This is a genomic window from Bacteroides sp. A1C1, from assembly GCF_004328515.1.
In the GTDB taxonomy this organism is placed as follows: domain Bacteria; phylum Bacteroidota; class Bacteroidia; order Bacteroidales; family Bacteroidaceae; genus Bacteroides; species Bacteroides uniformis.
This window is the reverse complement of the sequence record NZ_CP036491.1, coordinates 3,633,301-3,690,971: the sequence shown is the minus strand read 5'-3', so window position 1 is coordinate 3,690,971 and position 57,671 is coordinate 3,633,301. Positions and strand designations below refer to the sequence as shown.

Sequence of the window (57,671 nt, the reverse complement as noted above, 5' to 3'; positions counted from 1 at the left end):
CATCCCTCACTTTTTGGTCATCCACGGAAAGTCCCCAGCAATTCCAACTGTTCCATCCCATCGAAGGGGTCAAGGCTATCTCACCGCCCACCTTGACCGTCACTTCCTTTTCGGCAGTTCCCTTGCTGTTGGTTGCCTTCAGTAAAACATTATAATCACCTTCCTTCATTGCCTTACCCGTAAAACGGCCTGTCTTCTCGTCCAGTCTGACTCCTTCCGGAAGCCCCTTTGCCTCAAAGATCATCGGACGGTCACCTGTAGCCATTATGGACCACAAGAAAGGACTGCCCGGACGTACACCAAAAACCAGCGGGTTATTGATAACCGGAACCTCAGGAGCCGGCGGAGTCAAAATATACTTTTCTTTAGCGATGGGTTTTGCCCAAGCACGAACAGGCTTCACATCACCGCGAGTTTCTATCTTAACATTCAGCCAGTCCGCATGGTCATACATGATACCATCACCACACTCCTCTACAAGAAGCAAGACTTTATCGACCCCCTTCAGACTCACATTGAATTCTTTAACGGGATCCCCTTTCTTCATGACCCCACTTTTCCAAAGTTCCTTTTGATCACCGACTATTTTAAATTGAAGCTTGCCGGCAAACCTATTGTTATCGTCGGCACCAGCAAGTCCGGAAATAGACACAGCCTCACTCTTCAAGTCATACAGTATACGACTGATAGAATGTGCCCCCAAACCGCGCTCATAAACGATACCATTGACTGTCAATGGTGTAAGCACGACCGAACGGTTTATCTCAACAGTTCCCCAATCCTGCACATAGCATGAGTCTTGGCCAAGTTCATCCAGCCACACCTCTTTGACCGGAGCAGTATTACAAGACTGCAGGGCATATCCTCCTATGGCTAAAACAGCCCACACAGCCATACATCCTTTCAAATTCATATTGTTTATCAGATTTAGTAAATAGTATTACAAAACAAATTATATCAAAATATAAATGAGGACAGCAATATATATTACCTAATTACCGTCCTCACTACAAAATACAGATCAATCCCCTTTTTTGCAAATACGAATATTATCGAAAGCAAAATTGCGGGCTATTTCAGGATCTATTTTCAGAAGCATATTAAAATTAGTGTATGAACCCGGATAATAGTCTGGATAATCCACAGATTGGAATACATTCCACGGTAATGTAATGGTCTCCCACCGATTAAAGTTCTGGACATTGAAATCTGTTGCAATCCAATCACAAGGAGCTGCCGCCCAATAATGATAAATACTGAAACTTATTTTATCCTTGATGAACTGATTGGATGTACGGAACTCACATTTCACCACATAATCCTTGCATGACTCAAGTCCCAGCATATCCTCCGTATATTCAATGCCACCCCTTTCTGCAATATACCACCACCAAGGATCTACATATACAGAATTTTCATCAATTCTCAAAAAATTTCCGCTCAAACGCTGCGGATCCTTCTCATCGGTCACAACATTGGCTACATCGCTTGGCAACAGTTCATCAAAATCCATGATCATGAATTCACGGTCATAATAACGTCCCGGACAGACCGCCTCTACATTGTGCTTCAATCCCTTGACCTTGACACGGATATTCTTGTCCACATCAACCGGCACCTTGGCTGTCAGATAATTATTAGCAGACCGTATAACAGGGGAAACCTTTCCATTGAAATCAACAACCGCATTCAGTGAATCGATTTCATACAAATTGAAAAAATCTCCATAAATCATAATAGTATCGCCCGGTTTGGTATACTCATTGAACATACGCGTCAGTTTCAAATCGGGAGCCAAAGTCTTGAAAGGAAGTTCAAAACAGCCCGTTGAATTATAAATATAGATTTTATTGGTCTTATTAGTCGCCAATTTCACAGGAATTTTCATGAACAGAATGCTATTCTCGGTATATACCTCCTGCATATCAACCTTGACATCATCAATCAAAATAGAATCAATATTATGGGTGTCCAAACCTGTTCCATGGACAGCTATAAAATCACCCAAAGCAGCTTCAACAATCACTTTATCTAAATCTGCAATGGTAGTTATACTGGCCAATTTTATAGGAATAGCCGTTTCATCGTCATCAGAACAAGAAGTCCAAGACATTCCTATAAGAAGGGCACAAACAAAGTACATCTCCTTTAAACTTATTATCTTTTTCATTGTATTCTCCATTAATAATTAAACAATTACCATCCAGGATTATTTTTCTCAATATAAGGATTACCGTTAATTTCATCGGGTGGAAGAGGCATAAGCCAGTGTTTTTCTTCACGTCTCTTCAAATTACCATTCTCATCCATTCCAATGGCGTTCATTACAGGCAGATAAATACCCCAGCGGATCAAATCTGTACGGCGATTGCCCTCCACCGCAAACTCTTTAGCACGCTCTTCGAGGATAAACGAACGGAAAGTTTCCTTATCAAACGGCTTTTTCTTATGACGTTCACTCACCAATGTACTATTATTGCGCCTATTCAACATTTCCATCTTGGAGAATGCATCTTGAGTAGGGCCGTTCAATTCATTATCAGCTTCTGCATAAAGGAGCAACACTTCAGCATAACGCAAAAACGGCCAATTATAGTCTTTACGTGTACCATCAATTGTGCCCGTTACAGCCGTAAATTTAGTGAAACGAGAGCCAAAATATGCGCCATAAGCAGGCTGGTCTGTTTTCTGATAAGGCTCGATGCCTTCATATGGTGCTTCTTCACGATTCACATAGACACTATCTCTTAACGGATAGTAATACCAAGTATAAACTCCAGTTTCTGAATTGTAAGAACCAGGATAACGGTGTAGGATTCCCCAGGTAATGCGTTCATCATCCCAATCATCAAACATTTGTAGCCAATGGTCACGGTAGGTATAATACCCTTTACCCATCGTGCCATCATCATCCCAATACCCATAATAAGATTCACTTAAATAATTTCCAGACAAATTGTCTCCATCAGGATAAGTCTGAAGACAGAACAAGAATTCTGGACCATTCTTATTGGAAAGAGCCCACAAGTCTTTCTGGCTGGCAGCCAATGTACACTCACCTTCTGTTATTACCTCACCCGCCTTTTCTTTCGCCAATCTATAATATTCTTGTGAATCAAACTCCTCATAACCAGGAAGACGAATCTTATCATGCCAAATTTCCTGAGGCATTAGAGCAGACTCTGTACCATCAGGATTAGTCACTTTGCCGGGACCACCTTTGACCATAACCCTGCCACTCTCCATTGAAGCAGAACCAATCGTCGCATACACTAAAGCCAACAGTGATTTAGCAGAGGCACGAAAAACATGCCCTTTCTGATAATTGGCATCCGTACGAGGCATAAGCAAAGTTTCGGCTTCTTTTAGATTTGCAATAATATCTTCATATACCTCCTTAACAGAGGCTCTAGGCTGGTAAGTATCATTTCCCTCATTAATAGACGTTTTAAATATTGGAATAGGACCAAAGCGACGTACCAGCTCAAATTCGGCCCACGCTTTAAGGAACCGAAGTTCACCAAGAGCATTATTCTTCTCCTTTTCAGCCACATTAGTCATCGTACTTATCAAATAGTAATGATAGTTAGCACGATGAATGGCAGTCGAATAATATTCAAAAAGGTTATTAATACTACCATTGTTATAAAAGTTACCAGTTCCGGTTTCCTTAAAAGCCCAACCAGGACCTGTCTGATAATCATTATCATAATTAACCGCAGAGTCATAACTACCCCACTCAAACAACCAAGCCAATGGCTGATAAGCACCATTCACCAGCAGTTCATATTCACCGTCAGCAGCAAGATCCTCACCTGAAATAAATGTATATACTTCTTCATCCAATGAACAAGAAGTCATCAACATGGAACCCAAGCCCAATGTCATTAAAATATTCTTGATTTTCATACTAACATCAATTATTTAAAATCCAATTTGAATACCAAAGTTGAATGTGCGAGCACTCGGATAGGAAGCCATATCCACACCTCTACGTTTAGGGTCACTACCAAAAGAGTTCACATCAGGATCCATCCAACTATAACCAGAGATAGTGAACAAATTTGAGACACTGACTGCCAGATTGATACTTTCCACAAATTTGATAGGATGGCGGAAACGATAACTTAAGCTGACATTCTTACAACGTAGATAAGAACCGTCCTCAATGTAACGGTCAGAGGCCTTCATTGCACGTGTGCTGGTTCTACTGGCTCGTGGCCATTTAGCATTTGCCCTATTCTCTGCGGTCCAACGATTATTGTAAATAAAATAAGGCATATTATCCACACTGGCCATATCAAACTTCTTAAGATTGACATTAAGAATATCATTACCTTGTGTTCCCTGCAAAAAGAAACTGAATGTCCAGTTTTTCCATTCCAATGTATTGGTTATACCATATTGGAAATCGGGATTGGTGTCACCAATTATCTGGCGATCACGGTTGTCAATCACAGGATCCTCATCAAAATTCTTATATTTGACCTCCCCTACCATGCTCTTTACCTTAGAATCCGTTTCATTCCTATAATAAGGATCCGCACGTACCTCAGCCTCATTATCATAAAATCCATCTTCAACATAACCATACAACGTACCAATAGGCTCACCATTACGTACCAAAAACATATTTTCAATCCCCCAAGCAACATCCGAGTATTGATCTGAATCCAAGCCACCTACTTTATTGCGGTTAAAAGATATGTTAGCATCAATGCTCCACAAAAAATTGCGTACTTTGACAGGAATAAAATGTCCGGAAATTTCCAGACCTTTATTCGTCACATTCCCATAATTGGCCTGTATACGACTGAACCCGGAACTCATGGGGATAAGCTTGTCAAGCAACAAATCCTTTGTTTTCTTATAATAAGCGTCGACCGTCAAGTTTACACGACTATTCAAGAAAGCAATATCTAAACCCACATCGAACTGGTTGGTCGTCTCCCACTTCAAAAGAGTTGCAGCCGGACCGCCCCAACGGTCCTCAGCCATACCGCTCTGTAAAGAACCGCCCATGCCATAATCAGAAGTTACAAAGCGAGAACGGGTAGCATATGCACTGACACCTTGCCCTCCTGTCTGACCGGCACTGACACGCAGCTTTAAATTATCAAAAAAATTCAACCTTTTCAGAAAAGCTTCATCAGAAAGACGCCACGCAATGGCACCAGAATAGAAATTATCCCAACGATGTGATTCCGACAGTTTGCTAGATCCGTCACGGCGCATTGAAAATGTAAACAAATAACGGTCCAATAAATTATAATTAGCCCTAAACAAATAGGACATCAACTGAGATTTCCCTCTACTGCTCTCAATCCGGCGATCTTTAATACCGGCTTGAATCACATTGTCTTCATTCATGTCATTAGGGAAATTGGATGCCGCCATCCATTTACTGTGCCACATATATTTTTCATAAGTCATACCAAACATGGCATTAACAGCATGGATTCCAATTTTTTTATCAAAAGTCAATAGAGACTCTGTCGTGATACTTTCATAGGCGTCATCGGATTTCGTCGCATATCCATTAGTAGGAGAGATTCCGGAACCGGTCCAACGATTATTATAGGTATTACGTTCATAGTAACTGTAACCATAACCAAATTTTTGACGATATCTCAGCCAGTCAGTAAACTTCAGTTCACCAAAACTGGAAATAAAAACATTAAGTGTCTCCTGAATGTTCTTTTCCGTGTGTACAGTCAGATAGGGATTGGCTAAACCGGTAGAAAAATCTTCTGAGAAGCCTGAGTCTTTATCCGGATCAAACACAGGACGGGTCGGGTTGAATGAAATGGCAGCAGGAATCACACCATAAGTTTCACTATTAGTACGGGCAAAACGATTATCCGCTGTTGCGAAACTGATATTAGTACCTAACTCTAAAAAATCATTGATTTTACGGTTATTGTTAGCTCTTGCCGTATAACGCCTATAGTAAGAATTCACAATTACACCTTGCTGATCTGTATACCCGCCAGAATACATGTAGCTGCCTTTCTTATCACCACCTGATACGGTAACATTGTAATCCTGGCTAATTGCAGTCTGAAAGATCTGGTCTTGCCAGTTGGTTCCATAGAACATCTTTCCTTTATAATCAAAACCATTGCGGTAATCCCAAGGGCTGGGCTTATATTCCTTACCTACTACCACCATCTCACCTGTGATGGGATCGGGTTCCTTTATTTCAGACCAATATCCCTGCAATGGATATTCCAAAGAACTGTCAGCCTCCGAATAACCGTCATACAACAGCCCGTTCGTGATTCGTTCATTACGATATAAGGCATAGTCACATGCGTCAAGCACATCTATTCTCTTAACGGGATTGGAAATACTGAGATTGGCAGAGAGTTGAACTTTAGTCTTTCCCTCAGAACCTGATTTGGTAGTAATCAAAACAACCCCATTGGCTGCACGGGAACCATAAATGGCAGTAGCCGAAGCGTCCTTCAAAACCTCAATGGAGAGAATGTCCTGCGGACTGATGGTACTCAAGGGGTTATTACTTTGCTTCATGCCAAAGTCTGTAGAACGCCCTTCTCCCATGGAATACGGCATGCCGTCAACCACATACAAAGGTTCCGTACTGGTAGTAAATGAATTCGCACCACGGATCTGGATATTGATACCCGCACCAGGAGCACCGTCTGATTGAGACACATTTACACCTGCCATTTTTCCTTGCAGACCCTGGTTTATGCTCACAGGGTTGGTTTTTAGCAAGTCCTCACTTTTCAAGGATGATACAGCACCTGTAAGGTCACGTTTTTTCACACTGCCATAACCAATGACTACTGTTTCTTCCAGCATCTGGCTGTCCTCCGACAATGTCACGTTGACCGTATTTCTGCCCTTCACTGCGACCTCCTGTGTCCTGTAACCTATATAAGAGAATATCAATGTCGCATTTTTTGAGACACTGATCACATAGCGTCCATCGGCATTCGTGATAGTACCGTTCCTCTTGTCATTCTTGACACGCACGGTAACACCGATAACCGGTTCGCCCAGTTCGTCCAGAACAACTCCTGTTACTTTAGAAGCCTGGAACACCTCTGTGGTTTCGGCCTTCAGCCCGTTCGGCACAACCATCAGGACAACCAACAGTATGCCAACAATACATTTCATTGATGTGTGTAATCTTTTCATAGATTTTCTATTGATTAAATAATTAAATGAAGTTTTTCAATGCATTCAATGTCCGATTCCCATCTGTCAAGGATACGGCTCCATATAAACTAAACTCTAACAGCCCTAAACTACTTTAAAGACGGACAAACACATTAATACGATGGTACGAACTCACGCTTGGGCGGCTTCACTCCCCTATGATCCCCACGTAATAATCCCATTGCAATATCCTCTATCTGATTACTGGATTAATAAATATCTCATCCATATATACATTTTCCAAAGCATCAAAAGCAATCTTCACATAGCGCGCCCTTTCATCCAGATTCTCGAAGAACACCCCGTCAATCCAAGCATCATGCTTGTTGTTAGGAAAATACGGAGCATCCTTTATTGAAGCCAGATTATAAGTCTGGCCATCTTGAGAAGTGTAAACATAAACCTTCAAAGGAGCACCTATCTTTTCCTGATTATAGTTCAAAGTACGTACCAGCACCTTTCGAAGCGAAGTATTCTTTTGCAAATCAATCACTACCTCATGATGACCTTTTTCAAACCTTACCCAACGGCTGTCTCCACTATCCTCTTCGGCTACCCGACCATCTGCCAGTGCCTTCATGTCAGCCTTGCCAATCATTTCGGGGGTAGCAGAATTGCCCAATGCCTCAAGCAAAGCCGCTTCAAACAATTTCCAAAAAATGTCCCCTTCTTTCCATGCCATATAATTGTTGTACAAATCATTAGACCAAACCGGATGCCCCAATTGGTAGGAGGACTTCGGATCTTCAATAATTCCACCGAACATGAACGAAATAATCCTATCAACACCGGCTGCAGAAGCCGCTGCCTGCTGTGACAGCAAACGGGGATAAGCAGCCGGAATCAAAGCAGACTGGCGGTCATTGGTTCCTTCCTCCCAAGTAAAGGTCTCGCAGTTAGCCCACATCTCAATATTCAGACGGTTGTGTATATCGCGCATCCTTTGCCAGTTCTTTTTCAAACGAGGAAGGGTAAACTTGTCACGCACACATCCCACCTCATCTTGATAGGCAATGATATCCACTTTCAACTTTGCCATCTGCTTCTCAAAATCAGGATGGTCGAATTCAGACAAGCCAATCCCGTACGGAGATATCAAGGTCTTCTTTCCGGGAGTCAAGGACTTAGCCTTCTCTGTCAGTGTATTTACTGACTGCACAGCATGCTCTGCAAAAATGGGGCAAATACAATCTTCAACCGGAAGATACCAGCCATAGAAAGCCTTATGATTTTTATAGAGAGACGCAAGTTCTTCCATAATCTGAAGCTGGCGCTCCCTTATTGCCGGATCAAGCAGGTTGTCATCCTGGTCTTTTGCCCAACCCGTACTCATGAATACCTTCATATCATGTCTGGCCGCCTCGTCAAGAATCGCGTCAACGGGGCTTTGCAATTTATCATTATATACCCACGGCATCAACTTTGACGGATAATACGCTTTCCCTTCATTGGCAACCTCCATAAACACCAAATATTCAATCCCCATATTGGCCAATTCACGCACTTTAGCAGTCCATAATTTAGGATCCGTATTATCAAAATGTTGTGGATTAGTATACTTATTCCGTACGTCCTTGTAGGCCAAATTAATCCACGTACCTGTAATAGGCTGTATCACAGAAACCGATTTGACCATTTTTTCTTTTCGAGATTCGTCAGAGCCATTATTTCCTGCCCATACAGAAATTATTGGTAATGCAGCCAACAATCCCAACAGCCCCCACATTTTCATTTGTTTTTTTTGTCTCATAGTATATTATTTAAAAATAAAAAATTTAATTACCACCAGATACAATTATCAACCCCAAGCCTGAAAGGAAAAGTACCAGCATAAACGCAAGCAGCAAATTTATTGGCTTAGATGCGCCCTTGAATTCTTTCCAGATAAAAATCCCCCATAAGGCAGCAACCATAGTGGCACCTTGTCCCAAAGCATAGGAGACAGCCGCACCAGCTTTTCCCGCAGCAATATAACTACAAGCAGTCCCCAATGCCCAGATAGCCCCTCCCAGAATTCCAACCAGATGCGTCTTCATATTTCCACTGAAATAGTCACTATACGCCATCGGTTTGCCGACAAAGGGGTTCTTCATGACTAATGTATTGAAGAAGAAGTTGCTGACAAAAATACCCACTGCAAATACAAACAATGCTGAATAAGGAGTCATCATACCCGCAGTCGGCACTTCCAGGTTTTCTAAATCCATAGCAGCCGCTACAAAACGATAGAAAAATGCCATCAATATGCCTGCACACACGGCTATGATAATCCCCTTTTTCCTCATTGCCTGGTCTGTTCCTCCTTTAGCAACTTTACCGGAAGCCATACCATTAAAAATAATAGCAAGCACAATCAGAAATACTCCAGAAAACAACACAGTTGCATCGCCTTTAGGGACGCTAAAGTAATTTATAAATACTCCTAATACCAGAGCTAACCCAACGCCTACGGGGAAAGCGACAGACATACCGGCCAATGACATGGAAGAAGACAGCAAGATATTGGATGCATTAAAAATGACACCTCCCAGAAACGCACTCCAGAAGTTTGAAGCATCAACCTGAAGCATATCATTAACAAAAGCTCTACCGGCATCCCCCGTACTCCCCAAAGTAAATCCCCATATCAAAGAGAAAAGAAGAATACCAACAACATAATCCCAATAAAAAAGTTCATATCGCCAGGTTTTCGCTGCCAGCTTTTGGGTATTTCCCCAAGAGCCCCAGCAAAGCATTGTAACCCAACAAAGAGCTACTGCCAATCCATAATTTTCAACTATATACATTACGACTGATTATTTATAGGTTAATTGATTGGGCTGGCCGGAATAAATTACCGCCTCACCTAAATAAACTTGTGCGTCTTTACGAGGATTCAACCATTTTAAAACAACCGTGTGCGCCGCATCAGGCAACTGGTATCTATGAAACAAATCAACCCTCCTATCGTCTATAGAAGTAGATTTTGCAACGGGAAGGTTGGCTGTTTCTACCAAAGAACCATCCACATACATCGCAACACTCGCAATATACGATTCATCAGAACATTTCACATATCCTTTCAAAACAAATCCGTTACCATCAAACATGAACTCTGAAGAATCCTGCAACAAAAAGTTAACAGCCTTCTTCTCTACCGGATAATGGCCTTCAAAAGCTTTCTCATACTTTACAGCAACCGGCTGTTGCGTTTTAATAACAACCTGCTCTCCCTGAATAGAGCCTCCTTCCTGCTCTATCACCTCCAAAGCCAGTTTCAAACTTAACTCATAAAGCTTATTCAGCGAAACTTCCGTATAGGCAAATGGGGTGTCCTCTACTTCATAAAGACTTTCTTTCCATAATTCCGGAATATTACTATATCCAAGCATTGTACCCAATATGCCGGCAGCAGTAGCCGCATTGCAATCAGAATCTTGTCCGCAACGTGCCGAAACATCAATTGTCCGATAAAAATCTTTCTTGCCATAAAGCAGCCCTATGGTCACATAGGCACTATTTATCTTTGCATCAATATCAAACGGAACAAAAACACCATCGGGGCAACCCACTTCCGAAGTCCACTTCTTCTGACATTCAAACCAAGTCTGTTTCCAGTCATCAGGGTATTTCCGATACCAACCAATCACATCTTTTATACAAGCATAAAAATCACTTTGCTCGGGAATTGTATTCAATGCCTCTTCTACCACATACTCCATATCGTCTGAAACAAAAGCCATGGAATACAGAGCTCCTACATACACACCACCATACCAGCCGTCGCCATACGTAAAGATATGGCCGATTTTATCTGAAATTTCAGAAGCGGTATTAGGCATGCCCGGTGACATTAGACCTGCAAAATCGGCTTCTATCTGATAGTCAATATCATCTGCATGAGGATTATTCAACCAGTGTCCGGACATGGGGGGCATAATGCCTTGCTTAATATTATACTTCGCAACTTGGTTGGCATGCCACAAAGGAAATCCAGCATCAGCAAACGAAACGGCAAAAGAATCGGCCGGTGCCTCTAAGCCCAAACGGTCGAACACATTCACAAATACAATATCCACATATATATCATCATACAATCCCGGAAATGTATCATAATAATATTTCACCCTATCTTTGGACCATTTTATGGGAGTATAGTCTTGAATCATAGTACCATTATGCAAGAATTCAACCGGTCCTCCATAAGTACAGCCAATAGTTTTTGCCGCCCAACCACCTTTCACTTTATCAGCCAATTGTTTTTTAGTCATAGAGACTTCATCCTGCACAACTGAAGTGGAAGAACCGCAGCCTGCACATAGTACAACGAAAATCCAAATAATAAAAGTTACATTCTTCATATTTATCAATTTTATAGTTGTCATTCAGCCTTTACTTTAGCGGATTCTTTGCCAATCACATTATAAACAGCCACTTCATAAGCATTATCTATTGTTCCTTCTGCATCAACAAAAGTCCTCGGAAGTTGTCCGTCACGTATTTGCAATTTCATAATCAACTGACCATCACGATAGATACTGTATCCGTCAACCGCTTTCACCTCATCAGGTATCCAACTGACTTCGATTCCCTTAGCCACCTTTCGTACAGCGGCACTCTTCACTCTCTCAGGAATATCCATTATAGGCAAACATCCCGTCCGGCAATATTGAAGATATGCCTGATGATACGCCGGATTGACTACAAACGGGCTATTGTAATGATTGTATGCAAAACAAATCAGGTTGCCGACATAACCATTTACAATCTCCAGCTGTTTTTGAACCCTTTCCAAAGGAGCACTAGTCCAAAAGCGCTGATCGAATGTCTCTACATTTCCCCAAAACTTCAGTCCAGGTTTAGTGTTGACAGCCTTCTTCAAACTAGAGAACCATTCCCACAAATTATCCAAATTCAGTCCACCTGCACCCACACAATCCTGAGGAGCGAATATATCTCCCGGACGGAAGTCGGTTTGCGCAAAGACGTTCGTCCACATCTTGCCATATTCTTCAGCATTTCCACCCACCTTGTAATTCATAAACGGAGACAACATAAGAGGCATTCCCGGAGCAATCTCGGAAAGATGGTTCAAATTCATATTCAATGCCTCTGCTAAAATTGATTGACGTTCAGAAGTCATACAATTCAAGTTGTCCACCTCCCAAACCCAATACCAGCCATGCATGGCATCCGGATACTTTTCTTTATACAAGGCAACAAGCTCATCTGCCACCTTATTACCCACTTCCATTTGTTCCAGCAACCAGTGAGCATCATAATCCACTTTCCACCAGCGTTCATTAAAGTTTAATCCTACAAATACTTTAATGCCATTTTTTTGTGCACTTTGCAAACACTTTTCAAGCGTTCTGCTGCCTTGCTTCTTCTTCGTCAGAGCAGACGGATAATTTGTAGTTGTTTTCCCTTTTTCATCCACCAGCAATGCAGGTGCATAAATCAGGTACTTCATGCCAGCTTCTTTCAGCATATCCATTTCCTGATTCCAACGTTCGTCGTCCCAATTTGTCACCAAAAACTCTTGCACAAAGGAACCACTGAAACGAGGAATATTACTGCCCTTGTTTTTCTGCTCAAATTGATAATGAAAATAGGTCCCTTTCAAATCTCTTATATAAGTATCAAAAACAGATTCATTTTCATGCAAATTAATGACACGTACCCCCCGGCTAAGCGTTTCATTATAGGCGGAAGGATAACCTGTCTTCCGGCCATAGGCCAAAGTTATGTTGCCGTCTAAATCAACCATATAGTCATTATTATGGTCATGACCTACAAACACCCCAATAACATCCCTCTTTTCTATAAATGAGGAGTACAACCCGGTATTCACATTTGGAGCACAAACACCCTCCTGCTTCTCGCCAAACTCCCGGCATGTCCACCTTGCCGTTTCATGCTCAGGCAGAGGAATATGGAAGAAAGCCAAGGAAGGCAATATGCGCTTGTTACGAGCAGTAACCAGACTGCTACTTTTTCTATACCACTCTATCTGGTCATGCTTAATCCAATCATAATAGCCAAAAGAACGATCTTTGGTATTATTGTGAGAATCGAAGAAATAGAGTACCCATTTTTCGGATGCAGCATCAGAAGAACGGACGGTCAACATGCAGTTGCCAGAGCCAGAAAGTCCTTTTTCAGCATCATAAGTCAGGTTATAAGGCCGTGTACACAGATAGTCCAATATCTGGGCATTGTTCATATCCGTTTCTTCATCATGATTGCCAAAGGTCACGACAAAAGGAGTTTGGGTTTCCCAAAATATTTTGGTCAATTTCTCCCATCCTTTCTTAGCATTCCAAGAAACTACTACATCACCTGTAAGAACAACCAAATCCGGATCTTCTATACGAATAACTTCACGAATCAAATGACAAGTGCTGTCATTCTTCAATTTATAAGAATCACTCTCTACCCAATGCAGGTCTGTCAACTGAACAATCCTGAACTTCCCGTCACGAAACTTCAAATCAGAAGCTTGAGAAAAAGCAGAGAGGCAAATAAAACAACAAACTAAATATAATAAAGATTTTTTCATTTTTTACGATCTGTTCTAAATGGAGCCAAAGGCAATCCGTTACTATCAAATAAATCAGGCATAGCATCATTGGAAAAACAATAACGTACTCCTACCGGTTCCTTCACCTTATCGGCAATGACACTTATATCTCCATTCTTTAATATAGAAGCCTTAGCCGGATGCAAATTGCCCTCTTTATCCACGACCTCAAAATGGCGAATGGCCTTATCCCTGCAAGCAAGTTTGCCAATAGCAGTCGTTGTTACAATTACTTTACGACCATCTACTCTAAAGGATTTTAGCATAGGCGAATACGGTTGTATATCCTCTTTATGATAACTATTTTTCAAAGCCATATCAGCCAATCGTTCTCCTACTTGTCTCTTCAGACTCGGATGAATATCTGTCAGGTCGTTTACCAAATCCCCCACCACAACCATGCCGGTATTTCTTAATGTAGCAGCCACATCGGCTTGTTGTTCACGCAAATACGCAGCATTTTTATCTGCATAGCCACTCCAGGGAGCTATCTGGACAAAATAGAAAGGCAGATAATGATGGAAAGCATTACGCCAGCCCCTAATCATAGCATCAAACATTACTCCATAATCCTGATGCCTTTCATTGTTAGCTTCTCCCTGATACCATATAACCCCGGCAATAGTGTAGTTTATAATGGGATGGATCATCGCATTGTAAAGAGAAGAATTAGCAGTCGGTGCCCATCCGGCAGTCAATGCTTTAGTCTTTTCTTCCAGTTTCTCATGGCGCAACGTAAATTCGTCAATCCAAGGCTCGATGGCAGTGCCACCCCAATAAGACCCTATCAACCCGACAGGAAGATTGCCCAACCCTTCATTCAACTTTTTCCCAAAGCAAAAAGCCACTACGCTAAAGTCTTCTGCAGTTTCGGGGGAACAGATTTCCCACTTTCCCTGAATTCTCTCAACCGGATATGCGGAGGATGACTTAGCCACCTTGAAAAAACGAATCTTTTTATTGTCAAACAGTGTACTTCTATCGGTGATGTCATCCACACGCCACTTAAAGCAATACTCCATATTTGACTGACCGGAACAAAGCCAAGTCTCTCCCATCAGAATGTCTTTCACCTCTGCACAAAGTTTACCTTCCCAACCATAAAACTGAATGGTGTACGGTCCTTCAGCCTTGGGGGTGTTTACATAAGTTTCCCAATATTTATATTTATCAGAAGATACATGAACCGTGTCATTGGGAGCCCAGCTGCACACAATCTTCAAATCCCAAACACTGGGGCACCATCCCCAAAGCTTCACTTCGGCATCGCGTTGCATCACCGCATGATCACTTATTATAGATGGAAGGACAAAATCAGCAGGATCTTGTGCCGCCAATTTGGTAAATCCCAACAGAGAAACTAAAAAATATACAATTCTTTTCATATCCTATTCATTTAAAATTTTGCCTGTTATACCAATCCATATATTGATTATATAACCTTACCGTCTCTCCTCTCAAGCCGGCATGAGCCTTAGATCCGGGCTTATTCATGATCCCAAGATACTGGTAAACCAAAATTTTGTCCACGAAAGGTGAAATAGCTTCCATTTGATGGATGATCCTATTGTCAAAGTCTGCCGGAAGCAAACTGCCATGAGTGGTCTGTTCAAAGTAAAACAACTCCATGTCAGCCCATATTCTGGAACGTCCTGCCTTTTGATGCGCTCTCGACAAATTCTCGTAATAACGGGCAGAGTCTTCCAACCTGGTTGAACCGACTCCCACTCCATCCTGATAGGCCACGATTTCCACATTAAGTTGTTCAAGCTGCCTCACAAAATAATCATCACATTTTTCTTTCTTTATATTGTATGGAGCAATTATATTCACACAGTTAGCATTCAATGACTTGGCCACTTGCGCGCACTCATTGACATAAGGTATCACAAAATCGCAAAAATAGGGATCCAACCATGACTCATTAGGAAAATACCACCCATAAAAACTCTGGTGATGCCCATATTTCTTATAGATTTCTTCCATCGATTGATTCCTTTTCTTACCCAGTTCTCTATCTGTCATCATCCGATGAGCATCAAGATCTGGCCCCCAATAATCATTGCTCACGAAGAACTTCACACCAAACTCATCTGCCGCTGAAAGCACTGTTTCAATAGGATCCTCACAACCCATTTCAAACTTGGGAGCCAATTTCGTATCAAAAAAGGCTTTGCCGTGAGCAGCTACATTCATCATCACCAAATATTCCATACCGGTCTCACTGATTTCACGAATCTTTTCCCTCCATTGGGCAGCAGTAAACTGTCTTAAATCTTTGTCCCAATATACTCCTTCTTTGCCTCCCGGATGCTGAAATTCAAACCAAGAGCCGGAAATAGGCTTTATATTCGGATTGGCAGCCGCTTGCTTTAAAATATCCGCTTGAGCTACTCCCGGCAGAGCCAAACCAACTGCTCCCAAACCTAACATTGACAAAAAATGACGTCTATCCACAATATTCCTCTTTTAACAGATTAAACTAAATTATTTATATCCAACTCTTTCCGATAAGGGATAGATGATTGAGCGCCCATTCTTGTAACAGAAATAGAAGAAGCTTTTGATGCAAACAATACAGCTTGCTCCAAACTCATCCCTTCGGAAACACCCACGCAAACAGCTCCATTGAAAGTGTCTCCTGCAGCCGTAGTATCAACCGGAACCACTTTGCAAGCATCTATATAACAAGTTTTTTCTCCTTCTCTTACAAAGCTTCCTTCGCCACCTAAGGTTATTATTATATTTTTCACACCTTTCCGATACAAAACATCGGCCGCCACAGCCACGTCTTTTTTGCTGTTTATCTTGACTCCGGTCAGCATTTCAGCCTCTATCCGATTGGGAGTTATCATATATAGATGTTGGAACAAAGATTCCGGCAAAGAACAAGCAGGAGCAGGATTCAATACAACTTTCACTCCCTTTTCATAAGCCTTCTGTGCAGCATATTCTACAGTTGGAAGGGGAATTTCCAGTTGCATCAATAATACATCTCCAGTCAGCATCTCCTTCTCCATACTGTCAATGTCTCCTTGTCCAAGTGACATATTAGCCCCTGAAGCCACAACAATACAATTTTCCGCATGCTGGTCCACGCTTATCAACGCAACTCCGGATGGGGTCTCCTTATCCAAAGCAATATAGTTTGTTGCTATGCCTTCATTTTGAAAAACACGCAAGGCCTGCTGTCCCAAAATATCATCACCCAATTTCGCTACAAATAACAAGTCACCACCCAACCGCTTCACTGCAACCGCTTGATTTGCTCCTTTACCCCCCTGATTCATAAGAAACTTACCACCAAGGATAGTCTCTCCCGGTACTGGCAAATGAGAGGTATGCACTACCATATCTGTATTCGAACTGCCTACTACTATGATTTTGCTCATACAGATTCTATTTATGAATTTGCTATTTCCTCTAAAACGGTCCAACACTGATACAATCCTCTGGGAACATGGAAACATCCTTTCCATTTTCCACCTTTCAGCGGAAGCAAAACTTCACCTCTTCTATTCAGGTATCCAAACCATTCAGGATATTCGGTATCTTTAAAATGAGTCCATGTATAATCATGCACTTTATTAAACCACTCCAGACATTGCCGGTCGCCCGTCAAATGATACCCTTTCAATAGAGAAATCAGAGTCTCGATATGTACCCACCAAAGCTTCTGATCCCATTCCAATTGCTGAGGAGGACAACCTTTACGATCCATAAAATAATAAATGCCCCCGAACTCTTTATCCCATCCATAATCGAGCATAGTTAAAGTGGTATTTTTCGCCTTTTCTATCAAGTCCAAACGCCCCAAACGTTTCCCTAAATCCATGATAAACCACATGGCTTCAATTGCATGCCCGGGAGTAACCTGCCTTCCCTCGAACGAATCGGAAAGCTGTCCGTCCATTTGTATATTTTCAACAATAAGCCCCCCCAATTCCGGACGATAAAATTCTTCCATAACCTCATGGATACAGACTTCCATGGTCTTTTCCAGATAATCCGCATCCAGCAAATGTTCTATCTCCAAAGCCAAATTGCATAAAATCATCGGCAATGCAAAGTTCTTCAAGTCACGCGTACCTGTATGCAACTTATTCCAGTGCCCTTTAGGATTATCAACCTTCGACAAGATTATATCAAACGTTTTCTTGGCAATCTCCGCATACTCTTCATTGCCTGTAGCCAAGCTTAACTGTCCAAATGCCATCGTAGCAAACGTATATGAAAAAATATTATAAGGATCGACCAATGGATTTCCTTGTCTGTCCAATGAGAAATACCAGTTATAGTTACCATCGTGACCATACTTTTTCAAGAATTCTCCTCCTTGAATGGCGCAATCTAACCACTCTTGACGCTTCTCGACCTTATTATAAAGCATCGAAAACATCCACACCTCGCGTCCCTGCAACCAAATAAATTTATCCGTATCAAATACATTACCTTGACGATCCAAGCATGTAAAATATCCACCATATTCATGATCTTGAGAACATTCAAGCCAAAAAGGAAGAATATGATTCATCAGTTCATCCTTATACTGTGTTGCTAATTTTTTAAAGTCCATAATTTTTTATATTTTAGTTCATAAGGTCAATTTATTTCATACGTGTCCAATACCGTTCTATCTCTTCCAAAGATTTGCCAGTCGTTTCCGGTACAAGTTTCCATACAATGAGCATATAAGGCACACACATTGCAGCAAACAAGAAAAATGTTCCAGCGGGGGTAAGATTCTGGAGCATCCAAGGAGTCAACTGTCCAATCAAGTATGTTCCAATCCAAAGAGAAAATCCAGCTATGGACATAGCCAAACCACGTACTTTGGTAGGATACATTTCTGAAAGAAGCACAAATATCACTGCACAAATAGACACGGCACAACAAAACACATAAGACAAAAAGAAAACAAGCAGGAACAGGCTCGAAATGCCCCATGATTTTCCAGCAATAAAATAGAAGCCTATCAATACCAATGAAAGGATCATACCTGAAACGCCATAATACACCAGCTTCTTACGGCCTACTCTATCAATAATGACAAGAGCCAGCACAGTAGTCAAGGTATTGACCAGCCCCACCAACACTTGATATAACAAGGAATCACCACCCGAAAGGCCAGCCCCTTCAAATATAGAAGGACCGTAATACAAGACCGCATTCACACCCATGAACTGTCCCAGCATGGCAATGGCAACACCGATTATTACAGCCTTCAGAATACCGGGCTGCAACAACAACACCCATTCAGACCTGACCTCTGATACAATCACCGATTTGGTCTCGTTCATCTGGATCATAGCCTCCTCGCCCGAGTTGTAGATTCGTTGCAATATACGGAGGCCGCGTTCTTCCCTGCCCTTCAAGATCAACCAACGGGGACTTTCGGGAATGAAGAAAATAACGGCAAAGAACAAAAGTGCCGGCAATGTCTCCATACCCAACATGCCCCTCCACACCTCAGAAATAAAGAGCTTCTCAAACAGCCCCGTGCCAGAAGCCACATGACTTTCCGAGTACCCAAGCAATTGGAAATTCACCAGATAGGCGCCCAAAAAACCTACCGTGACAGCCAATTGATACAAAGAGACCAAACGGCCTCTGTATTGAGCCACGGAGACTTCCGATATATATAAGGGAGAGATGATAGAGACAACACCAATACCCACACCACCAATAATACGGTACAGAACCAACTCATCAAAATCCGTACAAACAGCACAACCTATAGCTGAAGTGGAAAACAGCACAGCGGAAAGAATCATCGTCAGTTTACGGCCAAACCGATCACTCAACACACCGGCCAAAAGCACACCAGCAATAGATCCTATCAATGCGCAACCGACATACCAGCCTTGCTGCAACGCATCCAAGTGAAAAAGTGCGGTCACCTGGGCAATGGTTCCTGAAATCACAGCAGTATCATAACCGAAAAGGAAACCTCCCAAGGCTGCAACAAAGGAAAGGAACACCAGATATCCGATATTTACATTTGTCTTCATCATTGTCTATAGCTTAACTTTATATACATTACCAAAACGATCTGTCACACACACTTCTATTAAAGCCTCACGATTCTTAGGAAGAGCACGGAACATGTGTTCTGTCCTTATCGGAGAAATCCAATCATACTCTACACGTTTCTTGTCCGAGCAAATGGCCTTCGCTTCCGGGTCAAAACCTGTGAAATGCTCCATTTCACCCATATATTTCCCGTCCTCATACCATTCCACCTTCCACTCTTCATCCCAATTCCAGACATTCGCAAGAATATACTCAGGATAATCCCTTGAAGCCCCCACCGGATAAGCCCTGAACTGATGTTCGATAGGATACCCCGCACTCTTATAACGCCAAGTCAGCTTGTTTCCGTCAACTTCATATACACCATAACCGCTGGGAGTGCCATCGGTACAGATATCAGCTTTCCAAAAAGTACCACATACAGCCGCAGTATTATGCTCCATCAGACTGTCATTGAATACAACATTACCGTTGTTATGGGTATGGCCAGTAAGCAAATGCGCCTCGTATCCTTTCAAAAGATCATACAAACTTGAAGCATTGCTGGTTTCATCAGGAAGCAGAGCATTAAATTCCAACTCCTTGGTAGAACTGGAGGGGATATGCATGGAAACAAACACCAAATGGTCTTTCGGAACAAAAGCCAAATCCTTCTCAATCCATTGCAAAGTACGCTCATCAATATAACCTATATAGCGATAATTCCTATTGATATAGTAACAGTTATCAAGCACGATATAATGGGCTTTTCCACGATTAAAGGAATAATAGATAGGACCGAAACACTCTTCATAGGTCTTATACGAATGTTCGTAGGAACGGACCCCATATTCCATATCATGATTTCCAATCACACGGTACATGGGGACATCCAACACGTCCGATGTCTGTTTATATGAAGGAAAAAGCGACAAGGCATTGCCTACAATATCACCACAGTCCAACACAAACAAATCATATTCTGAATGTCTGTTTATAAACTCCCTCATATCCTTCAGGTACTCCGCATAAGCCGCAACATCCTCGCCTTTTCCCAGCTGGACATCAGCCTGAACCAAGAAAAGATGTCTATCATCATTCCTTTGATTCTTGACCAAAGAAAAATCATATATAAAGGTCCCTTCTATAATATGCTGATAGAATAAAGGAAGGCTACCGTCCCGTTGAGGCAAATAGCCTGCAGGAGTAGTGACATATACAAAACGGGCGTCACGATGGTAAGGAATGGTATACTTGCCGGAAGCATCGGTCAAGACACAATCGAAACCGTTCGTTACTACCACATTCGCGACCCCATACCCCTGACATTTCACTTGTCCGGTTATAGCAAGTGGATTCTGTGCCATCATATTCAAGTGAACAACAGAAATAAAAAATACAAATAACAGTCTTGTCATGATCTCCATATTACTTTAGATTAAAAAAATCTTTATATCTATTATACAAGTGTCCTGCCTGTAAATATGCTGATTGAGGACTCATAAAATGAGAAAACTCAAAAGTGATGGCCTTGTCATAACCGGCTCGCTTGGCAGCCTCCAACTTCATCCGTAACTTGTCAAACTTGATAGGTAAAAAGTCAATGGGCATGTCACGATCAAAGGTTTCAGCGTTTGTCCAACATTTCATGCCATACTTATCAGCCAGTTTTTTGTTCACCGTAAAGAAAGCATCCAGTTCATCGTAATCGATATGTCCGTCCTGAAAAGCACAGGCGTCAACCACATCATGAATGCCATCGAAAATTTCATTCCACTCCCTTTCATGCTCCTGAACAGAAACCGCATCCTCCTTTGTCAACTTATCTGTACCCATCACGGCCTTTTTCCCGTCAATCCACGGAGAAATAAAAGTCGGCAAACCGCCGGAGACATCCTTGCATTGTTTGCCCATCGCATGAAAGGCATCAATGACACCCTTCGTCTTACGGCTTATCTCACCACTGATATACCATCCGCCGAAACTCTTGTACTTCTCACCGTACCTGCTCCACACCTCATCAATCACATACTTGTTATCCTCAACCTCCCACGAAAGGTCACCGGTATCCCAGTACTTGCCCGAATCATATAAACCAAAATAGAACTTCATGTGATATTTCCCCGCCAGACGAAGGAACATGTCCAACAAATCGACAGAAGGCATATAACACCCTTTACCCAGCAAATGCGCCGAAGGATAAGTAATGAATTTGCGATAACCCGACCGGATCATTATGACCGTGTCAATTCCAATACTCTGCATATACCGGAAATCCTGATCCCATTCCCTTTCCCCCCAATTCTGATGGGGAATATCATGGGATATCTCATCCAAGAACGTGCCGGTAATTTTAAGCGCATCGCCCATGGGGACCAGCATGGAAGAGGCAGACTCTTGAGAAAAGAAGTAATCCCCATCACTCTCCCGCCCCAACAATGAAGGGGCCATGAATGCAGACGCACCGAACAAAGCAGTCCTCTTTAAAAAATCCCTGCGTGTTTTCATTATTAATAAAATTAAGATCAACCATTATATATTAAACCTATCGAACAGATTTTTTAAGATAAAAAATCAATTATGTTTTTCATTGTTTAGATATTAATCGTTATTATTCAATTACTACGCTGCAAATATAGATATATTTATTATCTTTGCAAGAGTTAATAAAGTATTTAATTAATATATAACCTACAATTAATATACGTTAACACGCAATTACCAAATAATTTACATAATAACAAATTAAATACATAATATTTCCGAATAACAAACCCATATATATTAATATAATAAACAAAATAGAGCAAATAACATAAAAATACATACCTATGAAACAGAATTTATTAAAAGAAATGGAAACCGGGAGCAAGAATGCACTCTTAAAAAAAAGGATCATCACACATTATATATATAATGGGAGCTCCACTATTACCGACTTGGCCAAGGAACTCGATCTGAGTGTGCCCACAACCACCAAATTCATCAATGAAATGTGTGAGGACAACTATATAAACGACTATGGGAAACTGGAGACCAGTAGCGGCCGCCATCCAAGCCTATATGGACTCAATCCGGAATCAGGATACTTCATCGGAGTGGACATTAAGAAATTTGCCATAAACATCGGACTGATCAATTTCAAGGGGGATATGGTGGAAATCAGGATGAACATACCATACAAGTTCGAAAATACACAGGAAGCTTTGGAAGAACTGTGTGCACTCATCCGAAACTTCATAAAGGGAACAGAAATCAACGACAAGAAGATAATGAACATCTGCATCAACATCTCCGGAAGGGTAAATCCGGAATCAGGATATAGTTTCAGCATGTTCAACTTTTCAGAGCGTCCTTTGGCGGATGTATTGAATGAAAAAATAGGGTACCCGGTCTGCATAGACAACGACACAAGGGCCATGACCTATGGAGAGCATATGCAAGGATGCGTCAAAGGGGAAAAAGACATCATTTTTGTCAACATAAGCTGGGGACTCGGAATCGGCATCATCATAGACGGGAAGGTATACACGGGAAAATCTGGATTTTCCGGAGAATTCGGGCACGTCAATGTTTTCGACAATGAAATACTGTGCCACTGCGGCAAAAAAGGATGCCTAGAAACGGAAGCCTCAGGATCGGCACTGCACCGCATCCTGTTGGAAAGAATCGGTAGCGGAGAAAGTTCCATACTATCAAAACGGACTGCAGAAAATCCGCCCACCTTGGATGAAATCATCACCGCAGTCAATAAAGAGGACTTGCTATGCATTGAGATAGTGGAAGAAATAGGCCAAAAACTGGGAAGGCAAATAGCTGGATTAATAAGCATATTCAATCCGGAACTAGTAATAATCGGGGGTACATTATCATCAACAGGAGACTATATAGTGCAGCCAATCAAAACGGCAATAAGGAAATACTCATTGAATCTGGTCAACAAAGACGCCACGGTGACTGTTTCCAAGCTAAAAGACAAGGCTGGAGTAGTTGGGGCCTGCATGCTGGCACGGAGCAGAATGTTCGAAATTTAAGACGGCCATTGCCAGCATAATGGGATTGACAAAGAGCATACCAAGAACACAACTATCATATGCAAAAATATTGAAAAAGCAAGTCAGTAGTTGGTTACTGATAAAAGCACAAAGTGACGAAGCGGACTAATTCATAGCCCTCTGAGAATATACTGGAATAAAACTTTTCACTTTCGAACAAATGTATTACATTTGTTCCCAGTTATAACCCCCATTACCTATAAGTATGCAAATATCAGACAGCATTGTCATCATCCCCACCTACAACGAACGGGAGAATATAGAAAATATCATCCGTGTCGTTTTTGCTCTGGAACATGGTTTTCACATCCTTGTCATTGAAGACGGTTCGCCCGACGGAACGGCAGATCTCGTCAGAACCTTACAGAAAGAGTTCCCCAAACGCCTCTTCATGGTGGAGCGCAAAGGAAAGCTGGGATTGGGAACAGCCTATATAGCCGGCTTTAAGTGGGCATTGCAACGAGACTATGAGTATGTATTCGAAATGGATGCCGACTTCAGCCACAATCCCCAAGACCTGCCCCGTCTCTACCGGGCCTGCTCCGAAGAGGGTGCCGATGTAGCCATCGGTTCACGTTATGTGAGTGGTGTGAACGTAGTGAACTGGCCCATGGGACGTGTACTGATGTCTTATTTTGCCTCCAAATATGTACGCTTCATCACGGGGCTGCCCATCCACGATACTACAGCCGGATTTGTATGTTACCGCCGCCGGGTATTGGAGACTATCAATCTGGACGGTATCCGCTTCAAAGGATACGCCTTCCAGATAGAAATGAAATTCACCGCCTACAAATGCGGCTTCAAGGTAAAGGAAGTGCCTGTCATCTTCATCAATCGCGAACTGGGCACTTCCAAAATGAACAGCAGTATTTTTGGTGAAGCCGTATTCGGAGTGATTCGGTTGAAATGGAACAGTTGGTTTCATAAATATCCTACTGTAGATAAGGAGATGAAGTGATGGGTGATAGAGTGATAGGGGTTTACTATAAATATTAGGAAGATATGAAAAGAACATTGATACATAACGCTACGATTGTCAACGAAGGACAATCCGTGAAAGGTTCCGTAGTGATAGAAGACGGGCGCATTGCAGAGGTACTGACCAACTGGAAACCTCTCTCTGCCCCTTGTGATGAAACCATAGATGCCACCGGATGCTATCTGTTGCCGGGCATCATCGATGACCATGTACATTTTCGCGATCCCGGGCTAACCCACAAAGCGGACATCCTCACCGAAAGCCGTGCGGCTGCCGCAGGTGGTGTGACCTCCATCATGGATATGCCCAATACAAATCCAGTGACCACTACACTGGATGCTTTGAACGCCAAGCTCGATTTACTGAACGAAAAGTGTATCGTAAACCATTCCTGCTACTTCGGTGCAACAAACAACAACTACAGCGAATTCGGCAAGCTGGACAAGCACCGTGTCTGCGGTATCAAGCTATTCATGGGTTCCAGTACCGGAAACATGCTGGTAGACAAGATGAACAGCCTGCTAAATATTTTCAATGGTACAGACATGCTGATTGCCGCCCACTGCGAAGACCAGGAAACCATCAAGAACAATATTGCCAAGTATAAGGAAATGTTTGCCGGAGAGAATGATATTCCCATAGGCAAGCATCCCTACATCCGCTCTTCGGCAGCATGCTATGCATCCTCTGAACTGGCAGTACGGCTGGCAAGAATTGCCGGAGCACGGTTGCATATCCTGCATGTGTCCACAGCTAAGGAACTGCAATTATTCAATGACTATTCACTTTCCGAGAAGCATATCACCGCCGAAGCATGCGTTGCCCATCTCCTCTTCACGCTCAGTGACTATCGCACGTTGGGTACACGTATCAAGTGTAATCCTGCCATTAAGAAGCAAGCCGACCGCGATGCCCTGCGTGCAGCCGTCAACTCCGGCCTGATAGACGTAATAGCCACCGACCATGCCCCCCATCTGCTCGCCGAGAAAGAAGGGGGTGCTTTGAAAGCCATGTCCGGCATGCCGATGATACAGTTTTCGCTTGTCAGCATGCTGCAACTGGTAGATGAGGGAATATTCACTCTCGAGACCATCGTTGAAAAAATGTGCCATGCTCCCGCACAAATCTACCACATCAACGAGCGCGGCTATATCCGTGAAGGTTACCGGGCAGACCTTGTGCTGGTACGCCCCGATACCCCGTGGGAAGTGACAGCCGACAAAGTTTTGAGCAAATGCGGCTGGAGCCCATTGGAAGGACATACCTTCAACTGGAAAGTGGAAAGGACTTTTGCCAACGGACATCCCGTTTATACTGACGGTATGGTGGACGACGCTTATCGTGGCGAGGAACTGAGATTTGGGGAGTGAAGGCTAGGAATTAAGGATTAGGGATTAAATGGGATGAAAAGGACAATACTGGCACCGGGGCATGAATTGCTTTCGTATCGGATTCATGAAGTAACCCCTTACATCAACTGGATTTATTTCTTCCATGCCTGGGGCTTCCAGCCTCGCTTTGCGGCTATTGCCAACATCCATGGCTGCGATTCCTGCCGTGCACTTTGGCTGACGACCTTTCCCGAGGAGGAACGTACCAAAGCTTCCGAAGCCATGCAGCTCTTCAAGGAAGCCAATAGAATGCTCGACCGACTGGACGAAACAATCTCCATCCATTGCATCTTCAGGCTTTGCCAGGCAAATGCAGATGGAGATAACCTCTTGATAGAAGGAACAACCTTCCCTCTGCTCCGACAGCAGACACCACAACCCGATGGCGGTCCATTTCTCTGTCTGAGTGATTTTGTACGTCCCCTCTCTTCGGACACACCCGACATCGTAGGGCTTTTCGCCTCTACCATCAGTGAAGAGGCCGAAGAGACTTACAAGAACGACCCTTACAAACATCTCCTTGTACAAACCTTGAACGACCGCCTCGCCGAAGCCGCCACAGAAAAGATGCACGAATATGTCCGCAAGGAGGCTTGGGGCTATGCCCCCGACGAATCCTTGTCCATTCCGGATTTGCTGGTCGAGAAGTACCAAGGCATCCGCCCCGCTGTGGGATACCCCTCCCTACCCGACCAATCCGTGAATTTCTTGCTGGACGAACTGCTCGGCATGAAACAGATAGGCATCACGCTGACTGAACATGGAGCCATGCACCCTCACTCCTCCGTCTGCGGCATGATGCTGGCACATCCCGCATCCCGATACTTTGCAGTGGGCAAGATTGGAGAAGACCAGCTGGAAGACTACGCCCGCCGCCGGGGAATGCCAATAGGGAATATGCGGAAGTTTCTGGCAGGAAATATAGAAAGCGTATCATAATGCTGATAATTCGGTACATTAAAAAAGGAGTTACACAGACGACACAGATTAAACAGATTTTCACTGATAATTTTGTTCATCATGAATTTCTCATCTGTGGTCATCTGTTTAATCTGTGTCACCTATGTGCCATAAAAAATAATCCTTTTGAACTGTGATTTATCGCCCCTTTCCGCGACTAACAGTGCAAAGCAACTCGAAAGAAGCAAAAAGATGGAAAATGCAGAACAAGAGTTTGTATCCGTGGTACGAGAGTATGAGCGCGTGATATATAAGGTGTGCTATCTGTACACCACGCCCAACGCTACCCTCAACGACTTATATCAGGAAGTGGTACTCAACTTATGGAAAGCATTTCCCAAGTTCCGGCGGGAGTGCAAGATTTCAACATGGATTTACCGCATCGCACTGAACACGTGCATCAGCTTTATCCGCAAAGAAAAGAACATCCCCGAAATCGTTACCCTCAACCAAGAAGCCGACCGGACTGAAGAAACCGACGAGACACAAGCCATGCTACGGCAACTCTACCGGATGATAAACCGGCTGGGACAATTGGAAAAATCCATCATCCTGCTCTATCTGGAAGAGAAAAGCTACGAAGAAATTGCCGAAATCACCGGGCTGACTTTGACAAACGTTGCCACCAAGCTCAGCCGCATCAAAGACAAATTGAAAAGAATGAATAAGGAGGAATAGATATATGGAACTGGATGAACTGAAGAAATCATGGAACGCACTGAATGAACAGTTGCAGAAAGAACCGATTGCTGATGAACAGCAGATTACAGAACTGATTGCCGGCTACAAGGCAAATACCCGCAAAAGTCTGGGACGCCTCGTAGTCATACAACGCTTCTCTATCGGAATAGGAACGATATGTCTGGCTACCCTTCTTCTTATATGGCTGCTACTGCCCACCTTCGGTTTCAACGAACAACTACAAGAAAAGATTGTTCCCTTTTTAGGGTTCATTGCCATCAGCATTCTCGCAGGCATGTGGTGGGACTGGAAAACATACCGTTGGAATAAGAATACACATATTGAAGAAATGAGTGTTGCCGAAGTCAGCCGCCGTATGACCACTTTCCGCCAATGGACCAAATATGAGGTGATGGGCATCTCCATCTGGATTATCCTTTTCAATATCCTCAATTATTGGGTGATGGAATATCATCTGATGTCCGTTGGCGTGCAAGCCATACTGATTACCCTCTTTGTAGTATTTGATGCGTTGATTATCTATATTCTCTACAAAAAAGTGATTTATAAACATCTGGACAATATTAAAAAGAACATTGAAGAATTGAAAGATATATGCACCGAGTAACTCTTGTTTTCATCCTTTTCCTTCTCATCCCCGACCTTTACATTTACTTGGTTTATGTAGTAAGAAAAACCAGAAAGACATTTCTACGCAGCCTCTATTGGCTTCCCACCTTATTGCTGGCGGCAGGCTATGTTTACTTCATGTTCCTTACGGGCGACAATGCGATGTCAAACCATACGCAGGCTATAGGCAGACTGGCAATTACCATCATGCTGTTTGTCTTTCCAAAAAACATATTCATGCTTTGCTCTCTGGTGGGAGTACTGGCGCACTTCATCATCCGTCGTTGTCCCCGCAGCCCGTTCACCGCTATAGGACTGGTTTTAGCTGTCGTCAGCTTCTTCAATATCCTCTACGGAACTTTTGCAGGCATCACCCGTTTCGATACGAAAGAAGTAGAATATCGTTCTGCCAATATTCCGGAAGGTTTCGACGGCTACCGCATCGTGCAGATATCGGACATACACATCGGCAGTTGGCAGGGCAATCCGGAACCCATCAAACAATTGGTCGATTCAGTCAACGGACAGAAGCCGGACCTGATTGTCTTCACCGGTGACCTCGTGAACCAGCAGAGCCATGAACTGGATGGTTTCCAAGAAATACTCTCCCAACTGTACGCACCGGACGGAGTATACTCCATCCTCGGTAACCATGACTATGGCTCATACTATCACTGGCAAAGCCCGAAAGCAGAAATCGCCAATCTGGACTATTTAATCCGGCAGCAGAAAGCAATGGGATGGAAACTGCTGAACAATGAGCATGACATCCTTTATCACAAAGGTGACAGCATAGCCCTCATCGGTGTGGAAAACGATGGCGAGCCTCCTTTCTCCCAATTTGCAGACTTACCGCAAGCCATGCAGGGTACGGAAGGGATGTTCCAAATATTGCTCAGCCATAACCCTACCCACTGGAGGCGCGAGGTACTGCCCCAATCGGATATTTCACTGATGCTTGCAGGACATACCCACGCCATGCAAGGCATCTTGTTCGGACACTCCCTTGCCGAACTTATCTATCCGGAATGGAGAGGAATGTACTACGAAGGCAAAAGGGCTTTGTACGTAAATATTGGCATCGGCTATGTGGGACTGCCGTTCCGGTTCGGGGCATGGCCGGAAATTACAGTACTAAAATTAGTAAGAGAGAAAGAGTGACGAAATAAGAAAAAGGTATATCTTTGTAGCAATAAAAAATCCGACACCTATGAAGATACTTTATATCACTTATCAGGTTTGCTTTGCGTTGCCTATTTTATTGGTACTGACTATCCTTACAGCATTGGTCACCATTATCGGTTCGCTGATAGGGGGGGCGCATACCTGGGGGTACTATCCCGGTAAAATCTGGTCACAGCTCATCTGCTATATACTGCTTATTCCGGTGGAGGTGCATGGAAGGGAGAAAATACACAAACGTACTTCTTACGTGTTTGTGCCCAATCACCAAGGCGCCTTCGACATATTCCTGATATACGGATTCCTGGGACGGAACTTCAAATGGATGATGAAGAAGAGCCTGCGCAAAATCCCGTTTGTCGGTAAGGCATGCGAAAGCGCAGGACATATCTTCGTCGACCGTTCCAGTCCCAAGAAGGTGCTTGCCACCATGCGGCAGGCAGAATCATCTTTGAAAGACGGCGTATCACTGGTAGTATTTCCCGAAGGAGCACGTACCTTCACGGGACACATGGGCTACTTCAAGAGAGGTGCTTTCCAGCTGGCGGATGAACTGCAACTGGAAGTAGTACCCGTCACGATAGACGGCTCGTTCGAGATTCTTCCACGCACCGGAAAGTGGATACACCGCCACCGGATGATACTGACCATCCATGAACCTATTCCTCCCAAAGGGAAAGGGGCAGAAAACATCAAAGCAAGTATGAACGAGGCTTATGCGGCAGTGGAGAGTGCATTGCCGGAAAAGTATAAAGGGATGGTGAAGAACGAAGACCAAGACAGATAAAAACATAATGATAAACGGGAATGCCTGAATATCCTATCAAGATATTCAGGCATTCCCGTTTATCATTATCAACTCATTCCTATTTATTTCTGTCCTCCTACAGAAGCATTTTGCTTCATGCGCTTCTGCTCTTCAATCAGCTGCATGTTCTCCTTCGCCTTTGTAAGGAAATCTTTCACCAAAGTATTCTCTTTAAAAGACAAGGGAGCAGTTCTCATGATGTCCTCAATCTGCGGAGTCATCACCGGATAGGGCAGTGTGCTGCACATCATCATGAATACACTGGGACCCAGCACGTTCTCAAAGTTATCTACAATGAACTGACGGACGTAGTCGTTCATCTCCTTCACAAGTGTTTCGCCTTCCTTTGCCAACTGTCCATGCACATCATCCAGATTGGCACCGTCCAGCACCATACGCGCCTCTTTGCGTTCCAGCTCCTCTATCTTTACCTCTAGGGAATTGCGTTTGTCTATAAACTCGTACAACTTGTCATTCAAAGAGGTTCCTTTGGCAATCAACTGGGTATTGGAGATGGAAACTACGATTTTACCATCTTCCAGCACCAAAGGCATAATACCCTCTTGATCCATATAAAGAGTCACCATCATCACGGAATCGGTCCGGCCTTTCATCTTGAAATGCCCATGGATAACCTCTGCCGAGTCAACATTCACCCATTGCCCGTTCCGAAGCGTCTTGAGAAACAACATCTTTCCGTCAAGGCTGGTTACCGAAGAACTGCCCTCTATCTTATACTTGCGGTTGCAAGAAGTAAAGAGCACAAGCAGGAGCAAAAAGGGTAAAATGCGGTTCACACTCATTCTAATCATGCAAGAAACGATTTTTGAATTACACCCAGCAAAGGTATTAATATTCCTTATAAACCGGATAGAAAGAAAGGATTTTTCATTCGGTTTACGTATTTTTGCACAATTATAAATGATAAAAATAGAGAAAATATACATGTCAACCTATGCACCTTTTGCCAAACCGCTCTATGTAATGCTGAAACCGGTAGGTGCGGTATGCAATCTGGCATGCGATTATTGCTATTATCTGGAGAAATCCAAACTATATAGAGACAACCCCAAGCATGTAATGAGTGATGAACTTCTGGAAAAGTTTATCGAGGAGTACATCAACTCACAGACCATGCCCCAGGTTCTGTTCACCTGGCATGGCGGAGAGACACTGATGCGTCCGCTGTCTTTCTACAAACGGGCCATGGAGCTGCAAAGGAAATATGCCAACGGACGCACCATCGACAACTGCATACAGACCAACGGCACGTTGCTCACCGATGAATGGTGCCGGTTTTTCAAAGAAAACAACTGGTTGGTGGGCGTCTCCATAGACGGACCGCAAGAGTTCCATGACGAATACCGGAAGAACAAGCAGGGCAAGCCCTCTTTTGTCAAGGTGATGCAGGGCATCAACCTGCTGAAAAAGCACGGTGTGGAATGGAACGGAATGGCAGTGGTCAATGACTACAACGCCGACTATCCGCTGGACTTCTATAATTTTTTCAAGGAGATAGGATGCCATTACATCCAGTTTGCCCCCATCGTGGAGCGCATTGCCCCTCATGGGGACGGACGCCATCTTGCCTCCCTGGCAGACAAAGAAAAGAGCACGCAGCTGGCAGACTTCTCCGTCACGCCGGAACAATGGGGAGACTTCCTATGCGCCTTGTTCGACGAATGGGTAAAGCAGGACGTGGGGACTTACTACATACAGCTGTTCGACTCTACCCTTGCCAACTGGATAGGCGAACAGCCGGGTGTATGTTCCATGGCAAAGACGTGCGGCCATGCAGGTGTTATGGAGTTCAACGGAGACGTATATACCTGCGACCATTTTGTTTTCCCCGAATATAAACTGGGCAACATCCATCAGAATACACTGGTGGAGATGATGTACGGCGAACGGCAACAAGCCTTCGGACTGATGAAGCAACAATCGCTCCCCACCCAATGCAGGGAGTGTGAATGGCTGTTTGCCTGCAACGGCGAATGCCCAAAGAACCGTTTTGTATGTACAGCCGACGGGGAGCCGGGACTGAATTACCTTTGTGCAGGATATCATAAGTTCTTCAGTCACGCAGCCCCATACATGGACTTTATGAAGAACGAACTGATGAACCAGCGTCCGCCTGCAAACATTATGGAAGCAATAAGAAACAATGCCATCAAGCCATAAGCCCACAAGCGATAACAATGAAATTCAAAGACATTACTTAATAATTGATTATATGAAGATTACATTTAAGAAAGGTTTGCTTGCGGCCATTGCCGCACTGACAGTCTGCTCTGCGCGTGCAGACGAAGGAATGTGGTTACTGCAACTGATGAAACAGCAGAACTCCATCGACATGATGAAGAAACAAGGACTGAAGCTGGAGGCTGACGACCTCTACAATCCCAACGGCGTATCACTGAAAGATGCCGTAGGTATCTTTGGCGGCGGCTGTACCGGCGAAATCATCTCTCCGGAAGGACTGATTCTGACCAATCACCATTGCGGATACGGTGCCATACAGCAGCACAGCAGCGTGGAACACGATTATCTGACAGATGGTTTCTGGGCCATGAACCGTAGTGAAGAACTGCCCACCCCGGGATTGAAATTCCGTTTCGTGCACCGCATTGTAGACATCACCGACCTTGTCAACGCTAAAATAAAGGCAGGCGAAGTGACGGAAATCGATGCACTGACTTCCCCGTTCCTCAGCAAACTGGCAAAGGAAGAACTGGAAAAGAGCGATTTGAAGGGTAAACCGGGCATTGAAGTGCGCGCACTCCCCTTCTATGCAGGAAACAAATTCTATATGTTCTATTATAAGGTATACAGCGACGTGCGTATGGTTGCCGCTCCTCCCTCCTCGGTAGGTAAGTTTGGCGGTGAAACCGACAACTGGATGTGGCCGCGCCACACGGGCGACTTCTCCATGTTCCGCATCTATGCCGATGCCAACGGAGAGCCTGCAGAATACAGTGAAAGCAATGTACCCCTGAAAACGCCGAAGTTCTTGCCCATCTCCATCAAAGGCCTGAACGAGGGTGACTACGCCATGATTATGGGCTTTCCCGGCAGCACAGAACGTTACCTCACCCAGAGCGAAGTGAAGCAACGCATGAACGCCGTGAACCAGGCAATGATTGACATGCGCGGCGTACGCCTCGAAGTGCTGCGCAAGTATATGGATGCCAGTGACAAGACCCGCATCCAGTATGCCAGCAAGTTTGCCGGAAGCAGTAACTACTGGAAAAACTCCATTGGTATGAACAAGGCAATCATCGACAATGACGTGTTGAGCGCCAAAGCCGAAATCGAGAAAAAGTATGCCGCCTTTGCCCAAGGAAAACCCGAATACGAGGGTGTGGTAGAGAAAATTGATGCCATCATCGAGAAAAGCACCCCCACGCTGCGCCAGCTCTACTATACCAACGAAGCATTGCGCGGTGCTATCGAATTCGGCAGTACCTACCTTATTATGGATAACATAAAGAAAGCGCTCGAAGAGAAGAACGACTCATTGCTGCAAGCTTCGAAGAAGCAGTTGGAAAATGCCTACGATGGCATCCACAATAAAGACTACGACCACGAAGTGGACCGCGCCGTAGCCAAAGCCATCCTGCCCGCCCTTGCCAAGGCACTGAACGCCAACGAGCTGCCCTCCTTCTACCAAACCATCAACGGAGAGTTCAAGGGCGACTACGACGCATACGTAGACAACATTTACGACAACTCCATCCTCTCCAACCGCAAGAACCTGGATAAATTCCTGGCAAAGCCCACCGTGAAAGCCATTGAGAAAGACCCTGCTACGGCTTACTCGCGCTCCAAGAACGAAAAGCTGCAGGAACTCGGAAAGCAATACATGGAACTGGAAAGCGGAATGGAACTGCTCCACAAGGCCTACATCCGTGGCTTGGGTGAAATGAAACAGCCCGTCCCCTCCTATCCGGATGCCAACTTCACCATGCGTCTGACCTATGGTAATGTAAAATCATACAGCCCGCGCGATGCTGTACACTACGACTACTATACCACTACCGACGGTATCCTTGAAAAAGAGAATCCCGAAGACCGTGAATTCGTAGTACCCGCCAAGCTGAAAGAACTGATTCAGAAGAAAGACTTCGGACGCTACGCCATGGCAGACGGCACCATGCCGGTTTGCTTCCTCACGACGAACGACATCACCGGCGGCAACTCCGGCAGCCCCGTCATCAATGGCGAAGGACAGCTCATCGGTACTGCTTTCGACGGCAACTGGGAGTCTCTGAGCGGTGACATCAACTTCAACAATGACCTGCAGCGTTGCATTGCACTGGACATCCGCTACGTGCTCTTCATCCTCGACAAGCTGGGCAACTGCGGACATTTGATAAACGAAATGCACATCGTAGAATAAATAAAAGCCTCTGAGAGATTACCTCCCATACTGAATGGCATTCACTATACGACTGAATGCCATTCAGTCGCATACTTAACCCTATTCAGTCGTATACTGAATAGCCCCCCTCTCAGATGCTCTTCTAACGCACATCACCATGAAAAGAATCCTATTATCATTATTCATTACATCTTCTGTCCTTGCCGCACACGCCGACGAAGGTATGTGGATGCTCACCGACCTACAAAAGCAGAACGAAGTAGCCATGACGGAACTCGGCCTGCTCATCCCCGCCAACCAAATCTACAATCCCGACGGCATTGCCCTGAAGGATGCCGTGGTACATTTTGGCGGCGGCTGTACCGGCGAAGTCATCTCTGCCGAAGGCCTGGTACTGACCAACCACCACTGCGGCTATAGCGCCATACAGCAACATAGCTCGGTGGAACATGACTACCTGACCGACGGTTTCTGGGCCATGTCCCGCGAAGAGGAGCTTCCCTGCAAGGGACTCACCGTCACCTACGTCGACCGGATACTGGACGTGACAGACTACGTAAACGAACAACTGAAAACCGACGACGACCCGAACGGCACCAATTATCTGTCTCCCAAATACCTGAAAACAGTAGCCGACCGCTTCGCCAAGTCCGAAGGCATCACCCTGACACCCGGCCGCAAACTGGAACTGAAAGCCTTCTACGGTGGCAACAGATACTATCTATTCGTAAAAACCACTTATAGCGACATCCGCATGGTAGGCGCTCCCCCCTCCTCCATCGGCAAGTTCGGTGCAGACACCGACAACTGGATGTGGCCCCGCCACACGGGAGATTTCTCCATCTTCCGCATCTATGCCGACAAAGACGGGAAACCCGCCGCTTACAGCAAAGACAACGTCCCCCTGAAAGTGAAGAAACACCTCACCATCAGCCTCGACGGCTATCGCGAGGGCGACTTTACCTTCGTCATGGGCTTCCCCGGACGCAACTGGCGCTACATGATTTCCGACGAAGTAGAGGAACGCATGCAAACCACCAACTTCATGCGCCACCACGTGCGTGACGTACGCCAGAAAGCTCTGATGAAGCAGATGCTGCAAGACGATGCCGTACGCATCCACTATGCCAGCAAGTATGCATCTTCTGCCAACTACTGGAAAAATGCCATCGGTATGAACGAAGGCCTCGTCCGTCTGAAAGTATTGGACACCAAACGTGCACAGCAAGAGGCACTCCTGGCACGCGGACGCTCGCTGAACGACAATAGCTATCAGCAGGCATTCGACCAGATACGCGCCATCGTAAAGCAACGCCGTCCAGCCCTCTACCACCAGCAAGCCATTCAGGAAGCACTGGTGACGGGACTCGATTTCATGCGTATCCCCAGTACCGCAAGACTGGTGTCTGCCTTGAAGAACAAGGACAAGAAACAGATTGCAGCAGCTAAAGACAGCCTTCAGAAGGCAGCCGACCGCTACTTCGCCTCTGTCCCCTTCCCCGAAGTGGAACGTATCGTTGGCAAGGAAATGCTAAAAACCTACATGAAGTATATCCCTGCCGAACAACGCATCGGTATTTTCCAAATCATAGACAAGCGTTTCAAGGGCAACAGCGACGCTTTCATCGACGCCTGCTTCGAACATTCCATCTTCGGCAACAAGGAGAACTTTGCCAAGTTCATCCGCAAGCCCAGCCTCTACAAGATTAATACAGACTGGATGGTCTTGCTGAAATATTCCATCACGGACGGCCTGCTTCAGACCTCCATTGCCATGATGGATGCCAATAAAAACTACAATGCCGCCCACAAGGTATGGGTAAAGGGCATGATGGACATGAAACTTGCCAATGGTCAGCCCATCTATCCGGATGCCAACTCCACCTTGCGCCTGACCTACGGTCAAGTACTCCCCTACGCTCCGGCAGACGGTGTGAAATATGATTACTACACCACTCTGAAAGGAGCCATGGAGAAGGAAGACCCCGACAATTGGGAGTTTGTAGTCCCCGCCAAACTGAAACAGCTGTACCAGGCAAAGGATTTCGGACGTTATGCCATGCCGAACGGCGAAATGCCCATCTGCTTCATTGTCAACACAGACAATACCGGTGGAAACTCCGGCAGCCCCGTGTTCAATGCCAAAGGAGAACTGATAGGTACCGGCTTTGACCGCAATTACGAAGGTCTGACTGGCGACATTGCCTTCCGTCCGTCCTCCCAACGAGCAGCATGTGTAGACATCCGCTACACCTTGTTCATCATCGACAAATACGCGGGAGCTTCGCATCTCATTGAAGAGATGACGATTAAATAATGATTTAGCGAACAAATCCTCCTCCTATTTTGTTATCATTACAAATAAATAAAAACAGAAAGGAAAAAATTATGGAAAAGTTTGAAGAATTGATACAATCAGAAAAGCCCATTTTAGTTGATTTCTTTGCAACCTGGTGTGGCCCGTGCAAGGCCATGCATCCGGTACTGGAAGAACTCAAAAACGAAATAGGAGATGCTGCCCGTATCGCCAAAATAGATGTAGACCAGCACGAAGAGCTTGCTGCCCGCTACCGTATACAAGCAGTACCGACATTTATCGTATTTAAGAAAGGCGAAGCCGTATGGCGCCACTCGGGTGTCATCAGCGGTAAGGATTTGAAAGCCGTTATAGAACAAAACTCTTAACAAGAAGAAATGAAGAAGATTATAACAATAGTTGTCCTTGTGTTTTCCAGCATGCTGGCCTACGCTCAAACAAGCGGAGAGGTTGTCGTCATGAACAAAGCCATGTTTATCAAGAATGTGTTCGACTATGAGAAATCCCAGGACTGGAAATACAAGGGAAGCAAGCCTGCCATCATAGACTTATATGCCGACTGGTGCGGACCTTGCCGCATGGTGGCTCCCATTATGAAGGAACTGGCCAAAGAGTATGCCGATAAAATCGTTGTCTACAAAGTCAATGTGGATAAAGAAAAAGAATTGGCAGCGTTGTTCAATGCAACAAGCATCCCCCTTTTTGTATTCATCCCTATGAATGGAGAGCCTCAGCTCTTCCGCGGAGCAGCCGATAAGGCTACCTACAAAAAGGCGATTGATGACTTTTTACTGAAAACAGAATAGTTCATAATAGAAAGAAAAACTCCTGACTACCTTTACAAAAAGGCAAGTCAGGAGTTTTTGTATCCTATTCACTCAAAACACGATAGGCATCTCTTTCCATTCTCCTCCGTGTAGTTCCATCACCGATTCATATCCAGCTTTCCTCAAGGCACGCAAAGCTTCGGGACGTCCGTTGCTTATCCGTTCCGGATAGTGTGAATCACTGTTTACCTGCACACGTACACCCAAATCATGCAGGTAGGAGAAATACCGCTCATTGGGATAGAAAGTGCCCAAGTCATGATAGGCTTTGGTATTGACCTCTACCTGATAGCCGCGACGGGCAATATCTGCGAAATACGCCCTAACCAGCTCATCATACCAAGGCTCGTCCAGCAATCCCGGGCGATAGCATGCTGCATTGTAGTGCATCTTATCGGCATGGCCCACAATATCGAAACCTCCCAGCTCGAGCATCCTCGTCAACCGGCCGTAATAGAGACGGACCACATGCTCCAAATCACCGCAAAAATGTCCGTCTACAATGGTCTTAAAGGTATCCGCAGATACATCTACATCCACCACTTCCCCTTTGTCATTGTAGAGAAGATGTACAGAACCGATACGGTAGTCCAACGGCAACTCCCTGAAACGGGCGATGGACGGATTGCTCGCTTCATTCAGATAATCAATCTCCAGACCGATATACAGTTCGATACGTCCGGCATACTTCTCCTTCAGACGGTGGAATTCAGACAGATAATCGTCCATCCTGTCCCACTCCATAGTCCATGCCGTAGAAAAAGGCAATGGAGCATGCGATGAAAAGCCATAAGATGTAAAACCTTCACTCAATGCAAAACGCACAAAGTCCTCCATGCCGGCACGTCCGTCACAAAAAAGGCTATGGCTATGATAGTTCGTCAGATTTCCCACTTTCCTAATTCTATAATTTCAATTCTTAATTTTTAATTCCGGACTTCAGTTCGATTCTATCTCGCTCAACTCCAGCCAGCGCAATGTCTTTTCGTCAATCAAGTCCGACAGTTCCGGCAAACGCTTCGACTTCTCCGTCAGTTCGTCCACAGACAAGGTGCCGCTGCACAGAGCTTCTTCAATCACTTTCTTTTCAGTTTCCAGATCGGCTATCTCCTGTTCCAATTGCTCAAACTCGCGCTTTTCCTTGAAAGACATACGACGCTTATCGTTCAGACGCACCTTCGCCGTCTTATCCTCCTGAGCCTTGGTAACTTCCTTCTCTTTCTCCTTCTCCTGATGAGCTTTCGCATCTTTCCAGTCGCGGTATTGTGTATAGTTGCCAGGGAAGTCCCGGATGTCTCCTTGTCCGTTGAACACCAACAGATGGTCTACCACTTTATCCATGAAATAGCGGTCGTGGCTCACCACCATCACACACCCTTTGAAGTTCTGCAAATACTCCTCCAGCACATTCAGTGTCACAATATCAAGGTCATTGGTCGGCTCATCCAGCACCAGAAAGTTGGGATTGCGCATCAGGACCGTACACAGATAGAGGCGGCGGCGTTCTCCCCCACTCAACTTGTAGACATAGCTGTGCTGTGTCTCGGGAGTAAATAGGAAATGTTGCAAGAATTGCGATGCCGTCAGCTTCTTGCCGTTACCCAGTTCTATGACTTCGGCAATGTCCTGCACTACATCAATCACTTTCATCTGTTCGTCAAACTGCAAGCCGTCCTGCGAGTAGTAACCGAAACGGACTGTCTCGCCAATATCCAGCGTGCCGCTGTCTGCCTGCTCCAACCCCATCAGTATCTTGATGAAGGTCGACTTGCCCGTACCATTGTTCCCAACGATACCCATTTTTTCGTAACGGGAGAAGATGTAGGAGAAATCATCCAGAATCTTCAAGTCACCAAAGGATTTGTACAGATGGTCTGCTTCGAATATCTTGCTGCCTATGTAAGAAGCCTTGACATCCAGTTTGACGTTGTCGTTGTTGAAACGCTGCTTAGCCACCTTCTCCAACTCGTAAAAGGCATCCTCCCGATAACGCGCCTTGTGTCCGCGGGCTTGCGGCATGCGGCGCATCCATTCCAACTCTGTGCGGTAGAGGTTGTTGGCACGCTCTATCTCCACAGTCTTTGCCTCGATACGCTCTTGGCGCTTCTCCAGATAATAGCTGTAATTGCCTTTATACTGATAAATCTGCCGGTTGTCTATCTCTACGATTTCGGAACATACACGGTCGAGGAAATAACGGTCATGCGTCACCATCAGCAAGCTGAGGTTGTTCCGGCGGAGATATTCCTCCAACCACTCCGTCATATCGAGGTCGAGGTGGTTGGTAGGCTCGTCCAATATCAACAAATCGGGTTCAGTGATAAGAGTATTGGCAAGTGCCACACGCTTCAACTGCCCACCGGACAGGTATTTTACGTGCTGACTGAAATCACGTATCTTGAGTTGGGATAGAATCTGCTTTGCCTTCTGTTCGTACTCCCAAGCCTTTTCATGGTCCATACGCACCAGAATTTCGTCCAAACCGGGATGCCCCTCCGTCTCCATGCAACGTTCATACTCCTTGATTAACTCGACAGTACTGTTGCCATGATGAAAGCACGCTTCGAGCACGGTCAGCTCTTCTGGGTACTGCGGGTCTTGTTCCAGATAACCCACACGCAAGTCACGACGGAAGGAAATGGTGCCACTGTCATACCCTTCCTTGCCAGAAAGGATATTGAGCAACGTTGTCTTGCCACTGCCGTTCTTGGCTATCAGTCCGACACGCTGTCCCTCGGACAAGCCCAAAGAGATATTTTCGAATAGTACCAAGTCACCGAACGACTTGGTCAGGTTTTCCACCTGAAGAATTGAATTTACTGCTGCCAATGCTTTAATAGTTGATAAATGAAAATTGAAAGTTGAAACTCACAGTACCAAGATGACCGGACCTTAGAACAAGGAGCTGTATACCTCCGGCAGATTCACTTTACCTCCTGCCTTTACTTTGCTCCAAACCAGCTTCATGGGGTCTATCCATTCACCGGTAGACGTATTCAGCAATATGGGCGCTTCCCGGTTTCCATCCACCAAGGTACGCCATTCCATACCATCCACTTCATTGGCGAAAATAACACAAAGCACAATGCCAAAAGCCAGCCACGCATCTTTCTTTTTAGGGCTGATGTTGCTTTCTTCCATCATCTGCTGCATCTTGGCAATGTCTTCCTCCGCTCCTTGAAAATCCTTCTTCAGTAACTCCTTTACAGTAGTATCCACCCACTCGTATGCTTCGTTAATCTGATAGATTTCCGAAAGCCGCACCGGAATTATCTCCGCCGGATACTTCATCCCATCCTTACGCGTTTCCAGCGAAGCGATAATCTTCTCCGCTTCTGCAACCGACTCTCCCTTCTTCACCGTAAACGAACATTCAAAGGCAACTTCATCCGCACCCGTTATCCATAAATGAGAAGTATAGTACGCACCTTCTTCCTCGAACATCTCCTTACTATATGCACATTCCATCCGGCCTATCCTGACCGGAGTGGCAGCGGAGTTTTCCCGCAACTCTTGCTTCACGGAGTCCTTGCCATATGTAGCATTCCCTTTGAAAGCCGAAATGCGAAAATTACCGGTCCACTCATTGGGATTATAGAAAAGGAAAGAACCTTCCCCATCTTCGAATTCATTCCAGTCTGCCGGGTAAGTCATGGAAAACCATGCTCCCGGAGAGATAAATTTCTTGCTTTGTTCCATATATAGACTAATCTTTGCAAAGACAGTTCATACCATCTTAGCTATTTTTCGCAAAGATAGTGTAAACCGAATGCAAAATAAAATGAACTTGTTCATTTTTTATGCTGAGGTGCAGCCTATCTTCGCTTTTAGAGCAAAAGTAACACTACCGCCGTTGATATGCAAACAAACGAAACAAAAAACAGCCGATTCTCACGAACCGGCTGTTCCAATCATCATCTATGAATGAAGACCATTAGAGCCTTCAATATCTTTATTCAATTAAACTAAAGTCAAAATGAAATCCATTAAATTTCTAATTCGGATGCAAAGATAATCAATGGAATACATACAATCCTAAGATTTTAAGAATATTAAATCAACATTCTATAAATAGATGGCTGAATAGGTTTGCCATCCCGATAATGCCAACCGTAATTGAACTTTCTTTTTATTCCTGATTTGAATCCCACCACACAGGCAATGTACAAATAAGATTATTATTATACCATCCTTCACCAAGCTCAGCAGCTCCTGGAACTTGGGCACCAATGGCTGCTAGATTAGTGGTATTATATGTCAGCTCATAAGAAGCTTGCTTCCAACGACGAGGCGACTTATCTTCCGGGCAGTAAGTAAATCCTGCTGGAGTATTCCTATAATAATACGATTTATCCCAATTCATGAATATATTCGTATCATAATCACAACGACGCATATCATTCCAATTCTCATTAGAATATGGCATTGCCAACATCTTCTGAGTCAAAATTTTACCGAGAGTAATATCTGAAGAATTTCCTAGTGCATTATTCAAGAAATTATCAATATCAGTTTGTTCAATATGAGTAAACGAGGGGCAAGACTCCAATTTTCCATCCTCTGAAGTCCACACGCCAATCTGATCATTAACAAAATCAATACTTGCTTTAACACCTTCTTTATAGGCAATAAATGCTCCCGATTTATCGCCTTGACGGAAAAGCGTCTCTGCTTTGATAAAACAAGCTTCGGAATACGATGCCATAAGGGATGGACTTGTTGGACGGGCATAAAACACTCCGCTCAGCGCAGAAGTGTCATAAGATTTATTACGACGATAAAGGATATCTACACCGCCTGCGTATCCCGTACCACCACAAGTTGTCCACACATAAATAGTATCTCCTTTACGAGTTGGGCTATCACAATACCAACTCTGGGTAGTTACATCAAATGACAAAGCATATGGACCTGATTGACTTAAAATATCAGTTTGCATATCAACCCCCATAGAACGACGCCACAAACCGTCCTCTGACCATTTTATATCAATAGGGGTTGCAGGACCTTTCATAGAACGAGTCCAAGGGATAAACTTATCAGCACGTGGATCTTCTATTCCCTTTCCATCAAAGTTAGTCAAATTATCATAATAGCATTTAGTTATATAAATATTACTATTCATACCAATACAAGAATAGAGAGCAGAATAATCTATCGGCTCATTCCAGCCCAATACATCATGAGAAGGTGTATTAGTATCCGTATGTTTTATAACAGTATTATCAGCATTACTTTGTTGAGCTTTAGCTAAACAATTCAGAATTTCCGGAGCATCATATTTGCCATCTTTATAATTTCCAGCCTCTTTCTTGACTAAATGATTCAGCCAGCGTGCTTTAAGAAGATAACACATTTTCAGCCATTTATCTGCATCACCACCATTCCAAGAATCGCCTTCTACCAAATCCACTGGTGTAACATTATTTATTGCCTCTTGTTGTCTAGAAAACAACTCAATAGCTTCATCAATATCAGTTATACAACCAAGGAATATTGTTTTACCATTATCATAAACAGGAGAAGGATTTTCTCCAAATGCATCATTATAAGGGATTTCTCCAAATAAATCAGTAAGCATCATAAAACCATAAGCACGAAAAAATTTGGCTGCACCTGCATAGTGATAAGCACCAGCCTCCATTGCCTGATTATATAAATCATTACAATTCACACCTACCTGAGTAAAAAACCACTGTTGCGCATTAGCAGCACGAGTTGAAGAATCAAGTTGCCATTTAGCCGCCCCTCCTTCGCGTGCATTGTTACGATAGAAATGACCACAATAAAAACTAGTATTCGAGGCTACAATATGGTAAATATGTTCCATATAAAATTGCATCCAAGGTAAACGCTGATGGAACTCAGCATCAGTAGATATAGGAGTATTTGGATTGGTGTTGACATCCAACCAGTCATCACATGCGGAGAGCGCGACACAAGCTGCAACTCCGAGAATTATTTTCTTGTATAGTTTCATATTATTCAATTTTCATACAGTTAAACAATATTTAGAAAGTCAGATTAACACCAAAAGCAAAACTTGCTGTCGCAGGAACTCCACAATAATCAATACCTACTGAGGATGAGCCTACTGCACCCGATCCAGCTGCTGCAACTTCCGGATCACCGTTATAATTAGTGAAAAGAAGAAGATTATTAGCCGTTGCCGTAATTGAGGCACGTTTTATAACTTTTGTTTTGGCAAGTAACGTTTTTGGCAAATTATATGAGAGTGAAATAGTACGAAGACGAAGTGCATTCACCTTTGTCATGAAGTTTGCTGTTTCATTAGGATAAATATCCTGATAATAATTAGCTATAATTGTTTTACAGCTGGTTTCTTTACCATTATAAGTATATGTTTTATTAGCTTCGAAAGTATTCGTTACAAATTCACCATTTGTATTTACACCTGAAACCTCTATTTTTTCCCGGTTGGCAGAGAACTCACTCACACCCGCAAGCGTCATAGCATATTCCGTTCCATTATAAACATGCCCACCTACACGAAAATCCCACAACATATTCAATGACACCCCTTTATAAGTAATAGTATTATTCCATCCACCAGAGAATGTAGGTTCACGATTACCTATTTCAAGATTGGCATTAGTTCCTTTAGTCGGAAGCCCATTCTTGTCTAATACAACTCGACCTTGGTCATCACGTTTCCATTCACTACCGGAAATTGCCATAAAATTACCATTAGGGAAAGAAGCCGCTTTAGCATTACCAACTTGTACATCAGTCACATAAAGAATTTCTACACCTTCAAGCAGATTTTTCACTGTACCACGATTACCACTGACATTAATAGTTGATTCCCATGTCCAATCCTTAGTTTGAATAGGTGTACCGCCAATACTTAACTCCATGCCTTTATTATAAACGTCACCTGCATTAACAGAACGGAGAATATAACCAGTTGCATTTGACAGACGAGGTGACATAATCTGATTATACGAATTATTGGTATAGTAGGCGTAATCCAACTTCAGACGATTATTAAAAAAGCGCAATTCAATACCCAATTCAGTAGATTCCGTAATCTCGGGTTTTAATGCAGCATTACCAGCAGTCCAATAATTACTTACCCCAGTAAGGCCACCAAGGAATGACTGACTGGGCCACAATGCTGTTTCCAACGAATACGGACTCGTATCTTTGCCTACACGCGCCCAGCTCGCACGTACTTTGCCGAATGATAACCAATCTATTTTAGGAAGAAATTCTGTAAACACAATACTGCCACTTACCGAAGGATAAAAATAAGAACGATTCTCAATTGGCAATGTAGAAGACCAATCGTTACGTCCTGATACTGTCAAAAACACTGTATTCTTCCAATCAGCACGGAATTCACCAAATGTACCAATAAGGCGTTTTTGAGAACGTGAACTTGAAAAATCACGGTTATCATTCGTTGCATTGTCAAATGCGTAAAAATCAGGAATTTCAAAGTTCCAAGCCATTCTATAGTTAATCCAAGTCCGAGTATCGTCAGTAGATGTACCAAGCATCAAGTTAAAGTTAAAGTCTCCAAACTGTTTATTGAAATTCATCATTAAATTCGTAGAAAGATATTTATACCGATAAGAATTTTCGCTATACATACCTTTTTGCCATGCCAATTTATATACTCCACCAGCAGCAAGAGTCTTTGAATCATCTGTAGTGTAAGAGTCAATGCCCATACGATAACTAATCCACCACCAATCTGCAATATCAGCCTTGATACTAAAATTACCCGTGAAACGCTCAGTATTATCTTTCAACTTATTCTTATTAAGAATCCAGTATGGATTATCGCGTTCATCAACAACATCAAGACGATCTCCAAACATACGATAGCGAGTACCGTCTTCATTCAAGTAGTGTTTCATATCATCAGTAGGAGACCAACGGTATACCCCCGTCATGGTACCAGAACCACTTGAACCATATAACCCAGCAGAGGTCAATGTTTTATCAGTGTTTGCTTGAGAATATGCTACATTTGCACCGAATGTGAGCATTCTCCACTTTTGTTCACCATTAAAACGGAACGTTGCTTTCTCATAACCAGTATTAGGAATTATACCATCTTGATTATAATAAGAGCCTGAAAGATAAAAATTACTATTTTTAGAACCACCAGCCACGCTTATATTGGTATCCCATGCACCACCTTGTTGAAAAAAGTCATCTATATTATCATAGGTTGCTGCCTCATTGTCAATAGGTGCTCCCCATGAATTATAACTAAAATCATTATAAGTCGTTCCAGTATATTTTCCATCGGTGTACTGATCTTCAGCAAACCCTCTTCCATATTTCCGTTGTGTTTTAGGAAGAGAAGTAGCCCATTGCGTGATATACTTAGTGGAGAAATTCACCTCAACGGCTCCCTCCTTTCCTTTTTTGGTTGTAATAATTACAACACCTGCAGCAGCACGTGAACCGTAAAGAGCAGCAGCAGCCGGACCTTTAAGAACTGACATGTTTTCAATATCCTCAGGGTTTATATCCATTACACGATTAGAATTGGTAGAAGCTGTCGATAAACTACCATCAAAAGCAGAGTTACCAACTACTGTAGTAGAGTTATCATAGATTACACCATCAACAACAAATACTGGTTGATTGTCACGTTCAAGCGAAGTCCCACCACGAAGAATGATTTGAGAACCGGCACCGGCAGCACCACCTCCTTGCGTAATATTAACACCAGCAATTTTACCAGCCAAAGAGTTAATCGGATTCACACTTTTATTTTTCATAAGCTCTTCCGCATCTACATCATCAATGGCATATCCCAAAGATTTCCGGTCTTTCTTAATACCCATAGCTGTCACTACCACTTCATCCAATGTTTGCGAATCATCTTGCAAAGTCACTGAATACGAAGAAGCATTTGTCACTTTAAGCATAGCAGTTTTATATCCAATAAAGGATATCTCCAATGTGCTACCCGCCGGCGCTTCTACAGAGAATTTTCCGTCAACGTCCGTCACCGCACCGGTACCAGAACCTTTTACCAGCACGCTGGCACCGATGATTGGTTCGCCCGCTGCATCTAAAACTTTACCTGTGATTTTCTTGGCTTGCTGAGTACTTTGGGAACTAAGTACACTTTCAACAGCTGCGTTGGCTGCAAAAGGCATAGCTGTCCCAAACAATGCAAGCAACACTAATGATAAGCAATAATTTCTTTTCATAAGCTCTATTATTTGGATTTATTTGCAAACATATGAATTAATTTAGGAATTCTACTATCAATCAAATTAAAAATTATTAAATAAATATCAAAACGCTTGCATTTATAGTTTTGCAAAGTTTTAAGTATTTATTTGATATTTATTAATTGTATTAACTTTAAATCATATTGATGCTATATTTACAAATAATACAACTTAACAATATTAAAATAAAGAATATAGTGTACGAATTAATAATATATACTAATATTATAAGATATTTGATTTACACATTAAAGTATATGTGTAATTATTTTCACTAAAAAAAACTTGATTATGTGGAAATACCAACATGAATAAAGATTTCAAAAGCAAAAAAAGGTAAAATGATTCATAAGTTCATCAAAAAATAGTGTTAGACTATTAATAGCAGCAAGTTTTACTTGTAAGTTATATTAACATTTTTCTTTTTAGCATAATGCTAATATATATAAATTGTAAATAGCGAAAGTTGCTGTTGGTCAGTATTCATTTGAAAGAGTAGCTTGAAACAATGTTTTGGAAAATAGCCATTCGACATAAGCTTTATTATGTGCAAGTTATATGTAAAAAGGTTGTGTACATATTTATCATTCTTATTTTCAACAATTTATAATTAGCAAGAAAGGTAATTTACTAGTGAGAGATAGTAATATTAAGTATAAAACTTAGTTCCCAAAGTACTCAGCAAGCCAAGAAAATCACAGGTAAAGTTTTAGATGCAGCGGGCGAACCAATCATCGGTGCCAGTGTGCTGGTAAAAGGTACCAGTACTGTGACAGACATAATCCAAAAGTTCCCCGGTGCATCAAAAACGAGCGAGCACTATTGGTGGCGTCGCATGGCCCATCGTTAGCATGAGGTAAATTTCAACGCTAAGAATCTGGAAGCTTCAAATCCCAAGGCAATGTTTGATGACATATGGCCTCTGTACCGGTATGGTGGGACATCGAAGAAGAAGAAGAACTTAAGGCACATCGAAGACTCTTAACGGTCTTCATTCATAGACGATGATTGGAACAGCCGGTTCGTGAGAATCAGCTGTTTGTATTCTACTCTACGCCTCATTTCCCTATCGGTTGTATTCTCCTCCTCACCTCTTTGGATATTTCCAGAAACATATAGTTCAGTTTACCGGAATGAATACCTTCTTTATTTTGGGTATACTTCTTATTGGCATACTCCTTGGACTTATCAAAGGTAATGCGCGACATCTGGTTCTGCGACTTTCCCACCATTGTCGAATCCAACTGTTCGTCCGGAAAGAAATCATCCAAATTCACATCACCAATCATGGTCGTTTCAAGGAAATTCATGTCTTTATGACTAGAATCTGTGTAGTATCCTACAAACATATGTCCTGGAGTGCGTACCAATATAGGTTCTATATTTATGGCACGGAGTAAAGAAGCAAAAAGGACACTCCCATCCACACAGTTGATTTGCGAGGACTCCAAAGCATCATCGAACGTGCGCACACGCTGTGAAAAAACCACGTTGCTGGAAAGGCTCGTATTGGACACCGAACTATAACGGAACTTGCGCTTTTGCAACACATTCCACAAGGCATAAACCTGCTTGTCCACCACTTCGGCACCTCCCTGATAACCCAAAAACCGGTTGACGATACGCGTATCCAGCGCTTCACGCAACAGCTTGTCAATCATAGGATTCTCCTCATTCACATAAGCTGCAAAAAAGATGCCGGTATCATGGAACTTTGTACCATTCGTGACATACCCCAACAGACATTCATTAATGCTGCGAACGGAAAAAGTACGCACCCTCTGCCCCAAATCCTTGCCGTTCATCTCTACCATAACGGCCACACTGATGGGTTCCGCTTGGTTGTTATTCTTCAGAGCCTCGTAATTCCATATGATATCAGGATAGATAATATACTCCGTACGCGGTTTTGCCAGCACAAACTCCGACACGGAACGGGAAAAGAACGGAGTCTCTGCAACCTCTACCCGCACCCGGCTATAAGCATTCCTCGAACGGACACGGACAGCGATGCAGGACTTCGGATTACCTACATACATGGAGTCTACCGGCACTATGACCTGAGCATCGGTAGTAGCCACCGAAAGGATACTGGAAGGGAATATATTACCGCCCAGTTCATCCGTAATCTCAAATCCCGAGCGGAAAGGAGCCGTATTCAGCCAGACAGAGCCGATTATCACTAAAAGTAGAGTTCCCATAATAACCGACAAATGTCTCTTAGAGAAACTCCTGATATACATAAGTTCTTTCATACAATTCAGTATTTACGAAGCAAAGATAATATTTTAATGTGACGGGGCTTTTAGATAAACGGGAATTTAATGTAACCCAAATGTAACACTTGTTTCATCATTCCGTAACAAATTAGCCTCACTTTTGTACCCAGAAAGCAGAAATGGCCTGCATCTCGGCACAACTTTTCATGTAAACATGAAAATTCTGCATTCGGTTTGCACTATTTTTGCCGATAAAAAGAAATAAAGTTTAACTTTGTGACAAGAAAATTGTTTTATTCCTGTCATACATAAACAACAAAGCAATGAACAATTACCGGATTTTAGTAGTGGACGATGAAGAAGACTTATGTGAAATTCTGAAGTTCAACCTCGAAAACGAAGGCTACGAAGTGGACACGGCGAACTCTGCCGAAGAAGCTCTGAGAATGGACATTGGCAGCTACAACCTACTACTGCTGGACGTGATGATGGGAGAAATTTCCGGCTTCAAAATGGCAAGTATGCTGAAGAAGGACAAGAAGACGGCCCAGATACCCATCATCTTCATTACCGCCAAAGATACGGAAAATGACACCGTGACTGGCTTCAACCTGGGAGCGGACGACTATATATCCAAACCCTTCTCGCTGCGCGAAGTAGCGGCACGTGTCAAAGCCGTACTGAGACGCACCCAGCAAGGAGAGACAGAGCATGCACCGGAACAGATTGTCTACAAGACGCTGGTGCTGAACGTCATCAAGAAGAAAGTCTGCATTGACGGTGAAGAGGCACCGCTCACCAAAAAAGAGTTTGAAATCTTATTGCTGCTTTTGCAGAATAAAGGACGCGTATTCTCGCGCGAGGATATACTGAACCGCATCTGGAGTGATGAAGTATATGTGCTGGACCGTACCATCGACGTAAACATCACACGCCTACGCAAGAAAATCGGAGTTTATGGCAAATGCATCGTAACACGCTTGGGATATGGATATTGTTTCGAAGCCGAATAACGACAGACACTTTCTGTCCTTCAGCCGGAAGCTTTTCCTTTCGGTCATTTCACTGTTCCTCATATTCGCCGCATGCTTCATCGCCTACCAGTATCAGCGGGAAAAGGAATATAAAGTGGAGCTACTGGACACGCAGCTGCAAGACTATAATGACAGACTACACCAGGAACTTCGTTATCTCCCCGACAGCCTATGGACTTCCATGCTGGACAGCTATATCTCCAAGCATGTAAACAAGGAACTGCGCGTCACCGTGGTAGACCTTCAAGGTAACGTATTGTTCGACAGTTCCCAGAACGGCAGCCATGAACTGGACAACCACATCAAGCGCCCCGAAGTGCAGAAGGCACTGAAAGCCGGCAAAGGCTACGACCTGCGGCGCATCTCCGAAACCACCGGCAGAACCTATTTCTATTCTGCCACCGTCTACAAAGACTGCATCATCCGCTCAGCTCTCCCCTACAACGTCAACCTGATGAACAATCTGGCTGCCGACCCACATTACATCTGGTTCACGGTCATTGTATCACTGCTGCTGATATTCATCTTTTATAAATTCACCTCCAAACTTGGCAGTGCCATCAACCACCTGCGTGAGTTTGCCAAAAGAGCCGACAAGAACGAACCCATAGACATGGACATACAAACCGCCTTCCCGCACAATGAACTTGGAGAGATTTCGCAGCACATCATACAAATATATAAGCGCCTGCGCGAAACCAAAGAGGCGCTTTACATTGAGCGCGAAAAACTCATCACCCATTTGCAGACCTCCCGCGAAGGACTGGGCGTATTCAACAGAGACAAAAAGGAGATACTGGTAAACAATCTGTTCACCCAATACGGCAATCTGATTTCAGACTCCAACCTGCAGACTACCGAAGAAATATTCTCCATCTGCGAATTCCAGAAGATAACAGATTTCATCAACAAGGCACAGAAACGCCCTTCCTATAACGAAGAACGAAGAATGTCCGTTCACATCAACAAGAACGGACGCATCTTCATCGTGGAGTGCATCATCTTCCAAGACCTCAGCTTTGAGATTTCCATCAACGACATCACCCAGGAAGAGGAGCAGATACAGCTAAAACGGCAATTGACCCAAAACATCGCCCATGAGCTGAAAACCCCCGTAAGCAGCATACAAGGCTATCTGGAAACCATCGTGAACAACGAGAACATCGCGCCCGAAAAGATGCAAATCTTCATGGAACGCTGCTACGCGCAAAGCAACCGCCTGAGCCGCCTGCTGCGCGACATATCCGTACTGACCCGCATGGACGAAGCCGCCAACATGATCGATATGGAAAAGGTGGACATCAGCATGCTGGTTTCAAACATCGTCAACGAAGTGTCCCTGGAACTGGAACAGAAGCAAATCACCGTTGTCAATTCCCTAAAATCGAAGATACAGTTGCGGGGCAACTACTCTCTACTCTACTCCATCTTCCGCAATCTCATGGACAACGCCATCGCTTATGCCGGCACCAACATACACATCAACATCAGTTGTTTCCGCGAAGACGAGAATTACTACTATTTCAGTTTTGCCGATACCGGCATCGGCGTTTCTCCCGAACATCTGAACCGTTTGTTCGAACGCTTCTACCGTGTAGACAAAGGACGCTCGCGCAAGTTGGGCGGCACCGGCTTGGGGCTCGCCATAGTGAAGAATGCAGTCCTTATTCACGGAGGCACCATCTCTGCCAAAAACAACCAAGGCGGAGGGCTGGAGTTTGTATTCACACTGGCAAAAGAGAGATAACAGCCCGTTTTACCACACCAAACAAAATGCTTTGCATACCTCTGGAGAAGGTTCTTGTGGCAAGTGTGGCTTGTATTGGTATCTTTTCACCTTACCGACATGACGGATTGCTTAAATCGCCTTAAGTCACTATCAATCAGAGAGTAATTTTGCCAACCTATTGCCATGTTTTTGGCAAACTTTTGCCATGCCTATGGCAAAGTTTTGCCAACGCGGTGACAAAGTCTTGCCAAGAGGATGGCAAAACCTTGCCAATTTGTCGGCAAAAAGAAAGAGAGCGGGGAAGAAAATTTATCACTCATAGAATTGTTTTCTCAAAAAGAATCCGTATCTTTGTCATGCATTGGTTCGCTCCCCCTCTTCTGGGAAAGCGATTAAAAGGGAATCAGGTGTAAATCCTGGACAGTCCCGCTGCTGTAAGTTTCGTGCAACGTTGCAGACAATTACTCTATGCCACTGGAATATTCTTCCGGGAAGGCGCCTGCAACAGAAACAAGTCAGAAGACCTGCCATGCATACTTTATCATTGCTTTCGAGGAAAAAGCGTTGAGTCTAATGAGCCGGACAAACCGTCCATCATTTCATTCATCAAACCTAATTCAGAGAAAGTAAAGAAGGTAATAAACTCTGCCAAGTTTATTTGATGATGTCCGGCCGAAGTGATTTCGTCCGGACATTTACATTACAAAAAGTCATATTTAAATTGATTATTACATAGATTTTACCTAAATTCGGCACATTAAACCGAAATAATCGGTTTATCCGTTAACCTATTGTCAAATTATTAAAGATACAGAGTCTATGGAATTACCATTTGCCGAAGCATGGAAAATAAAAATGGTGGAACCTATCCGTAAAAGTACCCGCCAGGAACGCGAACAATGGCTGAAAGAAGCCCACTACAACGTATTCCAACTCAAATCGGAACAAGTTTATATCGACCTCATCACCGACTCGGGCACCGGCGCCATGAGCGACCGCCAATGGGCAGGCATGATGCTGGGCGACGAAAGCTATGCCGGAGCCACCTCATTCTTCAGACTGAAGGAAGTCATCACCCGCCTCACCGGATTTGGATACATTATCCCCACCCACCAGGGACGCGCTGCCGAAAATGTACTCTTCTCCTACCTGGTGCACGAGGGCGACATTGTGCCGGGAAACTCCCATTTCGACACCACCAAAGGACATATCGAGGGACGCCGGGCACTGGCTCTGGACTGCACCATAGACGAAGCCAAACAGACACAGCTGGAAATTCCCTTCAAAGGCAATGTAGACCCTAAAAAACTGGAAAAAGCATTACAGGAACATAGCGAACGGATACCGTTCGTCATCGTCACCATAACCAACAACACCGCAGGCGGCCAGCCGGTTTCCATGCAGAACCTGCGCGAAGTCCGCGCCATTGCCGACAAGTACGGCAAGCCCGTTCTCTTTGACTCGGCACGCTTTGCGGAAAATGCCTACTTCATCAAAATGAGAGAAGAAGGTTACCGCAACAAGAGCATAAAGGAAATTACCCGCGAGATGTTTGACCTTGCCGACGGCATGACGATGAGTGCCAAAAAAGACGGTATTGTCAACATGGGCGGATTCATAGCCACCCGCCGGAAAGACTGGTATGAAGGTGCCAAAGGCTTCTGCGTGCAATTCGAAGGCTACCTCACTTACGGCGGCATGAACGGACGTGACATGAACGCCCTTGCCATCGGCCTGGATGAAAATACTGAATTTGACAATCTGGAAACCCGCATTCACCAGGTGGGCTATCTAGCCATGAAACTGGATGAGTACGGGATACCTTACCAACGTCCCGCAGGCGGCCATGCCATATTTGTGGATGCCCCCAAAGTGCTGACACACGTGCCCAAAGAAGAGTTTCCGGCACAGACACTGACCGCCGAACTCTATCTAGAAGCAGGCATACGCGGTTGTGAAATCGGCTATCTGCTGGCAGACCGCGACCCGGTGACCCGCGAAAACCGCTTCAACGGCTTGGATTTGCTCCGGCTTGCCATCCCTCGCCGCGTGTACACCGACAACCACATGGATGTGGTAGCAGCCGCTTTAAAAAATGTATATGACAAGCGGGAAAGTATTACCCGCGGAGTTCGCATCACTTGGGAAGCTCCGTTGATGAGACATTTTACGGTACAACTGGAAAGGCTGTAAGAAATTTACAGACTCAATGTCAAGACAAAATCCGGAAACAAATAATAATGAATAGTGAACCGGCGTTTCTCCACCGTACGATACTCTTCGGCGGAGAATACGCCGCTTTCATTTACAGCAAAAGGCAGAATGCGCATGTGCCCACGAAAATCAACCTCGGAAGCATTCAGGCATTTAAACATGGTCTCCTTGGCCGACCAGTGCAGCAACAGTGACCAAGTGTCGGTTCCGCGAAACACGGATGGCTGTTCATCTTCGCGCATGAATTTATGCGCCACCTTCCTTACCCGTTCACCATACTGCTCAATGTCAATGCCCACTTCCCGACCCGGCAATCCCAAAACAACAGCCACATAACCTTTCGTATGCGAAATACTGAGAGAGGCGGAAGCATCTGCCAAATAAGGTTTCCCACTGGGATGATAGGCAATCTCTTTCTCTTCTCCCGACAGCGTGTAAAGCAATACACGGACAGCCAGCCACTCCAGACGGCGGTGTGCTGCGGTGAAACGCCGCATACCTTCCCGGTATACTTCCTGATGAGGAAGCATGGCCAGCAATTCCTCCGGAGATTCCTCCGTTTTCCAAATTCCCCATCGGCAGGGAAGAGCGGTATGTTGTAAGAAGAGGGGCATGAGGCAAGGATTAAGGATTAGGGATTAGAGGAGTTGAGGCATTTACTGTAAACTTCACTTTCAGGATACGGCGGTTGTCCATCTCCAGCACCTCAAACTCATAACGGCCGTAGGTCACCTTTTCATGGAGAGCAGGAAATTCCCCCTTCAGCTCCAGCAGAAGTCCGGCAAGCGTATCGGCATCCCCTGCCACCTCATCGAACGTTTCCTCGTCTATCTTCGTTATTTTATAGAAATCGGTCAGCTGGGTCTTGGCTTCAAATACCCAAGTGTGGTCATTCAGTACGGCATATGTACGTTCTTCATCATCGTATTCGTCATGAATTTCGCCCACAATCTCCTCAATAATGTCCTCCATGGTGACAATGCCCGACGTACCGCCGAACTCATCGACCACAATGGCTATATGAATCTTGTTTGCCTGAAAATCGCGCAGCAAATCATCAATCATCTTGGTTTCGGGCACAAAATAGGCGGGCCGGATAAGCGACTGCCAGCGGAAATTATCCCCTTTGTTCAGATGGGGAAGCAAATCCTTGATATAAAGCACCCCCTTGATATTGTCACGGTTATCCGCATAGATGGGAATACGGGAGTAGACATTCTCTACAATGCACTTCACCACATCCTTGAAAGGGGTACGAATATCCAGATCCACCACATCGAGGCGGGAAGTCATAACCTCCTTGGCTGTCTCTCCACCAAAGCGGATGATACCTTCCAGAATATTGTTCTCCTCCGAAAGTTCCGCCTTATCGGTCAATTCTAGTGCATGTGAAAGTTCATCGACCGATATATTATGGTTCTTGCGGACCACATGCTTGTTCAGGAAAGAAGTGGAACGTACCAGCATAGATGCCATCGGATAGAATACGGAACGGCAAAACGTGATGCCGGGAGCAGCAAAACGGCAGAAAACCAGCGTTTTCTGAGCCGAATATATCTTAGGCATGATTTCACCGAAAAGCAACAGCAAAAACGTAAGGACTACTGTCAGAATGAGGAACTCTGCAATGGGAGAATGAAATTGGAACACATTCATAAAAAAGAAGTTACAGAGCATGATTATGGTTACATTCACGAAGTTGTTTGTAATCAGAATCGTCGCCAACAAACGTTCACTGTTATCCAGCAAATTACCGATTTTCTCATCCGAAGGATGCTTTCTCTCCGCTATTACATTTAAGTCTGACGGAGAAAGAGAAAAAAAGGCTATTTCGGAAGCTGATGCAAAGCCGGAAACGAGCAAAAGCAAACCTGCCAACACAATGGCTACAATGGCCGAAATAGAAGGAGTCTGTACGGATATACCGTTAAAAACATCTGCCAACTGGCATAAATAAGCGTCTGGGTCCAAAGATTTTGGTTTTAGTTAAACAATCAGAACGGTAGATCGTCCGTCGGGTTATCTTGTGCAGGGGCAGCCTGCGGTTGTACCGGTTGTTGCGGCTGGGCTGTCGCTCCGGCTTGCGGCGCAAACGGCGCATTGCCCGATACCGATGCACTTTTAGGTGTCAACATTTCCATTGTATCTGCAAAAACTTCAGTCACATAGCGCTTAGCTCCTGTCTGGTCATCATACGAGCGAGTGCGAATTTTGCCTTCAATGTAAAGTTTATCTCCTTTATGCACATATTTTTCGGCAGTTTCTGCCAGTCCACGCCAAAGCACAATATTATGCCACTCAGTGCGGTCGGGAACCTGGGTTCCATTCTGCAAAGTGTATCCTCTTTCTGTAGTAGCCAAAGAAAAAGTAGCTACCGCCACCCCACTGTCAAGGTATCTCACTTCCGGGTCTCTGCCCACATTTCCTAACAATATCACCTTGTTTACTGACATAAGCTTCTATTTTATTAATTTGCTGCCAAAATTAACGAGAATATCCACACCATGCAAGAATACAGACAACTTTTATATATATTTCTCCAAGAAAGCATGTATCAGCCGAGGCACCGCATAACGGTCCAAATCTTCGACCGCAACCTGCTGGTAACCTGAAAAAGAACCCGAATTATCGGGTAGAGTGACCTCATAGAAATTGGTATAAATCACTCTGTGGGACAATACATGCTTCACTCCCCGAAGTAGTGTACGGACCATCCGCACCTCTCCCTCTGCAAACAGTGCATGAAACTGCGGACATGCCAGGAACTCCTCTTCGGATAAATCTTTTTCCGTTTCGATTAGAGGCAATTCAAAGAGATTTTTCCAGATATCGTTCTCCGTCCTCTTATGTATCAAAGTATGCGCACCCATACGTACATATATATAATTAAAATAGCGGTTGGTAGTCTTTGTTCTGTGCTGCTTCACGGGCAGTTGCTGCACTTTGCCTTCCAACAAGGCTCTGCAGCTACCAGACAAAGGACAGAACAGACAGTTGGGCGACTGCGGCATACACTGCACGGCTCCGAAGTCCATAATCGCTTGGTTATAATCTGCCGGTCGGGATTTATCGAGCATCTCTCTCGCCAAAGCAGTAAAAGTTTTTTTCCCTTCGGTAGAATCAATGGGAATATCAATGCCGAAATAGCGGGAAAGCACCCGATATACATTCCCGTCTACCACCGCATAAGGCATGTCATAGGCAAAAGAACAGATGGCCGCTGCCGTATAATCCCCTACCCCCTTCAAAGCACGCACCTCTGCATAGTTTTTTGG

Annotated in this window: 42 protein-coding genes and 1 riboswitch (2 of these 43 only partly in view); of the genes, 16 read left to right on the top strand and 26 right to left on the bottom strand. The window is 44.1% G+C overall.

All coding sequences use genetic code 11. The annotated features are described in order from the left end of the window. The 15 genes from EYA81_RS15140 to EYA81_RS15070 form a co-directional block, all read right to left on the bottom strand. Nucleotides 1-913: the 5' end (the start) of an NPCBM/NEW2 domain-containing protein gene (locus tag EYA81_RS15140; RefSeq protein WP_117600967.1), read on the bottom strand. It extends 1,082 nt beyond the left edge of the window; only the first 913 of its 1,995 coding nucleotides appear in the window; the start codon lies at nucleotides 911-913; its stop codon lies off the left edge, out of view. A gap of 108 nt (nucleotides 914-1,021) precedes the next feature. Then, nucleotides 1,022-2,170: a glycan-binding surface protein gene (locus EYA81_RS15135; RefSeq protein WP_117600981.1), complete on the bottom strand. Its 1,149-nt coding sequence runs from the start codon at nucleotides 2,168-2,170 to the stop codon at nucleotides 1,022-1,024. Between the two features lie 26 nt (nucleotides 2,171-2,196). Next, nucleotides 2,197-3,909, bottom strand: a complete 1,713-nt coding sequence (locus EYA81_RS15130) for a RagB/SusD family nutrient uptake outer membrane protein (protein WP_117600968.1) — start codon at nucleotides 3,907-3,909, stop codon at nucleotides 2,197-2,199. Nucleotides 3,910-3,924: 15 nt separating this feature from the next. Continuing rightward, on the bottom strand, nucleotides 3,925-7,167 hold the full coding sequence (locus EYA81_RS15125) for a TonB-dependent receptor (protein WP_117600969.1): 3,243 nt from the start codon (nucleotides 7,165-7,167) through the stop codon (nucleotides 3,925-3,927). A gap of 214 nt (nucleotides 7,168-7,381) precedes the next feature. Further along, nucleotides 7,382-8,938, bottom strand: coding sequence for a DUF4434 domain-containing protein (locus EYA81_RS15120; protein ID WP_165491394.1), 1,557 nt, complete (start codon nucleotides 8,936-8,938; stop codon nucleotides 7,382-7,384). 25 nt (nucleotides 8,939-8,963) lie between these two features. After that, a complete protein-coding gene (locus EYA81_RS15115) occupies nucleotides 8,964-9,974 on the bottom strand; it encodes a GRP family sugar transporter (protein WP_131225995.1) in 1,011 nt (336 codons plus the stop codon). A 9-nt stretch (nucleotides 9,975-9,983) separates the two neighbouring features. Continuing rightward, nucleotides 9,984-11,528 (bottom strand): ADP-ribosylglycohydrolase family protein, encoded by a 1,545-nt coding sequence (locus tag EYA81_RS15110; protein ID WP_117600983.1) that lies wholly within the window; start codon nucleotides 11,526-11,528, stop codon nucleotides 9,984-9,986. A 20-nt stretch (nucleotides 11,529-11,548) separates the two neighbouring features. Then, nucleotides 11,549-13,729, bottom strand: coding sequence for a DUF4434 domain-containing protein (locus EYA81_RS15105; RefSeq protein WP_131225992.1), 2,181 nt, complete (start codon nucleotides 13,727-13,729; stop codon nucleotides 11,549-11,551). Beyond that, nucleotides 13,726-15,135, bottom strand: a complete 1,410-nt coding sequence (locus EYA81_RS15100) for a sialate O-acetylesterase (RefSeq protein ID WP_119961987.1) — start codon at nucleotides 15,133-15,135, stop codon at nucleotides 13,726-13,728. The genes EYA81_RS15105 and EYA81_RS15100 overlap by 4 nt, the downstream gene beginning before the upstream one ends. Before the next feature lie 7 nt (nucleotides 15,136-15,142). After that, nucleotides 15,143-16,207 (bottom strand): DUF4434 domain-containing protein, encoded by a 1,065-nt coding sequence (locus EYA81_RS15095; RefSeq protein ID WP_117600973.1) that lies wholly within the window; start codon nucleotides 16,205-16,207, stop codon nucleotides 15,143-15,145. 20 nt (nucleotides 16,208-16,227) lie between these two features. Then, complete coding sequence (gene rbsK / locus EYA81_RS15090; RefSeq protein WP_117600974.1) at nucleotides 16,228-17,142, bottom strand: ribokinase; 915 nt, start codon at nucleotides 17,140-17,142, stop codon at nucleotides 16,228-16,230. Between the two features lie 11 nt (nucleotides 17,143-17,153). After that, complete coding sequence (locus tag EYA81_RS15085; RefSeq protein WP_117600975.1) at nucleotides 17,154-18,326, bottom strand: AGE family epimerase/isomerase; 1,173 nt, start codon at nucleotides 18,324-18,326, stop codon at nucleotides 17,154-17,156. A 31-nt stretch (nucleotides 18,327-18,357) separates the two neighbouring features. After that, nucleotides 18,358-19,761 (bottom strand): sugar porter family MFS transporter, encoded by a 1,404-nt coding sequence (locus EYA81_RS15080; protein WP_117600984.1) that lies wholly within the window; start codon nucleotides 19,759-19,761, stop codon nucleotides 18,358-18,360. A gap of 6 nt (nucleotides 19,762-19,767) precedes the next feature. Continuing rightward, nucleotides 19,768-21,189 (bottom strand): calcineurin-like phosphoesterase family protein, encoded by a 1,422-nt coding sequence (locus EYA81_RS15075; RefSeq protein WP_131225990.1) that lies wholly within the window; start codon nucleotides 21,187-21,189, stop codon nucleotides 19,768-19,770. Between the two features lies 1 nt (nucleotide 21,190). Beyond that, nucleotides 21,191-22,270 (bottom strand): DUF4434 domain-containing protein, encoded by a 1,080-nt coding sequence (locus EYA81_RS15070; RefSeq protein ID WP_131225988.1) that lies wholly within the window; start codon nucleotides 22,268-22,270, stop codon nucleotides 21,191-21,193. 323 nt (nucleotides 22,271-22,593) lie between these two features. Here EYA81_RS15070 and EYA81_RS15065 point away from each other — a divergent pair, with 323 nt between their 5' ends. The 8 genes from EYA81_RS15065 to EYA81_RS15030 all read left to right on the top strand — a co-directional run bounded on the left by EYA81_RS15065 (nucleotide 22,594) and on the right by EYA81_RS15030 (nucleotide 30,430). Beyond that, nucleotides 22,594-23,796 (top strand): ROK family transcriptional regulator, encoded by a 1,203-nt coding sequence (locus EYA81_RS15065; protein WP_117866658.1) that lies wholly within the window; start codon nucleotides 22,594-22,596, stop codon nucleotides 23,794-23,796. 226 nt (nucleotides 23,797-24,022) lie between these two features. Then, on the top strand, nucleotides 24,023-24,778 hold the full coding sequence (locus tag EYA81_RS15060) for a polyprenol monophosphomannose synthase (RefSeq protein WP_131225985.1): 756 nt from the start codon (nucleotides 24,023-24,025) through the stop codon (nucleotides 24,776-24,778). A 44-nt stretch (nucleotides 24,779-24,822) separates the two neighbouring features. Then, nucleotides 24,823-26,169 carry a dihydroorotase gene (locus tag EYA81_RS15055; RefSeq protein WP_117887544.1) on the top strand — a complete coding sequence of 449 codons (1,347 nt, stop codon included), beginning with the start codon at nucleotides 24,823-24,825 and terminating at the stop codon, nucleotides 26,167-26,169. A 33-nt stretch (nucleotides 26,170-26,202) separates the two neighbouring features. After that, nucleotides 26,203-27,129 carry a vitamin B12 dependent-methionine synthase activation domain-containing protein gene (locus EYA81_RS15050; RefSeq protein WP_117887543.1) on the top strand — a complete coding sequence of 309 codons (927 nt, stop codon included), beginning with the start codon at nucleotides 26,203-26,205 and terminating at the stop codon, nucleotides 27,127-27,129. 213 nt (nucleotides 27,130-27,342) lie between these two features. Continuing rightward, entirely contained in the window at nucleotides 27,343-27,828 is a 486-nt protein-coding gene (locus EYA81_RS15045) for an RNA polymerase sigma factor (RefSeq protein ID WP_057088092.1), read from the top strand. A 4-nt stretch (nucleotides 27,829-27,832) separates the two neighbouring features. Then, a complete protein-coding gene (locus tag EYA81_RS15040; protein WP_005836003.1) occupies nucleotides 27,833-28,459 on the top strand; it encodes a hypothetical protein in 627 nt (208 codons plus the stop codon). Next, the gene (locus EYA81_RS15035) at nucleotides 28,447-29,622 is read left to right on the top strand and encodes a metallophosphoesterase (RefSeq protein ID WP_131225982.1); all 1,176 of its coding nucleotides are present in this window, start codon (nucleotides 28,447-28,449) and stop codon (nucleotides 29,620-29,622) included. Before EYA81_RS15040 ends, EYA81_RS15035 begins: the two co-directional genes overlap by 13 nt. Before the next feature lie 49 nt (nucleotides 29,623-29,671). Continuing rightward, entirely contained in the window at nucleotides 29,672-30,430 is a 759-nt protein-coding gene (locus EYA81_RS15030; protein WP_009036804.1) for a 1-acyl-sn-glycerol-3-phosphate acyltransferase, read from the top strand. A gap of 83 nt (nucleotides 30,431-30,513) precedes the next feature. Here the strand turns inward: EYA81_RS15030 and EYA81_RS15025 are convergent, their stop codons facing one another. Next, on the bottom strand, nucleotides 30,514-31,263 hold the full coding sequence (locus EYA81_RS15025; RefSeq protein ID WP_117600751.1) for a DUF4369 domain-containing protein: 750 nt from the start codon (nucleotides 31,261-31,263) through the stop codon (nucleotides 30,514-30,516). A gap of 133 nt (nucleotides 31,264-31,396) precedes the next feature. Between EYA81_RS15025 and EYA81_RS15020 the strand changes: the two genes are divergently transcribed. The 5 genes from EYA81_RS15020 (at nucleotide 31,397) to EYA81_RS15000 (ending at nucleotide 37,955) form a co-directional block, all read left to right on the top strand. Then, the gene (locus tag EYA81_RS15020; RefSeq protein ID WP_117965517.1) at nucleotides 31,397-32,632 is read left to right on the top strand and encodes an anaerobic sulfatase-maturation protein; all 1,236 of its coding nucleotides are present in this window, start codon (nucleotides 31,397-31,399) and stop codon (nucleotides 32,630-32,632) included. Nucleotides 32,633-32,684: 52 nt separating this feature from the next. Then, complete coding sequence (locus EYA81_RS15015; protein WP_117965472.1) at nucleotides 32,685-34,850, top strand: S46 family peptidase; 2,166 nt, start codon at nucleotides 32,685-32,687, stop codon at nucleotides 34,848-34,850. A gap of 139 nt (nucleotides 34,851-34,989) precedes the next feature. Further along, entirely contained in the window at nucleotides 34,990-37,149 is a 2,160-nt protein-coding gene (locus EYA81_RS15010; protein ID WP_117965474.1) for a S46 family peptidase, read from the top strand. 71 nt (nucleotides 37,150-37,220) lie between these two features. After that, nucleotides 37,221-37,517 (top strand): thioredoxin, encoded by a 297-nt coding sequence (gene trxA, locus EYA81_RS15005; protein ID WP_131225980.1) that lies wholly within the window; start codon nucleotides 37,221-37,223, stop codon nucleotides 37,515-37,517. Between the two features lie 9 nt (nucleotides 37,518-37,526). Next, nucleotides 37,527-37,955, top strand: a complete 429-nt coding sequence (locus EYA81_RS15000) for a co-chaperone YbbN (RefSeq protein ID WP_117965476.1) — start codon at nucleotides 37,527-37,529, stop codon at nucleotides 37,953-37,955. 72 nt (nucleotides 37,956-38,027) lie between these two features. Here EYA81_RS15000 and EYA81_RS14995 read toward each other — a convergent pair whose 3' ends face one another. From EYA81_RS14995 to EYA81_RS14970, 6 genes are all read right to left on the bottom strand, one after another. Next, complete coding sequence (locus tag EYA81_RS14995) at nucleotides 38,028-38,870, bottom strand: histidinol-phosphatase (RefSeq protein ID WP_117600748.1); 843 nt, start codon at nucleotides 38,868-38,870, stop codon at nucleotides 38,028-38,030. 45 nt (nucleotides 38,871-38,915) lie between these two features. Then, nucleotides 38,916-40,805 carry an ABC-F family ATP-binding cassette domain-containing protein gene (locus EYA81_RS14990; RefSeq protein WP_117600747.1) on the bottom strand — a complete coding sequence of 630 codons (1,890 nt, stop codon included), beginning with the start codon at nucleotides 40,803-40,805 and terminating at the stop codon, nucleotides 38,916-38,918. Between the two features lie 63 nt (nucleotides 40,806-40,868). After that, entirely contained in the window at nucleotides 40,869-41,675 is an 807-nt protein-coding gene (locus tag EYA81_RS14985) for a DUF3805 domain-containing protein (RefSeq protein WP_117600746.1), read from the bottom strand. Between the two features lie 430 nt (nucleotides 41,676-42,105). Next, a complete protein-coding gene (locus EYA81_RS14980; RefSeq protein WP_119962029.1) occupies nucleotides 42,106-43,956 on the bottom strand; it encodes a SusD/RagB family nutrient-binding outer membrane lipoprotein in 1,851 nt (616 codons plus the stop codon). 31 nt (nucleotides 43,957-43,987) lie between these two features. Then, nucleotides 43,988-47,176, bottom strand: a complete 3,189-nt coding sequence (locus EYA81_RS14975) for a SusC/RagA family TonB-linked outer membrane protein (protein ID WP_131225977.1) — start codon at nucleotides 47,174-47,176, stop codon at nucleotides 43,988-43,990. 1,082 nt (nucleotides 47,177-48,258) lie between these two features. Then, nucleotides 48,259-49,455 carry a hypothetical protein gene (locus EYA81_RS14970; RefSeq protein WP_131225972.1) on the bottom strand — a complete coding sequence of 399 codons (1,197 nt, stop codon included), beginning with the start codon at nucleotides 49,453-49,455 and terminating at the stop codon, nucleotides 48,259-48,261. A 287-nt stretch (nucleotides 49,456-49,742) separates the two neighbouring features. On the opposite strand from EYA81_RS14970, the gene EYA81_RS14965 reads away from it, so the two are divergent. The 3 genes from EYA81_RS14965 (at nucleotide 49,743) to EYA81_RS14955 (ending at nucleotide 54,375) form a co-directional block, all read left to right on the top strand. Next, complete coding sequence (locus EYA81_RS14965; RefSeq protein WP_005826729.1) at nucleotides 49,743-50,432, top strand: response regulator transcription factor; 690 nt, start codon at nucleotides 49,743-49,745, stop codon at nucleotides 50,430-50,432. Then, nucleotides 50,407-52,200 carry an ATP-binding protein gene (locus EYA81_RS14960; protein ID WP_117965482.1) on the top strand — a complete coding sequence of 598 codons (1,794 nt, stop codon included), beginning with the start codon at nucleotides 50,407-50,409 and terminating at the stop codon, nucleotides 52,198-52,200. Before EYA81_RS14965 ends, EYA81_RS14960 begins: the two co-directional genes overlap by 26 nt. A 327-nt stretch (nucleotides 52,201-52,527) precedes the next feature. Next, nucleotides 52,528-52,729, top strand: a riboswitch (cobalamin riboswitch). Nucleotides 52,730-53,001: 272 nt separating this feature from the next. Further along, nucleotides 53,002-54,375 (top strand): tryptophanase, encoded by a 1,374-nt coding sequence (locus tag EYA81_RS14955; protein WP_117962595.1) that lies wholly within the window; start codon nucleotides 53,002-53,004, stop codon nucleotides 54,373-54,375. Between the two features lie 5 nt (nucleotides 54,376-54,380). Here EYA81_RS14955 and EYA81_RS14950 read toward each other — a convergent pair whose 3' ends face one another. The 4 genes from EYA81_RS14950 to mutY form a co-directional block, all read right to left on the bottom strand. Further along, nucleotides 54,381-55,010: a 4'-phosphopantetheinyl transferase superfamily protein gene (locus EYA81_RS14950; RefSeq protein ID WP_117962593.1), complete on the bottom strand. Its 630-nt coding sequence runs from the start codon at nucleotides 55,008-55,010 to the stop codon at nucleotides 54,381-54,383. A 10-nt stretch (nucleotides 55,011-55,020) separates the two neighbouring features. Beyond that, entirely contained in the window at nucleotides 55,021-56,367 is a 1,347-nt protein-coding gene (gldE, locus tag EYA81_RS14945; RefSeq protein WP_131225971.1) for a gliding motility-associated protein GldE, read from the bottom strand. A 23-nt stretch (nucleotides 56,368-56,390) separates the two neighbouring features. Next, a complete protein-coding gene (locus EYA81_RS14940) occupies nucleotides 56,391-56,849 on the bottom strand; it encodes a single-stranded DNA-binding protein (RefSeq protein ID WP_117867008.1) in 459 nt (152 codons plus the stop codon). A 72-nt stretch (nucleotides 56,850-56,921) separates the two neighbouring features. Beyond that, nucleotides 56,922-57,671, bottom strand: the 3' portion of a protein-coding gene (gene mutY / locus EYA81_RS14935; protein WP_117867022.1) for an A/G-specific adenine glycosylase. Its footprint extends 291 nt past the window's final position; the window shows 750 of its 1,041 coding nt (coding positions 292-1,041); its start codon lies beyond the right edge, outside the window; its stop codon occupies nucleotides 56,922-56,924.

Coding starts and splice junctions, on each gene's coding strand:
- EYA81_RS15135 (WP_117600981.1), bottom strand. CDS start 2,170: ATGAAAAAGATAATAAGTTTAAAGGAGATGTACTTTGTTTGTGCCCTT.
- EYA81_RS15130 (WP_117600968.1), bottom strand. CDS start 3,909: ATGAAAATCAAGAATATTTTAATGACATTGGGCTTGGGTTCCATGTTG.
- EYA81_RS15125 (WP_117600969.1), bottom strand. CDS start 7,167: ATGAAAAGATTACACACATCAATGAAATGTATTGTTGGCATACTGTTG.
- EYA81_RS15120 (WP_165491394.1), bottom strand. CDS start 8,938: ATGAGACAAAAAAAACAAATGAAAATGTGGGGGCTGTTGGGATTGTTG.
- EYA81_RS15115 (WP_131225995.1), bottom strand. CDS start 9,974: ATGTATATAGTTGAAAATTATGGATTGGCAGTAGCTCTTTGTTGGGTT.
- EYA81_RS15110 (WP_117600983.1), bottom strand. CDS start 11,528: ATGAAGAATGTAACTTTTATTATTTGGATTTTCGTTGTACTATGTGCA.
- EYA81_RS15105 (WP_131225992.1), bottom strand. CDS start 13,729: ATGAAAAAATCTTTATTATATTTAGTTTGTTGTTTTATTTGCCTCTCT.
- EYA81_RS15100 (WP_119961987.1), bottom strand. CDS start 15,135: ATGAAAAGAATTGTATATTTTTTAGTTTCTCTGTTGGGATTTACCAAA.
- rbsK (WP_117600974.1), bottom strand. CDS start 17,142: ATGAGCAAAATCATAGTAGTAGGCAGTTCGAATACAGATATGGTAGTG.
- EYA81_RS15085 (WP_117600975.1), bottom strand. CDS start 18,326: ATGGACTTTAAAAAATTAGCAACACAGTATAAGGATGAACTGATGAAT.
- EYA81_RS15080 (WP_117600984.1), bottom strand. CDS start 19,761: ATGAAGACAAATGTAAATATCGGATATCTGGTGTTCCTTTCCTTTGTT.
- EYA81_RS15075 (WP_131225990.1), bottom strand. CDS start 21,189: ATGGAGATCATGACAAGACTGTTATTTGTATTTTTTATTTCTGTTGTT.
- EYA81_RS15070 (WP_131225988.1), bottom strand. CDS start 22,270: ATGAAAACACGCAGGGATTTTTTAAAGAGGACTGCTTTGTTCGGTGCG.
- EYA81_RS15065 (WP_117866658.1), top strand. CDS start 22,594: ATGAAACAGAATTTATTAAAAGAAATGGAAACCGGGAGCAAGAATGCA.
- EYA81_RS15060 (WP_131225985.1), top strand. CDS start 24,023: ATGCAAATATCAGACAGCATTGTCATCATCCCCACCTACAACGAACGG.
- EYA81_RS15055 (WP_117887544.1), top strand. CDS start 24,823: ATGAAAAGAACATTGATACATAACGCTACGATTGTCAACGAAGGACAA.
- EYA81_RS15050 (WP_117887543.1), top strand. CDS start 26,203: ATGAAAAGGACAATACTGGCACCGGGGCATGAATTGCTTTCGTATCGG.
- EYA81_RS15045 (WP_057088092.1), top strand. CDS start 27,343: ATGGAAAATGCAGAACAAGAGTTTGTATCCGTGGTACGAGAGTATGAG.
- EYA81_RS15040 (WP_005836003.1), top strand. CDS start 27,833: ATGGAACTGGATGAACTGAAGAAATCATGGAACGCACTGAATGAACAG.
- EYA81_RS15035 (WP_131225982.1), top strand. CDS start 28,447: ATGCACCGAGTAACTCTTGTTTTCATCCTTTTCCTTCTCATCCCCGAC.
- EYA81_RS15030 (WP_009036804.1), top strand. CDS start 29,672: ATGAAGATACTTTATATCACTTATCAGGTTTGCTTTGCGTTGCCTATT.
- EYA81_RS15025 (WP_117600751.1), bottom strand. CDS start 31,263: ATGATTAGAATGAGTGTGAACCGCATTTTACCCTTTTTGCTCCTGCTT.
- EYA81_RS15020 (WP_117965517.1), top strand. CDS start 31,397: ATGTCAACCTATGCACCTTTTGCCAAACCGCTCTATGTAATGCTGAAA.
- EYA81_RS15015 (WP_117965472.1), top strand. CDS start 32,685: ATGAAGATTACATTTAAGAAAGGTTTGCTTGCGGCCATTGCCGCACTG.
- EYA81_RS15010 (WP_117965474.1), top strand. CDS start 34,990: ATGAAAAGAATCCTATTATCATTATTCATTACATCTTCTGTCCTTGCC.
- trxA (WP_131225980.1), top strand. CDS start 37,221: ATGGAAAAGTTTGAAGAATTGATACAATCAGAAAAGCCCATTTTAGTT.
- EYA81_RS15000 (WP_117965476.1), top strand. CDS start 37,527: ATGAAGAAGATTATAACAATAGTTGTCCTTGTGTTTTCCAGCATGCTG.
- EYA81_RS14985 (WP_117600746.1), bottom strand. CDS start 41,675: ATGGAACAAAGCAAGAAATTTATCTCTCCGGGAGCATGGTTTTCCATG.
- EYA81_RS14980 (WP_119962029.1), bottom strand. CDS start 43,956: ATGAAACTATACAAGAAAATAATTCTCGGAGTTGCAGCTTGTGTCGCG.
- EYA81_RS14975 (WP_131225977.1), bottom strand. CDS start 47,176: ATGAAAAGAAATTATTGCTTATCATTAGTGTTGCTTGCATTGTTTGGG.
- EYA81_RS14970 (WP_131225972.1), bottom strand. CDS start 49,455: ATGAAAGAACTTATGTATATCAGGAGTTTCTCTAAGAGACATTTGTCG.
- EYA81_RS14965 (WP_005826729.1), top strand. CDS start 49,743: ATGAACAATTACCGGATTTTAGTAGTGGACGATGAAGAAGACTTATGT.
- EYA81_RS14960 (WP_117965482.1), top strand. CDS start 50,407: ATGGATATTGTTTCGAAGCCGAATAACGACAGACACTTTCTGTCCTTC.
- EYA81_RS14955 (WP_117962595.1), top strand. CDS start 53,002: ATGGAATTACCATTTGCCGAAGCATGGAAAATAAAAATGGTGGAACCT.
- EYA81_RS14950 (WP_117962593.1), bottom strand. CDS start 55,010: ATGCCCCTCTTCTTACAACATACCGCTCTTCCCTGCCGATGGGGAATT.
- EYA81_RS14940 (WP_117867008.1), bottom strand. CDS start 56,849: ATGTCAGTAAACAAGGTGATATTGTTAGGAAATGTGGGCAGAGACCCG.